The organism is Streptomyces tritici (genome assembly GCF_048500665.1).
Taxonomy (GTDB): Bacteria; Actinomycetota; Actinomycetes; order Streptomycetales; family Streptomycetaceae; genus Streptomyces; species Streptomyces tritici.
The window spans coordinates 2475059-2530573 of sequence record NZ_CP183183.1 but is presented as its reverse complement, the minus strand read 5'-3'; the positions used below and the strand labels follow the sequence as shown (position 1 = coordinate 2530573).

Sequence of the window (55515 nt, the reverse complement as noted above, 5' to 3'; positions counted from 1 at the left end):
GTGCGGTACGTCAACCGGGCGGGCACGGGGACGCTGCGCTCGGGCGACAGCACCAGACGAAGCTCCAGCTCGCGCTCCACGACGGTGTTCTCGGTGTTCTGCATGGCCTGCTCCCTGGTCTCGTGCGGGCCCCTCGTGGGCCTGCACCAGCTGAGAGCGCGCTGGTGAGCAGCCATTACGCGACTTCGGAGAAATTTCTCGGGAATTTTTTCCGGAGCGCCAGGCTCCGCCGTCCCGGGGCCCCAGCCCCCGGAGACCGTGGGCCCGGGCCGCACGCTCGGTGACGGGAACCGGGACCTTGTCGCTCGAAGGCGGGCTTTATGGCCGCCTCCTTCTTCCCCCGGCGGGGTTCTTCGTTACTGTCCTCCTTGGCAGCAGCGGTGGGTGACGGAACGGAGTCGGGGCAGTGGCTACTCCTCCAGGCAGCGGCGGAGAGGTACCTCAGGCCGGGTACTACCCGGACCCGTCCATTCCCGGATACGTCCGGTACTGGAACGGCGCCGCCTGGGTGCCCGGGACGAGTCGGCCCGCCCCCAAGGAGGGCGAGGCCATGCCGGCGCCGCCCGCCTCGGCGATGCCGCCGGCGCCCTCCCTCGCCTCCCCGGCCCCCGCGCCCCGGCCGGTGCCCTCCGTGGAGGAGACCGGGCCGGTGTTCCTGGACGAGGAGCCCGTCGAGGAGAGTCGGCCCGAGCCGGCCTCCGCGTGGCAGGCCGACGCCTCGCGCCAGTCCGGTTTCGGCGGCGAGCGCGACCAGAAGGTGTCCTGGGGCTCCTCGGAGACCGCCGACCCCCGGGCCGCGCGACCGGACCCGCGCACCCCGTCCGACCGGGTCCCCGACGGCCGGACCCCGGACGAGCGCACCCCCGACGGCCGGGCCCCGGAGGGCGAGCCGTCCGCCGCCCCCGCGCGCCGGATCGCCGGCACCGTGCCCGGCAGCGGCGTGGTGCCCGCCGACCCGACGGGCGGCGCGCTGCCCGGCGTACGGCAGACCCAGCCCGGCCCGGACGCGCCCGAGGGCACCGTCGCCATCCGGCGGCGGCCCGCGGGCGGCGACAGCGGCACCATGACGATCCGCGCCCTCGGCGGCCCGGCCGCCGCCCAGGCCCCGCAGCCGCAGGCCGGCACCCCGCAGGCCGCCGCGCCGCAGGCCCCGGCCGCCGCGCAGCCCGCGGCGCACGCCCCGCACACCGCCGCCCCGCAGGTCCCGGCCCAGGCCCAGCCGCCGGCCGCCCAGGCCCCCGCCGCCACGCCCGTCACCACGGGCCCCGGCGGCGGCGCGAGTTCGTGGGCGCAGCAGGTCGCGCGGCTCTCCCAGCCGGAGCCCGCCGCCCCGCCGCAGCCCCTCCCGCAGCAGGCGCCGCAACAGCAGCAACAGCCCGTCGTGCCGTGGAAGCCGCCGGTCGAGGACCCGTTCCTGAAGGCGGCTCAGGCGCAGGCGTCCGCCCGCCCGGGCGCCCTCGGCAAGCGGTTCGCCGCCCGGCTGATCGACTCGGTGCTGCTCGGCGCGCTGGCCGGCGCCGCCGCGTCCCCGTTCGTGCTCCAGGCGCTCGACCACATCGCCGGCAAGATCGAGGCGGCCAAGCAGTCCGGCACCACCGTCCAGGTGTGGCTGGTGGACGGCACCACGTCCGTGCAGTTCGGCATCGCCCTCGGCATCTTCCTGGTCCTCGGCGTGCTGTACGAGGTGCTGCCGACCGTCAAGTGGGGCCGGACGCTGGGCAAGAAGCTCTGCGGCCTGCAGGTCCGTGACATCGAGGCGCACGAACCGCCCGGCTTCGGGGCGGCGCTGCGGCGCTGGCTGGTCTACGGCGTCCTCGGGCTGCTGGTCGTCGGCGTGGTCAACGTCATGTGGTGCCTGTTCGACCGCCCGTGGCGACAGTGCTGGCACGACAAGGCGGCACGCACCTTCGTCGCGGCCGTCTGAGGCGGTCCGCGGCCGGTCCCCCGAACGGGGGGCGACGCGTTGCGGGGCCGGTGCGGCCGGGATGCACTGCCCCCATGAGCAACGACCAGCCGCCGCCCGGCCCGCCGCCCGACGACGACCCGTTCCGCAAGAAGCCGCCCGAGGGCCCGCCCCCGGGTGAAGGCCCGCCCCCCGGCGGCGGTCCGCCCCCGCCGGCCGGACCACCGCCCGGTTCCCCGTACGGCGGCAGCTCCCCGTACGACAACGCGCCGCCGCCGCCCCCGTACGGCTCCCCGTACGGAGGAGGCGGCGGTTACGGCGCTCCCGACCCGCTCGCGGGGATGCCCCCGCTCGCCGACTCGGGCCGGCGGATCCTCGCCCGGATCATCGACTGGCTGATCATCGCGGTGCCGCTGGCGCTCATCGGCATCCCGTTCAACGTGTACGAGCGGACCACCGACAGCGACGACTTCGGCGACGCCCTCAGCCAGACGAGTACGGGCAGCGGTCTCGTCTTCCAGCTCCTCACCATCGTGGCGTACGTCGCCTACGACACGGTGATGACCGCCAAGGCCGGGCAGACCGTCGGCAAGAAGCTGATGAAGATGCGGGTGGCGATGCTCAACGACGGCTCGACGCCGCCGATGAACGCCTCGCTGATCCGCGCGATCGTGCTCTGGCTGCCGACGCTGATCTGCTGCGCCTGTCTGTGGCCGCTGCTCCTGCTGATCCTGATCCTGGTGGACAAGCCCTACAAGCAGGGTCTGCACGACAAGGCGGCCAAGACGGTGGTGGTCACCACGCCCCAGTAGCCGTACGGCAGTCCGCGGCAGGCGGACGGAGGCGTCGCACCGGTCCGGGTGCCGGCCGCCGCGCTCACGGGCGCGCGGCCGGCACCCGGATCTCCTCGTTCCGGCCGGTGGCCGGGGCCTGCGCCCGGTGGGCCCGCGCCCGGCGGCGCGCCCCGAGCGGCAGGGTGAGCACCACGAGCAGCCCGAGCAGCAGCGAGGCCACGCCGATGAGGGCGATCCCCGGCCCGGTGGTGGCGTCGGACAGAAGCAGCAGGGCGACGGTCGCGAAGACGACGGTCGCCGCACCATAAGCGAGCTGTGCGGCATTGGGACGCGGCATGACGGGTCCAGTCCTCGAAGCAAGGTGCATCGGTCGGGTGACGCGCACGGGGTCGCACTCTCCGGCGACTCTACGACGGGGGATGCCCGGACGAAACCGTCGGTAAGCGTGACCTAACCCACGGTTCCGGTGCACAGGGGGGCGCACCGAGTCACTGCCACCGTCAATTGCCCGGCCGGGTGCGCCCGTCGAGGGAGGGGCGAGACGTGGCGAGCGCGCCGAGGGCGTGCGGGGATACAGGGGAGATACGGGGATATCCCTTGCCTTCGCCCGGCGTTCACGTCCGGATACCGGAAATCCGCTCCTGCATAGTGAGTTGGCCGACTCAAGTCAAGACCTGTCTTTTCTGGGTTCACTCCGGTCGAATGTCGTCACTTGTGACGTGCGACCCGCCGACGGACACCCCACCTCCGGTCCAGCGGTCCGCGGTCGCCGGGGAGGACACATTCAATTGAGCAGCAAGCGACGGACGCTGAGAGCGTCCGCGATCGTCGTGACCCTGGCCGCCACCGCGGCGACCGTCACGACCCTGACCGCGGCCCAGGCCGACACGCAGACGGGCGTGTCGCCGGCCGGCATCGAGCGGAACGACCCGGCTCCGGGCGCCGCCGAGGACAAGACCAAGGTCGACCACGACCTCGAGGGTCCGTACAGCAAGCAGCAGGAGCAGCAGCGCAAGGCGGCCCTGGAGCAGGTGCTCTCGGGTGAGGCCAAGGTCGAGCGCCGCGGGGGCTCCCAGGTCGTCAAGCTCGACAGCAAGAAGTACGTCGAGCTCGGCCGGGAGAAGACCGACAAGATCTTCACCATCCTCGTCGAGTTCGGCGACAAGGTCGACGACACGACCCTGGTCGACCGCGAGGACGACGAGACGGACGAGCTGAAGCCGAAGTTCGGCGGCACGCCCGGCCCGCTGCACAACCGGATCGAGCAGCCGGACCGTACGAAGGACAACTCGACGGCCTGGCAGGCGGACTACAGCCGCAAGCACTTCGAGGACCTGTACTTCGGCACCGGCAAGGACGCCAAGGGCCAGCCGAAGCAGTCCCTGAAGACCTACTACGAGAAGACCTCCTCCGGCCGTTACTCGGTCGAGGGCGGCGTCTCGGACTGGGTCAAGGTCCCGTACAACGAGGCCCGTTACGGCTCGAACTACTGCGGCGACAGCAACTGCGACAACGTCTGGGACGTGGTCCGCGACGGCGTCAACGCCTTCGTCGCCGACCAGAAGGCCAAGGGCCGCACCGACGCCCAGATCAAGGCCGACATGGCCGCGTACGACCAGTGGGACCGGTACGACTTCGACGCCGACGGCAACTTCAACGAGCCCGACGGCTACATCGACCACTTCCAGATCGTCCACGCGGGCGAGGACGAGTCGGCCGGCGGCGGCGTCCAGGGCGGCGACGCCCTGTGGGCCCACCGCTGGTACGCCTACGGCACCAACGCGGGCAAGACCGGTCCGGAGCACAACAAGTCCGGCGGCACCCAGATCGGCGACACCGGCATCTGGGTCGGCGACTACACGATGCAGCCGGAGAACGGCGGCCTCGGCGTCTTCGCCCACGAGTACGGCCACGACCTCGGTCTGCCGGACCTGTACGACACCGCGGGCGGCGAGAACTCGACCGGCTACTGGTCCCTGATGTCCTCCGGCTCGTGGCTCGGCCGCGGCAAGGACTCCATCGGCGACCTGCCCGGCGACATGACCGCCTGGGACAAGCTGCAGCTCGGCTGGCTGAACTACACCAAGGTCCACGACTGGCAGCGCGCCACCAAGACCACCCACAAGCTGGGCGTCGCGGCGTACAACACCAAGAACCCGCAGGCGCTGATCGTCGAGCTGCCCAAGAAGGCCGTCACCACCGAGATCACGGCGCCCGCCGAGGGCACCATGCAGTGGTGGAGCGACATGGGCGACGACCTCAAGAACACGCTCACCCGTTCCGTCGACCTGACCGGCAAGTCGAAGGCCACCCTGGAGCTCCAGGGCTGGTACGACATCGAGAAGGGCTACGACTACCTCTACACCGAGGTGTCGACCGACGGCGGCAAGAACTGGACGGCCCTCGACGGCACCGCCGACGGCAAGGCCCTCCCGCGCGACGCCAGCGGCGCCCCGGCGCTGACCGACGTCTCCGGCGCCTACAAGAAGCTCGTCTTCGGCCTGGACGCCTACGCGGGCAAGAAGTTCGACCTCCGCTTCCGCTACCAGACGGACGGCGGCGCGGGCGGCAAGGGCTTCGCGGCCGACGCGATCACCCTCTCCGCCGACGGCGCCCCGGTCTTCACCGACAACGCGGAGAACGGCGACAACGGCTGGACGCCCAAGGGCTTCTCGCGCATCGCCAAGTCCTTCACCCAGGACTACGAGCAGTACTACATCGCCGAGAACCGCCAGTACGTCTCGTACGACGCCACCCTCAAGGTCGGCCCGTACAACTTCGGCTGGACCGGTGACAAGGCGAGCTGGGTCGAGCACTACCCGTACCAGAACGGTCTGCTCATCTGGAAGTGGGACCTGTCCCAGAAGGACAACAACACCTCCAAGCACCCGGGCAAGGGTCTGATCCTCCCGATCGACGCCCACCCGAGCCCGATGAAGTGGGGCGACGGCACCCTGCTGCGCAACCGCATCCAGTCGTACGACGCCCCGTTCGGCACCTACCGCACGGACGGCTTCCAGCTGCACAAGGCGGGCGTCGGGACCTGGATCCCGTCGCAGGCCGGCAACCCGGTCTTCGACGACCGCAAGGGCACGTACTGGTACAAGGAGACCGAGCGTGCCGGTGTCCAGGTAACTGACACGAACACCCAGATTCGGGTCGTCAAGGAGCCGCGGAACGGCCAGACGATCACCGTCCAGGTTGGTCCGTCGACCAAGTAAGCGGTGAACCCGCAGGTCACACCATGATCGGCCGTCGCCCCCTAGCGGGCGGCGGCCGATCGTGTTTAGGTGCGTCTGACCGAGTTCTTATTGACAGCCGACTCACGGGGGAGTGGTTCCGCATGCCCGGCGGAGGGTTCAGCAAGTTGCCGAACGGCAGTGTGGTCGTCGCGATCGGGCTGCCGAGCCCGGCCGGGGACGGCCGCACCGTCCGCTTCCTGGTGCACGCCGGCAACCGGGCCCGCGCCCTGACCCGGCTGCGGAACCTGGGCCTGCGCGCGGTCTACCTGCGCGGCAACGCCGAGCCCCCGACCCCCGACGAGATCACGGCGGTCCTGCACCACCCGGACGGCCTCCTGTGGCGTGCCACCACCCAGGAGCTCTGGCACTCCATACGCTCCCTCCCGAAGGAACCGGCCCCCGAGACGCAGCGCGCGGCCTGAGCCCTCGACCCGGCCTGAGCCCCGCCCCGGCCCGCCGGAAGGCCCGCCCCGGCCCCCTGGAGGGGCGTGGCGGGCCTTCCGGCGGCCGGAGCACCGGCCCGGGCGGCCCCGGCGGTCACCGGTAGAGCGAGCGCCTCGTGACGAGCTGGGACGCCGCGGCGACGACCGCCGCGACCAGGGCGAGCAGCACGGTCAGCGCGAGGAGCTGGGAGACGCCCTGGCTGGGGGTCGGCACGAAGGAGCCCCGGAAGTCCAGGAAGTCGATCTTGGAGCGGAGTGTAGCCGCGGCGGCGCGGACGGTGGAGAGGCCCGGCTGGGCCCCGTCCTAGGCGGCGACCACCGGCTTGCCGGTGAGTTCGACGCCCGCCGCGCGGAGCTCCTCCAGGGCGCGGTCGGTGGTGCCCTTGGCCACGCCGGCCGTCAGGTCGAGCAGGACCGTGGTGCGGAAGCCCTCGCGCGCCGCGTCCAGCGCCGTCGCCCGGACGCAGTGGTCCGTCGCGATGCCGACCACGTCGACCTCGGTGACCTCCCGGTCCCGCAGCCACTGCGCCAGCGTCTCGCCGTTCTCGTCCCGGCCCTCGAAGCCGCTGTACGCGGCCTCGTACGCGCCCTTGTCGAAGACGGCGTCGATCGCGCCGGAGGCGACCGCCGGGGCGAAGTTCGGGTGGAAGCCCACGCCCTCCGTGCCGGCCACGCAGTGCGCCGGCCAGGAGTGGACGTAGTCGGGGTCGGCGGCGAAGTGCCCGCCCGGGTCGATGTGGTGGTCCCGCGTCGCCACGACGTGCCGGTACACGGCCCCCGCCGCATCGGCGACCAGGTCGGTGACCGCGGCGGCGACGTCGGCGCCCCCCGTCACCGCGAGGCTGCCGCCCTCGCAGAAGTCGTTCTGAACGTCGACGACGATCAATGCGCGGTGCATGGCGGTAGTCCTTCGGAGGGGAGGAGGGGCGGGTGTCGGTGCGGGTCCGGGCGGTCGGTCCGGGGTCCGTGCGGTGCGGTGCGGTGAGTGGCGGTGAGGTGCGTCGCGGTCGGAGGTGCTGTCGGGGTGCTGTCGAGCCTAGAGACTTCGCCCGCCCGGCGGGAGGGGGCATGCCGGGGCGCCCCGAGCGCCCCGGCCGCCCCGCGCGCGGCGCGCGGCTCAGACGTACTGCGTGGGGATGACCGGCTCCCCGCGGGAGAGCTGGATCGCGGACATCGGCAGGCCCGCGCGGGCCCGGATGTGCCGGTCGCGGACCGCGTCCAGCGGCTCGCGGGCCACCACCTCGCCGCCGCGCACCAGCTCCACCAGGAGCTGCCGGTCCGCGAGGCCGGCCGGCACGGCCCCGGTGCCGACGACCTCCGCCTCGGCGACGCCCTCGGCGTCCAGCCGGCGGGCCGCCCACTTGCGGCCGCCGACGGACTGCTTGCCGCCCAGCGACTTCTTGGCGACCGGGACCAGCGGGGCCTTCGGGTCGTCGGAGCCGGCCCGGGCGACCAGCTTGTAGACCATGGAGCAGGTCGGGTGCCCGCTGCCGGTGACCAGCTGGGTGCCGACCCCGTACGCGTCGACCGGCGCCGCCGCCAGCGAGGCGATGGCGTACTCGTCGAGGTCCGAGGTGACCACGATCTTCGTCTCGGTGGCGCCCAGCTCGTCGAGCTGCTGGCGCACCCGGTGCGCGACCAGGAGCAGGTCGCCGGAGTCGATCCGGACGGCGCCGAGGTCGGTGCCGGCCAGCTCGACGGCGGTGCGGACGGCCTCGGCGACGTCGTAGGTGTCGACGAGCAGGGTGGTGCCCTTGCCGAGCGAGTCGATCTGGGCCCGGAAGGCGTCCCGCTCGCTGTCGTGCAGCAGGGTGAAGGCGTGCGCGGAGGTGCCGACGGTCGGGATGCCGTAGCGGAAGCCCGCGGCGAGGTCGGAGGTGGAGTCGAAGCCGCCCACGTACGCGGCGCGGGACGAGGCCACCGCGGCCAGCTCGTGGGTGCGCCGGGCGCCCATCTCGATCAGCCGCCGGCCGCCGGCCGCGGCGGACATCCGGGAGGCCGCGGCGGCGATGGCCGAGTCGTGGTTGAGGATCGACAGGATCACGGTCTCCAGGAGCACGCACTCGGCGAAGGAGCCCTCGACCCGCAGGATCGGCGAGCCGGGGAAGTACACCTCGCCCTCGGGGTAGCCCCAGATGTCGCCCGAGAAGCGGTAGCCGGCGAGCCATTCGAGGGTCGGCTCGTCGACGATGCCCCGCTCGCGCAGGAAGCCGAGGACGCCCGCGTCGAAGCGGAAGTTCTCCACGGCGTCCAGGACGCGGCCGGTGCCGGCGACGACGCCGTACCGGCGTCCCTCCGGCAGTCGTCGGGTGAAGACCTCGAAGACGGACCGCCGGTCGGCGGTGCCCGCGCGCAGGGCGGCCTGCAACATGGTCAGCTCGTACTGGTCGGTGAAGAGCGCCGTCGAAGGTACATCCACCGGCAGCCCAAGGTCCGCAGCGTTCATGTCAGTGATGCTACACGAGAAATCGTCAGTCTGACGATTTCTCTGGCGCGAGGAGTGACGCGAGGAGTGACCCGTTTGTGCGACGGGCCCCCCGGAGTGGCAGCATGGGTTCGGTGAGCGTCGCGCCAATCGAGATCGAACGCACGAAACCGGCCGAAGAGGCCGCCGAGGCCGTGGAACCGGACGTGCCGTGGGTGACCATCGTCCACAACGACCCGGTCAATCTGATGAGCTATGTGACCTACGTCTTCCAGGCGTACTTCGGTTACTCCAAGGACAAGGCGCACAAGCTGATGCTCGACGTGCACCACAAGGGCCGCGCGGTGGTCTCCAGCGGCACCCGCGAGGAGATGGAACGCGACGTGCAGGCCATGCACGGCTACGGCCTGTGGGCGACGCTCTCCCAGGACCGCATGTGATGGCCGGACAGTTCGAGGCGCTGCCCGGCGGCGGCGCGGCCGTCGCGCTCGACGAGGTCGAGATCTCCATCCTGCGCTCCCTCGCCGTCCAGCTCCTGGAGCTGATCGGCCCCGGCGACGAGCCCGTCGCGGGCGAGGACCCGCTGGCCGCGCTCTTCGCCGAGGGCCCGAGCGAGCCGCCCTCCGACCCCGCGCTGCGCCGGCTCTTCCCCGACGCGTACGCGGACGACGACGAGGAGCTGCGCCAGGCGGCGGCGGACTTCCGCCGCTACACCGAGAACGACCTGCGCGCCCGCAAGCGCGACGACGCGCTCACGGTGGTCCGCACCCTCGACGCGCTCTCCGCCTCCGGCGAGGGCGGCGCCGTCCTCAAGCTCACCCCCGACGAGTCCCGCGCCTGGCTGGGTGCGCTCAACGACCTCCGGCTGACCATCGGCACCCGCCTGGACGTCAAGGACGAGGGCGAGGGCGAGGACCTGTACCGGCTCCCGGACGACGATCCGCGCAAGCCGATGGTGATGGCGTACCTCTGGCTCGGCGCGCTCCAGGAGACGCTTGTCGAGACCCTGATGCCCTGAGTGTTCGCTCAGCGGACGCTCAAATCCGGATAACGAATACGTCACCGAAGGTCGCACCTTTGCCGTTCGGCATGCCCTTTATCCGGTTCTTCCCGTGATCTGCGCCACAATGCCGTCCGTCGATCACCCGTCAAGGCGTGATAAATCTTCACGACCACTCGGGGACGCCACCCATGTTCCCGAGGGCGCTTCGACCGGCTGACCGCCGGCGGCACTCCATCGGTATCCGGGGGGATCAGGACCTGATCCGCGGCAGGCGCACCCGCGCTCGCGGATCGGCATGGAGAAAGGCGCACCACCATGACCTCACTGCAGGTCGACCAGCAGCACGACGGCAATGAGGCCGCGGACTCCGCGGGCGAGGGCTATCACCGGGCACTCGGAGCCCGCCAGATCCAGATGATCGCGATCGGCGGCGCCATCGGCACCGGCCTCTTCCTCGGCGCGGGCAAGGGCATCTCCATCGCGGGACCCAGTCTGATCCTCGCCTACGCCGTGGCGGGCCTGGTCATCTTCTTCATCATGCGGGCGCTCGGCGAGCTCCTCATGTACCGCCCCGTGTCGGGCTCCTTCTCGGAGTACGCGCGCGAGTTCATCGGCCCCTTCGCGGGCTTCGTGACCGGCTGGACGTACTGGCTCTTCTGGGTCGTCACCGGCATCACCGAGGTCACCGCGGCCGCCACCTACATGACGTACTGGTGGGACATCCCGCAGTGGCTGTCCGCCCTGGTCTTCACCGTGATCCTCTACGGCGCCAACCTGATCTCCGTGAAGCTCTTCGGTGAGCTGGAGTTCTGGTTCTCCATGGTCAAGGTCACCGCGATCATCGGCATGATCCTGATCTGCGCCGGCATCCTCACCCTCGGCTTCTCCGACGCCGGCGACACCGCCTCCGTCACCCACCTGTGGGACCTCGGCGGCTTCTTCGGCGGCGAGGACGGCATCTACTCGACCCTGATGACCCTCCAGATGGTCATGTTCGCCTTCCTCGCGGTCGAGCTGGTCGGCGTGACGGCGGGCGAGTCGAAGGACCCGAAGACGGTCCTGCCGAAGGCGATCAACACCGTGCCGTGGCGCATCGCCGTCTTCTACGTCGGCGCGCTGATCATGATCCTGTCGGTCGTCCCGTGGACCGAGTTCAAGCCGGGCGTCAGCCCGTTCGTCGCCGCCTTCGAGCGGATGGGCCTCGGCGTCGGCGCCGCGATCGTCAACTTCGTCGTCCTGACGGCGGCCCTGTCCTCCTGCAACTCGGGCATGTACTCCACCGGCCGCATGCTGCGCGACCTCGCGCTCAACGGCCAGGGCCCGAAGTTCTTCACCCGGCTGACGAAGAACGGCACCCCGCTGGTCGGCACCACGTTCTCCGCCGCGCTGATGATGGTCGGCGTCTGGATCAACTACCAGTGGCCCGGCGAGGCGTTCAACTACGTCGTCTCCTTCGCCACCATCTCCGGCATGTGGGCCTGGATCGTCATCCTGATCTGCCAGATCCGCTACCGGATCAAGGCCGACCGGGGCGAGCTGCCGCAGTCCTCGTTCAAGGCGCCGGGCGGCATCTGGTTCAGCGTCTTCTCGCTCGCCTTCATCACCATGGTCGTCGTGACCATGGCCATGGATGCGGGCAACCGGGTCGCGCTGTACGGCGCGCCGGTGTGGGGCCTGATCCTCGCCGTCTCGTACCTGGTCCTCAAGGCCCGCAACCCCGAGGGCGCGGCCTTCGCCAAGCGCTCCTGACCTGCGACGTCTCGGCATCCGGGCCGTTCCGTACCAACCTTCGGTACGGGACGGCCCTTCTGCTTATCCTGTCGGACATGCTGACCCTCACCCGTGACCTCTACGACAAGATCGTCGCGCACGCCCGCGCGGACCACCCCGACGAGGCCTGCGGCGTCGTCGCCGGTCCGGTCGGCAGCGGCCGTCCCGAGCGCTTCATCCCGATGCTCAACGCCGCCCGCTCGCCCACGTTCTACGAGTTCGACTCCGCGGACCTGCTCAAGCTGTACCGCGAGATGGACGACCGGGACGAGGAGCCGGTGATCGTCTACCACTCGCACACCGCCACCGAGGCGTACCCGTCCCGCACCGACATCAGCTACGCGAACGAGCCCGGCGCCCACTACGTCCTGGTCTCCACCGCGGACGCCGACGGCGCCGGCGAGTTCCAGTTCCGCTCGTTCCGCATCGTCGAGGGCCAGGTCACGGAGGAGCCCGTGCAGGTCGTCGAGGCGTACGCGGACGCCGACGCGCCCGCCCCGGCCACGGACCCGTCCACGAGCTCGTCCACGAACTGAGCGCGGATCGTCCAGTATCCGAGATCACATTCCGGAACCCGGACCGGGAATCGATACGATGAGCCCATGGTTCTCCACGACGTGAGCGAAGTGACGACGCCGGGCAGCGTGCTGCTCACGGCGCGGCTGCACGTCGACCTGTGCCGTCTCGCCAGCGCGATGTGAGCGGGAGCGCACGAGCGCTCAGCAGCACCACCCCGCGCGGGGGCCACACAGCCGCGCGCCTTTCACGCCACCTCCCGACAGGAGCCCATAGCCATGGCCATCGAGGTCCGCATCCCGACCATCCTCCGCACCTACACCGACGGCGCCAAGGCCGTCGAGGGCAACGGAGCGACCCTCGCCGAGCTCTTCGCCGACCTGGAGTCCCGGCACGCCGGGATCGAGGCCCGCATCGTGGACGAGGGCAAGCTGCGCCGCTTCGTCAACGTGTACCTGAACGACGAGGACGTCCGCTTCCTGGACGGCATCGAGACCAAGCTGTCCGACGGCGACAACGTGACGATCCTGCCGGCGGTCGCCGGCGGCATGGTCTGACCGATGCGCTACGACTCCCCGCTCGCGGCGGTCGGCAACACGCCGCTGGTGCGGCTCCCGAGGCTCTCCCCGTCGGACGACGTCCGCATCTGGGCCAAGCTGGAGGACCGCAACCCGACCGGCTCCGTCAAGGACCGCCCGGCCCTGCACATGATCGAGCAGGCGGAGAAGGCCGGCCGGCTCACCCCCGGCTGCACCATCCTCGAACCCACCTCGGGCAACACGGGGATCTCGCTGGCGATGGCGGCCCGGCTCAAGGGCTACCGCATCGTCTGCGTCATGCCGGAGAACACCAGCGAGGAGCGGCGCCAGCTGCTGGCGATGTGGGGGGCGGAGATCATCTCCTCCCCGGCCGCCGGCGGTTCCAACACCGCGGTCCGGGTCGCCAAGGAACTGGCCGAGCAGCACCCGGACTGGGTGATGCTCTACCAGTACGGCAACCCCGACAACGCGGGCGCGCACTACGCGACGACCGGTCCGGAGATCCTCGCGGACCTGCCGTCGATCACCCACTTCGTCGCGGGCCTCGGCACCACCGGCACCCTCATGGGCGTCGGCCGGTACCTGCGGGAGCACAAGCCGGACGTGAAGATCGTCGCCGCCGAGCCCCGGTACGACGACCTCGTGTACGGCCTGCGGAACCTCGACGAGGGCTTCGTGCCCGAGCTGTACGACGCCTCCGTGCTGACCACCCGGTTCTCGGTCGGCTCGGCGGACGCGGTCACCCGCACCCGTGAACTCCTCCAGCAGGAGGGCATCTTCGCGGGCGTGTCGACCGGCGCGGCGCTGCACGCCGCGATCGGCGTCGGCAAGAAGGCCGTGAAGGCCGGCGAGAGCGCGGACATCGTGTTCGTCGTCGCCGACGGCGGCTGGAAGTACCTGTCCACGGGCGTCTACACGGCGAAGACGACCGAGGAAGCGATCGAGACGCTGCAGGGCCAGCTCTGGGCGTAGCCGCGGGCCGGCGCCCCGGCGCCCCTCACGGCCTCAGGCCAGATGGCGGACCTGGTCCCACACGACCGGGTCCGCCGTTCCCACTCTGCGGCGGAACTCTCCCACCGCCACCTCCCGGAGCTCGTCCGTCTCCAGGAAGCTCGGCCGGCCCTGCGCGTCGCCCACCGACCCCGGCGGCAGCGCGATCACGCCGGGCCGCTCGTCGTGGTACTTGCTGGTGATCTTCGCGACCAGCACGCAGTCCCCGCGCAGCGACAGCACCAGGCACGGCCGGTCCTTCGAGCCCGGCCCGTCCTCGTACGGCACCTCCGCCCACCAGATCTCGCCCGGCCGCGGCACCCGCCCGGGCGCCCGCCCCCGCGGCCGGGCCGGCGCGCGGCCCGCGGGACGCGTACGGCCCGGCGGACGCGTACGCCCCGCCGGACGCGACCGGCCCGGCGGACGGCGGCGCGACCGGCCCCATCCGTCGGCGAGCGCGACGACCAGCGCGAGCACCACCACCGCCACCAGCGCGGGCCACCACGACGTGTCCATACCTCAAGAAGGTACCGGCGCCCGGCCGCCCGCGCCGGGCCGCCCCGCCGTCCATCCGAACCGGTGACAGAGCCCGTGAGTTGCCCCACAACGGGGCTCTGCGGAGGAGCGACGGACGCCCCCGCGCCGTACGCTCGACAGACCGCACGACCTCCCCCTCAGCGACATTCACCGCACCCGTCCCCGGACGCCCGTCCACGGAGGTTTCCGCTCCATGAAGCTCACCGTCGTCGGTTGCTCAGGGTCGTTCCCGTCCGCGGAATCGGCCTGCTCGAGCTACCTCGTCGAGGCCGACGGCTTCCGGCTGCTCCTCGACATGGGCAACGGCGCCCTCGGCGAGCTGCAGCGCCACATCGGTCTGTACGACCTCGACGCGATCTTCCTCAGCCATCTGCACGCGGATCACTGCATCGACATGTGCGTGTACTTCGTCGCCCGCTACTACCGCCACGAGGGCGGCCGCTGCGAGGCGATCCCGGTGTACGCCCCCGAAGGCGCGGAGCAGCGGCTGACCACGGCGTACGCCGACATCCCCACGCCCGGCGCGATGGGCGAGGTCTTCGACTTCCGCACGCTCAAGCCGGCCTCCTTCGACATCGGCCCGTTCCAGGTGCGCACCGAGCGCGTCTCCCATCCGGTGGAGGCGTACGGCATCCGGGTGGAGCACGGCGGGAAGACGCTCACGTACTCGGGCGACTCCGGCGCCTGCGGCCCGCTCGACGAGCTGGCGTCGGGGGCGGACCTCTACCTGTGCGAGGCGTCGTTCACGGCCGGCAAGGAGGACATCCCGGACCTCCACCTCAACGGCCGCGAGGCGGGCGTCTCCGCGGCCCGCGCGGGGGTGGGGCGGATGGTGCTCACCCACATCCCGCCGTGGACGGACGGCGAGCGGAACCTGGCGGACGCGCGCGCGGTCTACGACGGCCCGGTGGAACTGGCCCGGGCGGGCGCGGTCTACGAGATCTGAGCACGGGAAAGGCCCCGGAACCTTCGGTTCCGGGGCCTTTCCCGTGCGTGCGTCGGGGAGGGGGCTCACGCCTTGGTGAGGTCCTCGATCTCCTCCTCGGGCTCGCGGCCCGGGGTGGGGAGGTCGAACTTGGTGATCGCGAAGCGGAAGAGGACGTAGTAGACCGCGGCGAAGACCAGACCGATGGGGATGATCATCCAGGGCTTGGTGGCGAGGTTCCAGTTCAGGGCGTAGTCGATCAGACCGGCCGAGAAGGTGAAGCCCGCGTGGACGCCCAGGGCCCAGGTCACGGCCATCGAGACCGCGGTGAGCACCGCGTGGATCGCGTAGAGCACCGGCGCGATGAACATGAACGAGAACTCGATCGGCTCGGTCACGCCCGTGACGAAGGAGGTCAGCGCGAGCGAGATCATCATGCCCGTCACGGCCTTGCGGCGCTCCGGGCGGGCGGAGTGCGCGATGGCGAGGGCGGCGGCCGGGAGGCCGAACATCATGATCGGGAAGAAGCCCGACATGAAGAGACCGGCGCTCGGGTCACCGGCGAAGAAGCGGTTCAGGTCGCCGTGCACGACCTCGCCGGCGGCGTTGGTGAAGTCGCCGATCTGGAACCAGGAGACGGTGTTCACGAACTGGTGCATGCCGACCGGGATCAGCGCGCGGTTGATCAGACCGAACAGGCCCGCGCCGGCGGCGCCCAGGCCGGTCATCCACTCGCCGAAGCTGGAGATGCCCTCGCCGATCGGCTCCCAGACCAGGCCGAAGAAGACACCGACGGCGGTGCCGACGAAGGCCATGATGATCGGGACGAGCCGGCGGCCGTTGAAGAAGCCAAGCCAGTCGACCAGCTTGGTGCGGTGGAACTTCTGCCACAGCACCGCGGAGATCAGACCCATCACGATGCCGCCGAGCACGCCGGGGTTGTTGTACGTGGCGGCGACGTCCACGCCCTTGTTGGCGGTGGTGTTGACGACGGCCTCGGTGACCGGGAAGGCCTTCAGCACGTTGCTGTAGACCAGGAAGCCCACCAGGGCGGCGAGCGCCGTGGAGCCGTCCGCCTTCTTGGCGAAGCCGATGGCCACGCCGATGCAGAACAGCAGGGGCAGGTTGTCGAAGACAGCGCCGCCGGCCGTGGCGAACACGGAGGCGACCTTGTCCCATCCCAGGCCGTCCTTGCCGAACACGTCGGGCTGGCCGAGGCGGAGCAGAATACCCGCGGCCGGCAGCACGGCGATCGGCAGCTGCAGGCTGCGACCGACCTTCTGCAGGCCCTGGAACAGACCGGAGCCCCGCTTCTTCGCGGGAGCGGCGGCCTGGGCGGTAGCCGTACTCATCAACTTCCTCCAGTAGGCAAGGCGCCGCCAGAGGACAGGGGAAAAGGGGGTGACGGCGGCGTCTCGGGAACGCGGTGGTCTGGACCGCGTGGTCTACACCATTGAGAGGTGTAGACCAGTTGTAGCACGTGAGACATAGATAAGGAACCTGCGAATTCTGCGTGCCCGCGCGGTGACGGACCGGTACCGCGCGGGCACGGCGCAGGGCCCCCGGACGGGAGGTCCGGGGGCCCTGCGCGGTGATGAAGGAAGGCTGCGAAAAGGAGGGGAGAAGGTGGCTTCGGCGGACTACGCCTTCGTCGTGTCCCGGTCCATCTCCTCCTCCACCTCCTCCGGCTCACGGCCCGGTGTGGGGAGGTCGAACTTGGTGATCGCGATCCGGAAGATCAGGTAGTACAGGACGGCGAAGCCCAGGCCGATCGGGATGATCAGCCATGGTTTGGTCGCGAGGTTCCAGTTGATGACGTAGTCGATCAGACCGGCCGAGAAGCTGAAGCCGTCCTTGACGCCCAGCGCCCAGGTCACCGCCATCGAGACGCCCGTCAGCACGGCGTGGATCGCGTACAGCACCGGGGCGATGAAGAGGAACGAGTACTCGATCGGCTCGGTGATGCCCGTGACGAACGAGGTCAGCGCCACCGACAGCATCATGCCGCCGACCTCCTTGCGGCGGCGCGGCCGCGCGCAGTGGGTGATGGCGAGCGCCGCGGCCGGCAGCGCGAACATCATGATCGGGAAGAAGCCGGTGGTGAACTGGCCCGCGTCCGGGTCGCCCGCCAGGAACATGCTGATGTCGCCGTGCACCACCGTGCCGTCCGGCTTCGTGTAGCTGCCGAACTGGAACCAGATGGGCACGTTCAGGAACTGGTGCAGGCCGATCACGAGCAGCGCGCGGTTCGCGACGCCGAAGATGCCCGAACCCCAGGCGCCCAGCCCCACCAGCCAGTCGCTGAAGCTCTCCAGCGCGTCGCCGATCGGCGGCCAGATCCACAGGCAGAGCGCCGCGAAGGCGATCGCCACGAACGCCATGATGATCGGGACGAGCCTGCGGCCGTTGAAGAAGCCGAGCCAGTCGACCAGCTTCACCCGGTGGTACCGCTGCCAGAACCAGGCCGCGAGCAGGCCCATGACGATGCCGCCGAAGACACCCGGGTTCTGGTACGTGTACCCGGCGAACGCGTCGTCCGCGCCGAGACAGCCGCCGCCCACGTCCTTCGTGCCGGTCGGGCAGTCCTTCGGGAACTGGCGCAGCACCGTGTAGTAGACGAGGAAGCCGACCACCGCCGCCAGCGCCGTCGAGCCGTCCGACTTCTTCGCCATGCCGATCGCGACGCCGACGCAGAAGAGGAGCGGCAGGCCCAGGCTGCCGTCGAGCAGCGCGCCGCCCGCGCCCGCCATCACCTTCGCGACGTCCGTCCACCCCAGCCCGTCGTCGCCGAAGACGTCCGGCTGGCCGAGCCGGTTGATGATGCCGGCGGCGGGCAGCACGGCGATGGGCAGCTGGAGGCTGCGGCCCATCTTCTGCAGGCCCTGGAAGAGTCCGCTGCGCCAGGACTTCTTCGGCTGCGTCGGCGGTGCGGCGGCGCTGTCGCTGCTCATCGGCGTCCCTCCTGGCTCATGGGCGTCCTCCCTGTAAAACTGGTGTAGACCAGTTGCGGTAGGCTCCCGGAGCCCGCCGGGACAGGCTGCCGGTGATCGTCATCATTCGGCAGAACGGCGGCACACGCCCGCACAGTTGGGCCAACCGTGGGTTACCGTGACAAAGCGGACCATCGGTACGCGGAACGACAGGGAGAGACACATGGCCAGCAAGGCTGAGAAGATCGTCGCCGGCCTCGGCGGCATCGACAACATCGAAGAGGTCGAAGGCTGCATCACCCGACTGCGTACCGAAGTCGTCAACCCCGAACTGGTCGACGAAGCCGCCCTGAAGGCCGCCGGCGCCCACGGCGTCGTCAAGATGGGCACCGCCATCCAGGTCGTCATCGGCACCGACGCCGACCCGATCGCCGCCGACATCGAAGACATGATGTGACCCGCTGAGAACAGCGGCAGGAGGGCCCGTTCCGGCAGGGGAACGGGCCCTCCCGTCGTACGGCTACGCTCGTGGCATGTCTCGAATCGACGGCCGCACGCCCGAACAGCTCCGCCCGGTCACCCTCGAACGCGGCTGGAGCAAGCACGCCGAGGGCTCCGTCCTCGTCTCCTTCGGCGACACCAAGGTCTTCTGCACCGCCTCCGTCACCGAAGGCGTCCCCCGCTGGCGCAAGGGCAGCGGCGAAGGCTGGGTCACCGCCGAGTACTCCATGCTCCCGCGCTCCACCAACACCCGCGGCGACCGCGAGTCCGTCCGCGGCAAGATCGGCGGCCGCACCCACGAGATCTCCCGGCTCATCGGCCGCTCCCTGCGCGCCGTCATCGACTACAAGGCCCTCGGCGAGAACACCATCGTCCTCGACTGCGACGTCCTCCAGGCCGACGGCGGCACCCGCACCGCCGCCATCACCGGCGCCTACGTCGCCCTCGCCGACGCCGTCGCCTGGGCCCAGGGCAAGAAGATCATCAAGGCCGGCCGCAAGCCGCTCACCGGCACCGTGGCCGCCGTCTCCGTCGGCATCGTCGGCGGAACGCCCCTCCTCGACCTCTGCTACGAGGAGGACGTGAAGGCGGAGACCGACATGAACGTCGTCTGCACCGGCGACGGCCGCTTCGTCGAGGTCCAGGGCACCGCCGAGGCCGAGCCCTTCGACCGCAAGGAGCTCAACGCCCTCCTCGACCTGGCCTCCGGCGGCTGCGCCGAGCTCGCCGAGATCCAGCGCAAGGCGCTCGAAGGAACTCTCTAGGACCCCGAGGCGTCTGAATCAGTACGGGCGCACGGGTCGAACCGTGCGCCCCGTCCACACGTACGCCGACAGGGGGGACCCTCTACCGTGATGCGCCGCCGCTCCCTTGCCCTCGCCGTCACCACGGCCGCCGCACTGACGACCGCCCTGACCGGCTGCGGCGCCCTCGACACGGCGATGGACTGCGTCAAGACCGCCGACGCCATAGCCACCTCCGTCAGCAACCTCCAACAGGCCGTCAGCAACGCCTCCAGCGACGTGACCCAGATCGAGGAGTCGCTGAACGCCATCGACACCGAACTGGGCAACCTGGAGAAGACCACGGGCAACGCGGACCTCTCCAAGGCCATCGACGACCTGGGCAAGGGCGTCGACTCCGTCCGCACGGCGGTCAAGAACGGCGACACCACCCCCGACATCAAGCCCGTCACCGACGCGGCCGGCGAGATCACCAAGGTCTGCACGCCCGGATAATCGAGGCATGACCCGACGACTCATCCTCGCCACCCGCAACGAAGGCAAGATCAAGGAACTCCACGCGATCCTCGCCGACGCAGGACTCGACCTCGAACTCGTCGGCGCGGACGCCTACCCCGACATCCCCGACGTCAGGGAAACCGGCGTCACCTTCGCCGAGAACGCCCTGCTCAAGGCCCACGCCCTCGCCCAGGCCACCGGCCTGCCCGCCGTCGCCGACGACTCCGGCCTCTGCGTCGACGTCCTGAACGGCGCGCCCGGCATCTTCTCGGCCCGCTGGGCGGGCAGGCACGGCGACGACAAGGCCAACCTGGACCTCCTCCTGGCCCAGCTCGCCGACATCTCCGACCCCCACCGCGGCGCCCACTTCGCCTGCGCGGCGGCCCTGGCCCTGCCCGACGGCACGGAACGTGTGGTCGAAGGCCGCCTCACGGGCACCCTCCGCCACGAGCCCGTCGGCACGAACGGCTTCGGCTACGACCCGATCCTCCAGCCGGAGGGCCACGCCGTGACCTGCGCGGAGCTGACTCCCGCGGAGAAGAACGCCATCAGCCACCGCGGCAAGGCGTTCCGCGCGCTGGTGCCGGTGGTACGGGAGCTGGTCTCGTAAGTGCGGCCGGGGGGACTCGAACCCCCACGGGTTTTACCCCACTGGGACCTAAACCCAGCGTGACTGCCAATTCCACCACGGCCGCTCACTGCCCGGTCATGCTACTGGCCGGGCAGCCCGGTCAGATGCCCAGATCGCGGATGATCTTCGCCACGTGGCCGGTCGCCTTGACGTTGTAGAGGGCGCGTTCGACCTTGCCCTCCTCGTCGACGACGACCGTGGAGCGGATGACGCCCGTGACGACCTTGCCGTACAGCTTCTTCTCGCCGAAGGCGCCGTACGCCTCCAGGACCTTCTTGTCCGGGTCGCCGACCAGGGTGACCTTCAGGTTCTCCTTGTCGCGGAACTTGGCCAGCTTCTCCGGCTTGTCCGGCGACACGCCGATCACGTCGTAGCCCGCCTGGGCCAGCACGTCGAGGTTGTCGGTGAAGTCGCACGCCTGCTTGGTGCAACCCGGGGTGAGCGCCGCCGGGTAGAAGTAGACGATGACCTTGCGGCCCTTGTGGTCCGCGAGCGAGACCTCGTTGCCGTCCGCGTCGGGCAGGGTGAAGGCGGGGGCGGTGTCGCCGGGCTGCAGTCGCTCGCTCATGGCTCTCCTCGAAGGGGGTACGCGTACGCCACACGAGCCTAATGGGGGACTGGCACGACCTTCGGGCCGTGAAGCTGAGAGACTGTCCGTCAACGACCGATTACGACCACGGAGGCAGCGCGGTGTCGGAGGCCAGGACCCCTGCGCAGATCGAGGCGGACATCGTCCGCCGGCGCGAGCAGCTCGCCGTCACTCTCGACGAGATCGGCATTCGGATGCACCCGAAGACGATCATCGGGGACGCCAAGGCGAAGGTCGCCTCCTCGGTCGACCAGACCGCGGGCCGCGCCTACGCGGCGGTGCAGCGGTGCGTCGATGACGTGAAGGTCCGGTTCACCCACGCGGACGGCAGCCCCCGCCTGGAGCGGGTCGTCCCGGTGGCGCTGGCCGTGGTCGGCGTCGTCGGGCTGCTGGCGTTCTCCGGGCGCAAGCGCAAGGGCTGACCGGAGCATGACCCGACGGGCGTGTAGGTTCGAGGCGTGAGCGAGAACACCCACGACAAGCTGCCCATCCGGATGCTGCACGACCGGGTGCTGGTCCGGACCGACACCCAGGAGGGCGAGCGGCGCTCGGGCGGCGGCATCCTGATTCCGGCGACCGCCGCCGTCGGCCGCCGGCTGGCCTGGGCCGAGGTCGTCGCGGTCGGTCAGAACGTGCGGACCGTGGAGACCGGTGACCGGGTGCTGTACGACCCCGAGGACCGCGCCGAGGTGGAGGTGCGCGGCATCGCGTACGTCCTGATGCGCGAGCGCGACCTGCACGCCGTCGCCGCGGACCGGTTCGAGGGCACGAAGGACTCGACGGGCCTGTATCTGTAGCCCGCGGCCGCCCTACCCGTCTCAGGGCCTGGTGACCATGGTCACCAGGCCCTTTCGCCTTCCTTTGCTACCGTGGAGGACACCCGACGAGACGCGCCGTACCGGGTCCCACGCAAAGACGACGCACCGGTCCGAACCGTTGATCCGTCTCGCGGAAGGTGCGTCGTCATGGCCTGGGTTCTTCTCGTCCTCGCCGGTCTCCTGGAGGTCGGCTGGTCCGTCGGCATGAAGTACACCGACGGCTTCACGCGTCTGTGGCCGAGCGTGTTCACCGCCGTCGGCATCGTCGCCTCCATGCTGCTGCTCGCGCAGGCGGCCAAGTCCCTGCCCATCGGCACCGCCTACGGCGTGTGGGTCGGCATCGGCGCGGCCGGGGCGGCGGTGCTCGGCATGGTCGTGCTCGGCGAACCGGCGACCGCCGCCCGGATCTTCTTCGTCTGTCTGCTGCTCGTGGCGGTGGTCGGCCTCAAGGCGACGTCGGGCCACTGAAGCCCGGCCGGTCCGCCCGGTCCGCCCGGTCCGACCCGTCCGGCGGGGCGGGCGGGGCCGGCGGGACGGCGTTCTGCCGGAACGCCCCCGGGCCCTCGGCCGCCGGCCCGTCCGCGCCGGACCCGCCGGGCGGCGGCGGGGTCCGCGGCACGGGCCCGTCGGCCGCGCCCGGCGGCCGGACGCCCGGCGCCGGGTTCTGCCGCGGCGCGGCGGGCTGCCGGTCGCGTCCCGCCGGTCCCGGCCGCCGCTGCGGCCCGAGCAGCTCGCGCTCGTCCGGCCGGCCCGGCACCGTCACCCCGTCGCCCGTGCCGAACGGGTCCTGCGGGCCCTCCAGGACCGGCCCCAGGTCCTCCGTCCCCGGGGCGGGCCGCAGCTCGAAGTCCCGTACTTGCGTGCCCTCCAGGGCGTCGCGGGTGAACTGCGCCCAGATCTCGGCGGGCGGGCCGCCCCCGAAGATCCGCTGCTGCCCCAGCGCCCCGTACAGGCTCTTCTGCGCGCCGGTGTCCGGGTCCTGACCCATCATCGCCACCACCGTGACGAGGTCCGGGGTGTAGCCGGCGAACCAGGCCGCCCGGTCCTCCTCCGCCGTCCCCGTCTTGCCCGCCGCGGGCCGTCCGGCGGCCAGCGCCGCCGTGCCCGTACCGCCCTCGACGACCCCGCGCAGCACCGCCGTCGTCGTGTCGGCGGCCTCGCGGGTGATCGCGCGGCGGCGCGGGGAGGAGGGCAGGTCGAGGTCCCGGCCGTCCTTGCTGATCGCGGCGACCAGCGTGTACGCGCCGTGCTCCCCGTGGTTGGCGAGGGTCGTGTACGCCTGCGCCATGTCGAGGACGCTGGCGGTGGCCGGGCCGAGCGCGATGGACGGGGAGGCGGTGAGGTCGGGGGTGTTCGCCGGCAGCCCGAGCGCGACGGCGGTCCTGCGCACCTTCGCCGGGCCGACGTCCACGGCCATCTGCGCGTACACCGAGTTCACCGACTTGTCGGTGGCCTCCCGGACGCTGATCTGCCCGTACGACCCGCCGCCCTCGTTCTCCGGGGCGTACGGGGCGCCGGTCCAGCCCTGCACGGGGCGGCGGTCGGCGCCGTCGTAGTACGCGTGCGGGGTGATCGGCCGGCCGTCCTGGGTCCGCGCGCCGTGCTCGACGGCCGCCGCGAGGACGATCGGCTTGAACGTCGAGCCGACCTGGTAGTCGCGGCGGGTGGCGTTGTTGACGTACTGCTTGGTGTAGTCGATGCCGCCGTACATCGCGACGACCCGGCCCGTGCCGGGGACGATCGCGACGCCGCCGACGCGGACGTTGCGGTCGACGGGGTTCCCGGCCCGGTCGAGGCGGGAGTTGACCTGCGCGTCGACCGCGCGGACCAGGGCCTCCTGCTTGTCGCGTTCCAGGGTGGTGGTGATCCGGTGGCCGCCGACGGCGAGGGCGTCCTCGTCGAGGATGCCGCGGCTCGTCAGGTGGTCCTCGACGGCCCGGACGAGGTAGCCGCGCTGTCCGGACAGCCCGGTCGAGGGCCGCGCGGGGTGGGGGGCGGGGAAGCGCATGGCGGCCCGTTCGGCGCGGGTCAGCCACCGTTCGCCGACCATGCCGTCGAGGACGTAGTGCCAGCGGGCGACGGCCTTGGCCCGGTTCCGGGGGTGGGCGGCGACGTCGTACGCGCTGGGGGCGTTGAGCAGCGCGGCGAGGTACGCGCTCTGCGCGGTGTCGAGGGTCTCGACGTCCTGGCCGTAGTAGGCGCGGGCGGCGGCCTGGACGCCGTACGCGTTGCGGCCGAAGTAGCTGGTGTTCAGGTATCCCTCGAGGATCTCGTCCTTGGTCTTCTCGCGGTCGAGCTTGATCGCGATGAAGAACTCCTTCACCTTGCGGGTGATCGTCCGTTCCTGGCCCAGGTAGTAGTTCTTGACGTACTGCTGGGTGATCGTGGAGCCCGACTGGGCGCCCTTGCCGGTGAGGGTGTTCCAGGCGGCGCGGACCATGGCCTGCGGGTCGACGGCGCGTTCGGAGTGGAAGTCGCGGTCCTCGGCGGCGAGCACGGCGTGCCGCAGGGCGGCCGGGATCCGGTCGAGGCGGACGTTCTCCCGGTCGACCGCGCCGTCCCGGGCGAGCTGGGTGCCGTCGGCGTACAGGTACACGTTGGACTGCGCGGTGGCGGTGGCGTTGGCGGCCGGGATGTCGACGAGCAGATAGCCGGCGGCGAAGCCGCCGAGCAGCAGCAGCGTGGTGAACAGGAGGACGTGGAAGAGCCGGCGGAGGCGTCGCCGCCGCGGCTTCGGGGGAGGGATGGGGGGAGCGTGCACCGTCCGGTCCCGTGGCTCCCAGCCGGGCTGCTGTGACTCGTCGCGCATGGGCACATACTGCACGGGAACCGGACAGAAGCCGCTTATCCGGCTCGAAAAGCCCTCGCGGTGCCACCCCGAGGCAGCTAAGGTCGTGCGCTTCGGTGCCGGGACGGAGCGGAACGGTACGGAACGGGACGGGGCGGGACGGAGGGGGCCGAGGCGGTGCTGCGGTTGTACGGACGGGTGGCCGCAGGCGGGTTCCGACGCCATGCCACGTACCGGATGGCCACGTGCGCGGGACTGTTCACCAACACGGTCTTCGGCTTCATCCTGGCGTACACCTATATGGCCCTGTGGCACGAGCGCCCACACCTCGGCGGCTACGAGCTCGCCGACGCGCTCGCCTATGTGTGGATCGGCCAGGCGCTGATCACCGTCTGCGGGCTGATGGGCGGCGGCTTCGAGGACGAGCTGATCGAACGGATCAGGACCGGCGACATCGCCGTCGACCTGTACCGCCCCGCCGACCTCCAGGCCTGGTGGTTCGCTGCCAACCTGGGGCGGGCCGCCTACCAGTTGCTGGCCCGCGGGGTGGTCCCGATGGCGGTCGGCGCGCTGGCCTTCGACTACGCCCTGCCCGAACGGGCGCTGACCTGGCCGGCGTTCCTGGTGTCCGTGGCGCTCGGCGCGAGCGTGAGCTTCGCGCTGTGGTACCTGGTGGCGCTGAGCGCGTTCTGGCTGATGGACGGCACGGGAGTGGCCCAGGTGGCCTGGCTGTCGGGCCTGTTCTTCTCCGGGATGCTGCTGCCGCTGACGGTGTTCCCCGGGGCGCTGGGGGAGGTGGCGCAGGTGCTGCCGTGGGCCTCGCTCCTCCAGGTCCCGGCGGACGTGTACCTGGAGAAGTACCGCGGCTGGGAGCTGCTGGGGGCGTACGGCTTCCAGGCCGGCTGGGCGGCGGTGCTCCTCGCGGCGGGCCGGCTGGTGCAGGCGGCGGCGACGCGGAAGGTGGTGGTGCAGGGTGGATGACCCCTGGCCGGGCGCGGGGCGGGCGTGCGAGCGGTTCGTGGGGGCCGGGGGCGCGCTCCGGCGGGCGTACGAGAGGTTCGTGGCGGCCGGGCGTGCGTCCTCGCGGGCGTACGGGAGGTTCGTGGGCGCCGGGCGGGCGTCCTGGCGGACGTACCGGCTGATCGCCGGCATGTGGATCCGCTCCACGATGACGTACCGCTCCTCCTTCGCGATGACCCTGGCCGCGTCCTTCGCCGTCACGTTCTTCGACTTCGTCGTGATCCTGCTGATGTTCGGCCATGTGGACGGCCTCGGCGGCTACGCGTTCGGCGAGGTGGCGTTCCTGTACGGGACGGCCGGCACCTCCTTCGGCCTCGCGGACCTGGCGCTGGGCTCGCTGCAGCGGATGGGCGGGCGGGTGCGGGACGGCACGCTCGACACGCTGCTGGTGCGCCCCGCGCCGGTGCTGGCCCAGGTCGCCGGGGACCGGTTCGCGCTGCGCCGGCTGGGGCGGGTGCTGCAGGGGCTGTTCGTGCTGGTCTGGGGCCTGGCGCTGGTGGACGTGGAGTGGACGGTGGTGAAGGTGCTGCTGGTGCCCGTGATGGTGGTGTCGGGCGCGGTGATCTTCGGCGCGGTCATGGTGCTGGGCGCGGCGCTGCAGTTCTGGGCGCAGGACGCCTCGCAGGCGACGAACGCGTTCACGTACGGCGGCAACACGCTGCTCGGCTACCCGCCGACGATCTTCGCGCAGGAGCTGGTGCGGGGCGTGGTGTACGTGGTCCCGCTGGCGTTCGTGAACTGGCTGCCGGCGCTGTACGTGCTGGACCGCGAGCCGCCGGCGGGCGCCCCGGCCTGGGCGGGACTGCTGTCGCCGCTGGTCGCGGCGGCGTGCTGCGTGGTGGCGGGGGCGGTGTGGCGCAGGGGCCTGCGGGCGTACCGGAGCACGGGGAGCTGAGTGAGGCGAAATGACGACGACGCACGACGACGCGGGCCTGATCCAACTGGAGGACGTGGAGAAGGTCTTCGAGGTGAGGCGGCGCGGCAAGAGCCGGTGGAAGCGGGAGAAGCGCCAGGTCAGAGCGGTGGACGGGATCACCTTCAGCGTCGCGCGGGGCGAGGTGGTGGGCTACATCGGCCCGAACGGCGCGGGGAAGTCCACCACGATCAAGATGCTGACCGGCATCCTCACCCCCAGCGGCGGCCGGCTCCGCGTGGCAGGCATCGACCCGGCTCGGGAGCGGACGAGGCTGGCGCGGCGGATCGGAGTGGTCTTCGGGCAGCGGACGACGCTGTGGTGGGACCTGCCGCTGATCGACTCGTACCGGTTGGTGCACCGGATGTACCGGATCCCGGACGCCAGGTACCGGGAGAACCTGGAGCGCTGCGTCGACCTGCTGGAGCTGGGCGCGCTGCTCGACGTACCCGTGCGGCAGCTGTCACTCGGACAGCGGATGCGCGGCGACATCGCCGCGGCGCTGCTGCACGACCCGGAGGTGCTGTACCTGGACGAGCCGACGATCGGCCTCGACGTCGTGTCGAAGACGCGCGTCCGGGCGTTCCTGCGGGAGCTGAACGCGGAGCGCGGCACGACGGTGCTGCTGACCACCCACGACCTGACGGACATCGAGCAGTTGTGCGGCCGGGTGATGGTCATCGACCACGGTCGGCTGGTGTACGACGGCGGGCTCGCCGGCCTGCACGAGGCGGGCGGCAGCGAACGGCAGCTGGTGGTCGACCTGGAGCGGGAGCTGCCGCCGATCGAGGTCCCGGGAGCCCGGTTCGTACGGGCGGAGGGCCCGCGGCAGTGGCTGGCGTTCCCGGCCTCGGCATCGGCGGCGCCGGTGGTCGCGGCGGTGGCGGAGAGGTACCCGTTGCTGGACCTGTCGGTGCGGGAACCGGATATCGAGACGGTGATCGCGAAGATGTACGGATCGAGTCCCGGGGTTGGCGGCCCGGGAACTCGGGAGGCGGGCGAGAAGTCCTTGAGGTAGGGACATTCGTACGGAACGGCCACGGGAACGGGTGAATGGGATGAACGTCAAGGAGGCGACGGAGCCGGCTCCCGCGGCGCGGCGCCCGCTGGCGGCCTTCTCGTACACGGCGGCGGACGAGGAGAAGAGCCGCGGGGTGCGCCGTATGAAGGCGACGGCGACGGGCCTGCTGCTGTTCGTGGCCGTGGTGTACGCGCTGGCGACGTGGGCGCGCAACGAGGGCTGGGGAGCGTGGACGGGCTACGTCGCGGCGGCGGCGGAGGCCGGGATGGTGGGCGCGCTGGCGGACTGGTTCGCGGTGACGGCGCTGTTCCGGCGGCCGCTGGGGCTGCCCATCCCGCACACGGCGATCATCCCCACGAAGAAGGACCAGCTGGGCGAGACCCTGGGCGCGTTCGTGGGCGAGAACTTCCTGTCGGCGGCGGTGGTACGCGACCGTCTCCGTGCGCTGGGCATCTCCGGCCGCCTGGGCGCGTGGCTGGCGGACCCGGCGCACGCGGACCGGGTGACGGCGGAGCTGGCGACGGCGCTGCGCGGCGCGCTGACGGTGCTGCGGGACGCGGACGTGCAGGCGGTGGTGGGGGAGGCGATCACCCGGCGGGCGGAGGCGGCGGAGATCGCCCCGGGGATCGGCAAGACGCTGGAGAAGGTCGTCGCGGACGGGGCGCACCACCGGGCGGTCGACCTGATCTGCACCCGGGCGCACGACTGGCTCGTCTACCACGCGGACTCGGTGATGGACGCGGTGCAGGGCGGGGCGCCGGGCTGGACGCCGAGATTCGTCGACCGGAAGGTCGGCGAGCGGGTCTACCGGGAACTGCTGCGCTTCGTCACGGAGATGCGCGACATGCCCGGGCACCCGGCGCGCGGCGCGATCGACCGCTTCCTCACGGATTTCGCGGCGGACCTGCAGGCCGACACGGACACGCGGGCGCGGGTGGAGCGCCTGAAGTCGGACCTGCTGGCCCGGCCGGAGATCCAGGACGTGATCGCCTCGGCCTGGTCGGCGGTGCGCACGATGATGCTGGCCGCCGCGGAGGACGACCGCAGCGAACTGCGCCTGCGGGCCCGCGCCTCGCTGATCTCCCTGGGCGGCCGGCTGGTGACGGACGGCAGGCTGCAGGCGAAGGTGGAGGGCTGGCTGGAGGACGCGGCGGCGTACGTGGTGACGACGTACCGCGGCGAGATCACGTCCCTGATCACGGACACGGTGGCGAGCTGGGACGCGACCCAGACGTCCCGCAAGATCGAGGCCAACATCGGCCGCGACCTCCAGTTCATCCGCATCAACGGCACAGTCGTCGGCGCCCTGGCCGGTCTCCTGATCCACACCGTGAGCCACGCACTGGGCGCCTGAACGCCCAGTGCGTGGGGGGAGGTGCTTGGTAGTACGAGCCGAACGGGGTTTGCGTTCAGCCGGGGGCGGGGTTCGGCCAGGGGGCGCGTTCAGCGGCGGGGCGTGGGTTCGGCCGCGGGCGCGGCCTTGGACGTGCGCCAGCCGGGCGCGCTCAGCCCGCCTTCCGCGTCACGACAGCGGACGCAACGGCCACGGCCCCGGCCAGCGACAGCACGGCCGGCCAGGCCCCGACCTTCTTGGCCAGCGGATGCGAGGCCCCGAAGGCTCCGAGGTAAGCGGCACTGAGCCCCACGGCAACCGGCCCCCCGCACTCCCGCTGCCACTCCCGCGCAGCGACGACCCCGGCACCCCCGAGCACAAGCCCTCCGAGGGGCCGCTTCTTGGTGTACCGCGCGACGGCATACCCCCCGACGAGCCCGACGACGGTCACCACAGGAGACACGTTCACACCCATACCCCTGACCCTAGCCCTCAGTCGAGCACGTGTCGGAAGAACCCGGTACGAGGCTCGTCCGGTGCGCCGATCAGCAACGCGCGATCGAGCAGGATGTTGTTGTACTCGCAGCTCGTCTCGGGCAGCATCACGCAGGCGTGACAGGCGGCCAGATTGGTTCCGCCCGAGGCCGACACCTCGCACTCGACGCAGAGCGGGTCGGAGGAACACCACTCGGCACGTCGCACGGCGGAACGGATCGTCCGGTCGAGGCTTTCCGGCTCGCCCTGTGCGACGAGTCCTCCGAGGCTGCCCGCCGAGTCGCTCGTCGCGGTGTAGACGAGCAGGCCCGCCATCTCGTCGTCGGCGTAAAGCCGCTCACGCAGGGCGGCGGCCGGATAGCCGGCCTCGAGGCTCCATTCGTTGATAAGAACGTGGGCGAGGGTGTGCAGCAGGACCAGACGAGGGGTCGCAGGGGACGGCACGGCCTTGCCGGGGTCGTCGGCCCGCTGATCGAGCACCCGCTGATGGGCGGCTCGCATGCGTTCGACCCGCTCCGTCACCGCACTCTCCTTCTCCCAGACCCCCAATCGGTCCTCGTCCAGCCGGAGGAAGACCCCCTCGCCGCGGACCTCCATGGCCGGCAGCCAGCGCAGGGGAGTCTCGGAGAGAGCCATCTCCTTCGCGTCGGTGGTCGACTCCGCGTCGACGAGCCGGGTGAACGCCTTCAGGGCGCGCACCTCGCGAAGCTTCTTGACCAGCATCGGTCCGGTGACCCCGAGGGGATCCAGGACGGTTCGGTCACCGAGCGGCGTCTCGCACACGAACTGCTCGTCACGCGAGCGCGCGCTGTCGTCGTTGCCCGAGCGCAGGCGTTCGTACTCCTTGTTGCGCAGGGCGCGGTAGCGGTGGTCGAAGGAAGGCGGCGCGTCACCGTCGGGGTCCTCCTCGCGTTCTGCGTCGAGCAGGGCCATCACCTCGTCGAGCGGCACCGGACATGCACCCTTGAACGCTCCCTTGAGGTAAATCTCGATGTGCGTGGGGTCGTCGAACTGGCGCAGTGCATCCCAGTGTTCGGCGAGCGGATCGGCACGGCCGTTGCTCCACGGCGGGATGGACAGCGCCGACTTCAGCACGGGCTGCCACACTGCCGAGGAACCACGCTGCAGCGTGCGCAGGGGGAGCCCGCAGCTGTCGGCCGGTGCGGAGGTCCCGAGCCACGGGCGGGTGCCTCGGCAGGTGAGTCCCAGGTCCTTCAGCGCGTTCCTGCGGAAGGAGCCCTCCATGGAGACCTCCGGTGCCCGACCGCAGGTGCAGGAGATGACGATCGAGCGGAGCGAGGACGTGCGCCCGGACGTGCGCATCCGGAGCCTTCCGCCGCATCTGACCGCGCCCGCGGGGCCCCGGTCGTGCGAGCGGTGCACCCACTGCCAGTAGGGGAACTCACCGAGGTGGCCGGCCTCGCAGGCGACGACGAAGCGGGAGGGGACGAGGTCCACCTCGCACGTGCCGCAGACGCTCCGGCCGGGCGGTGGGGAGAAGTCGCGATGGAGCTGGAGCTCGTTGCACTCGGGGCACGAGTGCATCAGGGGGAAGCGACGGACCCGGAGGCCGTCCTTGCTCGTGTCGTCGGACGCCGGGGGCAGCCGGAAATAGTCCACGCCGAGCAGCCGAGCCAGGCGTCGCTCGTGGATGCGCGGGGACTCGTCCTCGTTCCAGCTCCGGTCGGCGTCGTCCAGACCCGACACGATGAAGGACTCGTGGTCGACCGCGACGAGCGAGCCGACCCCGTACGTGGTGATCGCCTGGGCGCGGCGGACCGCACCGCGTCGCGGCAGGTTGTGGGCGGGCGTCGTGCCGTTCGCTCCGGTCCGGCGGCGGCGGGCGGGGGGCGGGGTCATCGGGTTCCCTCCATGAACAGGGCGGATTCGGCGTCGACGTCGCGCAGACTCCACAGCGTGGACCAGGCCTCGCCGTCCTCGGACTCGTCGTCGTACGCCTTCAGGAGCGAAGGGGTGCGGTTGCCGCGCTTCGGTTCGAAGAGCAGGCCGACGCCCTTGGCGGCCTCGTCGCACCACCACTCGACGAACTCGTGGAAGTCCACGTCCACGGCGTCGACGTCCTCCGGAGCGATCGCGCGGACACGATCGAGCAGCAGCGACCTGAGGGGACCCCGGAGGACGTCCTCGTAGGACTCGACCCTGCCGGCGCCCTCGTTGGGGCGGGCGGCCGGGATCAGGATGCGGGCGAGAGCGACGATCACGGCGTGCAGCCCCCGTTCACGGGCACGCGCGGAGAACGGCGTCACGGAGGTGGACTCGACCTCGCGGTAGAGGGCCGAGTGGAAGTGCTGGAAGCTCTCGTAATGGGAACGGTCCCGGGCGCGCGCGGAGTTGAGCATGACCGCGACCAGGCCGGGGTGGGCGCGCCCGACCCGGCTCGTCGCCTGGATGTACTCGGCGGTCGTCTGCGGCTGGCCCATCACGGCCATCAGACCGAGTCGATCCACGTCCACACCCACCGCGATCATGTTCGTGGCGAGCAGCACGTCCACGGTGTCCTCGTCGGGCAGCCTCTTCTCGATGCCCTTGAGCCGCGTGGGGATCTCGCTGGCGTCGATCCGGCTCGTCAGCTCCGAGTAGTTGGCGACCGTGCGCACGTCCACGCCCTCTCGCTCGGCGAGCAGCTCCAGGTAGGCGACGACGTCGTCGTGGACCTGGAGCTCGGCCGCGGAGAGCAGTCGCAGACTGTTGAAGTAGCCGACGAGGCTCCAGTACGCGTCGCGCACCTCGTCCCGGGTGTCCGCGTGCATGGCCCGGTGCAGCAGGGTGGCGTACGTACGGATGAGCAGCGTCGACTGGCTGGTGCCGGGCGCCAGAAGGCCGACGTAGCGGCGGCTGGCCTTGTCCTCGCGCGGGGTCTCCACGGCGAACCACGAGTCGCGTGAGTCCAGGCCGGCGGGCGGGAACTGCCGCACCTCTCGGGCGAAGAGGCGGAGGCCCTGGGCCGCGGCTCGACGGATGGTCGCCGTCGAGGCGATCACCTTGGGTCGGTCGGCCAGCGCGTCCACGGCGGTTTCGTAGAGGCCGGTGAGCGTGCCCAAGGGGCCGGAGATCAGGTGGAGTTCGTCCTGGACGATGAGCTCCGGGGGAGGGGTGCCGTCGTTCGCGTCGTCGCGGTTGAAGAGTGCGGAGGTCGCCGGGCGCCACGGCATCGAGGCGAACTTGTCGACGGTGGCGATCACGAGCGTCGGGCGCGCGTCGTACACGGCCTCGTCGATCAGGTGGACGGGGAGACCGTCGGCGAAGTCGCAGTCCGTCCCGGGGCAGCGGACGTACATGCGCTTGGCATCTTCGTCGGCCTCGTAGTCCCGGGCGTCGAGGCGGGTCCCGCACCAAGGGCAGGCGTGCAGCTGGACGGGGTTCTCGGTGGCGAGCCGCTTGTCGAGGTTCGCGCGCAGTTCGTCGAGCTTGGCACCGGCTTCCGCCAGCGTGTTGGGAGTGGCCGAGCGTCCCACCCACATGCCGACGGAGAACTCTTCGCGGCCCAGCTCGGGCGTGCGGCGGCGCAGCTGCTCCATCGCACAGAGCAGGATCGCCGCGCGCTCGAACTGCTGCAGGGTGAGCAACCGGAGTGTGTAGCGCATGAGGACCGTGACGCCGCCGCCGTGCTCGCCCTTGCGGATGCGGCGCAGGAAGGACGTCAGCGCGATCAGGCCCAGGTACGCCTCCGTCTTCCCGCCGCCGGTGGGGAACCACAGGAGATCGGAGATTCTGCGGTCGTCGTGCTCGGGGTCGTCGATGCCGGCCATGCAGAGCAGCACGAAGGCGATCTGGAAGGGGCGCCAGCGGCCGACGGACGGGTCGGGGGTGCCGACACATCCGTTCTTCACCCAGGCGCTGCGGGCGCGCTGGTCGGCCATGGCCCGATTGGCGAGCCGGAACGCCCTCATCAGATCGGGCTTGGTCCGCAGCAGGTCGATGCCCTCGCGGATGCGGGCGAGCGCCTCTCGACAGGCCTCCACCTGTTCCCGTGCGGGCTTCTCGTGGGGGCCGCCCGCCAGGGCGTCCGCCTCGGCCGACTTCCTGACGATCCAGTCCTCGTAACCCGTGGCCAGCGTCTCCAGAGCCGCCAGGGTCTCGATGTCGGACCTCTCGGCCAGGCCCAGCATCGACAGGGACGAGCTGTCGATCTCCGGGTTGGAGTCGGTCAGCAGCACCTCCACGCTGGGGACGAACTCGCTGCGCACCTCGGGGACGGCGGCTCGGCGAGTGTCCGTCATGCCGATCGGAGGCGCGTTCCAGTCCCACGTGGCGGCGCAGCCGTGCCCGACGGCGAAGGTCGGGGCGTGGCGGTGCAGCATCCGGCTGGTGGCGATCTCCGGGTCGTGCGCCTCGTCCGGTGCCGGGCGCTCGACGAACGCGCTGGAGCCATCGGCGGCCCGCACCGTCAGACCGCACTGGAAGAGGGCGAAGGCGTCCTGGAGGTCACCTTCGCCGACCTTCTGGGTGTTGATCAGGGTGACCGTCACCGTGACCGTCCCGCTGCGCCGGTCGAAAGGACGGACGATGACGTGCAACGCGATCTTGCCCTCGACGAGTTCGATCGACCGGGGCGCTGCGGGAGCATTCACGACGACGGTCTGCTCGGCGAGCTGGAGCTCCCTGCGCCGCCACCGCTCCCGCTGTTCGGCGGTGGTACGTGCCTCGGCGCGGCGGGCCGGGATCGGACTGCCGTCGGCGTCGGTCGGCTCGTAGGTTGCTGCACTTGCCGAGACCACGATCGTGTCGCATATGGTCGGGTCGACCGCGAAGGTCAGCCCCATGGACGAGGGCCGCCTGTCCCCCGAGACTCCGACGTCCTGGGTGTTCCCGGACTCCTCGACGTCCCCACGGGCGGGCACGGGAGCAGTGTCCGGACCGTCCTGTTCGGCGGCGTTCTCGACCCTCCGCTCCTTCGAGGCGCGGGGGTACAGCACGCCGGTGAGATACCGGTCGATCGGTGCGTCCTGATCGAGGATCTCGGCCCGGTCCTGCGGCGCGGCGTCCTCGCCGGGACCGAGGAGTTCACGACGGAGGCCCGTGAGAAGTTCCTCGTCCCGCACCCGATAGTGCTCGGAGTGTCGCCCTGTTCCTTGCGTCATGCGCCCTGCTCCTCGTCGTTGTCAGCCCGCCGAAACATGCCGATCCCGGTGATCCGGGGCACGATCCACACCCCTCGGTCGCCCAGGCCGGCGTTGACACCGGCGGCGATGCTTCCCGTCACCGTCTCCAGGGTGTCGATCCGCATGCCGCGGATCTCGTCCGGCCACCACGGGTCCCACGCCCGATTCACCTTCTGCACCTGGAACAGCTCCCCGCGGAACCGCTCCGACGCCTCGCCGATCTCGCGCCCGTCGTGCAGCAGGGCGTACGGCGGACTCTGCGCCTCACCCGTCGGCAGATCGTGGCGCCTGCGCAGTACCACTTCGTGGCCGGGGGCCACCTGCTCCAGGAGGTAGGCCTGGATCGTCACGGCGTCGGACTCGTGGCCGGGTGGATTGTCCCGGCAGACGTCGGTCGCCTCGGCGACGACTCCGTACCTGTCGTACGACCGCCAACCACCGATGTAGCGACGCCCGTTCCTCCCGCCGGCCGTCCTGCGGAACATCGGAAGCGCGGGAGGGTCCAGGTGGTAGAGCTCATGCCGGGCGCGCGTCATGGCCACGTACAGCGCCCGCGCCTCGGCAGGAAGGTCCAGTTCGTCCTTGTGCAGTTTGTGCAGCTCCGCGAGGGTCGGAGGGGCCGGTAGGATCACCCGGTCGAACTCCAGCCCCTTGGCTCGATGAACCGTGGAGACGACGATCCGAGCGGTCTCGGGGTCGGCCGCCTCGTCGGGGAACCTGCCGTCGGCGACGAGGCGTCGCAGCCGTTCCAGATCGAGGACGCCACGCGCGGCCGAGCGGCTGGCCCGACGCAGCACCTGCCACAGAGCTGTGGCGTTCGGCTCGTAGGGGAGGGGAACGTCCGACAGCAGCGAACGGAAGCGGTCCTCGGTCAAGCCGGTCGCCTCCGTGCGACGCAGCAACTCCGCCACCCAGTACGGTACGGGGCGCTCCTCGAGGGGGCGGCGCAGCCGGTGCATGATGCCGTGCTGGTGGAGCAACGCCGAGATCACCAAGGCCTGTCGGTTGTCACGCGTGAGGATCGCGCAGGTGTCGTCGATGTTCTGCAGGCCCTCGACGGCGTAACCCGTAGTGAGTTCGCCCAGGGAGTTCGCCGGGTCGAGCAGCAGGTCGCGCAGCTCCTCGTAGAGCGTGGCCGCTTCGTCCGCGTCCGCGACGGCCTGCAGACGAGGACCGTACGGCAGCGCTATCCGCGCCTCCGCGGTGACGGCCCGGAAGTTCTCCGTGAGACGCAGCTCGACCAGGTCGTCGGGGTACGAGCAACGCAGCCACTCGAAGAACCGGCCCGTCTCGTCGTTCCGCTCGGCCACGTCCTTCACCTGGAAGCCGTAGACGGACTGAGCGGCGTCACCGACCACGGTGAAGCCGCAGCTGTCCTGGTACCGGTCGAGCAGGGCCTCCACCAGTTCCCGCCGGTCGCCCAACAGGTCCTGCACCTCGTCGATCACCACGTGGGAGGGCGGGACCGAGTCGCCGGTCTCCAACGCGCCCTTCTCGATGGCCCCGACGGCGGCGCGGATCCGGTCGTCGAAGGAGGCCCCGGCCCACTCCCGATCCGGGTATGCCTGGAGAAGCACCCCGTACGCCCAGGAGTCGAAGGTCTGGGCGCGTACCCGGCGGGCACGGTCACCGTGTCGGGCGATGCGTTCACGCAACTCCCTGGCAGCGGCTCGCGAGAAGGTGAGCACCAGGATCTCGGCGGCCTCCAGGGCCTCGTCCGGGTCCTCGTGACCGCAGAGCGCGTCGAGCCGACGTACCAAGGTGTGCGTCTTGCCGGCTCCGGCGCCGGCGGTGACCAGGACACGCGCGTCCCAGGGTTGCTCGACGACCGCCCGCTGCTCCGCCGTCAGCGGAGGGCTGTCGAGGTAGACGTCGGTCACTTGCGGCTCCAGAGGTGCTCGAACTGGGTGAAGGCGAGCTGGGTGTCGAAGTTGGCGATGTTGTCGCTCACGTTCAGGATCAGGCAGGTGTCCTTGCCACCGTTCCTCGGACCACGCAGGCCGCGCCCGATCATCTGCTGGTAGACGTTCGTGCTGTAGACCGGCCGCGCCACGACCACGACGCGGGTCGCGGGCGCGTCGAACCCCTGAGTCAGCACACCGTAGTTGGTGAGAACTCGGATGCGTCCGCTCCGGAATCCTTCGATCCGCGAGCGACGGTCCTGCGTGCTCGTCGTGGAGTCCACGGCCGCGGACGGGACGCCCCGGTCGTTGAGCATGGCCGCCAGATACTTGGCATGGTCGACCGAGGTGGCGAAGAGCAGTGTCGGCCAGTCGTCCGGCAGCTCGGCCACGGAGCTCACGATGCGCAGGCTGCGCGCGTGGTCGTCGGCGAGGCGCTGTTCGGCGGCACGGGACAGCATCGCCATGCGCTCGGCATGGGTCCTTTCGTCCTGGCTGAGCTCGATCCGACCTCCCTCGAGGGTACGGTGCTCGACCTGGGCGAGCATGCCCCAGTCCTGGAGGTCGCGGTACGGGTCGCCCGAGGGGAAGACCCCCTCGTCGAGGCGCCTGTTGCCGAAGCGGTTGATCAGGCGACGGGTCTCGTCCTCGTTGGTGTTGCGGAACGGGGTGGCGGTCAGGCCGAGCAGATGCCGTCGGGTCTCGTACTGGGTGAGCCCCAGCCCGCCGAGGATCTCGGTGTACCGCTTGGAGATGGCGGTGTGCGCCTCGTCCACGATCACCAACGCGGCCTCCCGCAGCCAGGTGTACTGCTCGGTGCCCAGGCACCGCTCCAGCTTGGCGTCGGTGGCGACCACAAGGTGAGGGTGGTCGACGACGTTCCCCACCTCGTTGCTGCTCCACAGTCGGCTGATGGTCAGCGGGCGCTCGGCACCGACCTTGCTCCAGACGAACTTCCAGCTCTGAACGGTCTGTTCGCACAGCTCCTCCGTCTGCGCGATCCAGAGCAGCGGCCCCTTGAGGTCGCCGACCCGTTTGACCCAGCGGATCACGGCCTCGGCGGTGACCCGTGTCTTGCCGGCACCGGTGGGCAGGGACAGCATGCCGCGCTGCGGGGCCAGCCGGTCGAGCATCGTGGAGATGTTCCGGACAAGGTCCTCCTGGTAGTCGTGGAGGCTCGGGAAGTCGCGCGGGCCTTCGACCGTCTCGAAGGGAGGCGGCGACGGAGTCCGTGAGCCGGCGAAGGCGACGGGCAGCTTCAGGTCGGAGACGAACGCGATGGCGGCCGACGAGCCCCCGTACGCGACCGGAGCATGCGGGAAGCGCCCCTGGATGTCCCGGGCGTGCTGCTGGAGCACGCCGTCGCCGTGCGCGTTGAACGCCATCTGCGCGATACGGCGTCCGGACGGCTCCACGCCGTCGGTCGCCTGCAGCTCGGCCTCCATCAGGCCCTCGGGGAGACCGGCTCGGAGCGCGTCCGCTCCCACGAGCAGCTCGATCTTGGCCACGACGTCCTCGGCCTCGCGCACCGCCTTCTGCGCGGCCCTCAACTCGTTGTCCCGGGCCATCCGGTCCTGGTGCTCCAGCACGGCTCGGCAGCCGGCCGCACCGAGTCCGAGTCCGAGTTCGCGGTCGATCAGACGCAGCATCTGCTCGGGCTCCAAGGGCACACGGATCTTGACGGTGCCGTCCTGCCGCACGGCGTCCAGAGGAGAGGCGTGCGTGCCGTTGGGAGTGCGGGTGACCTCCTCGAGCTCGGTGCACCGCTGCACCATGCTGTTCCGGTTCGCGCTGTTCAGACGCTGACGCAGGGCGGGGAACAACTCGACCAGGGGCACCGGATCCCCCTCCGGCACCTCGCGGGTCTCTCCGCTGATCACGTCGGAGTAGCGGAGCATGCCCCACTTCTCGACCATCAGCTCGGCGTCCGCGGGGGTCGGCACGAGCAGCGCCGGGAGCTGCTCGGCGCGGAGGGCCCGGTACTCGGCGGTGCCGACGGCGAGCGTGATATCGCCGTCGGGGCGGGCACCCCATGTGTCGCCTATCCGGCAACGGGTCAGCGAGTCCTCGGGGAAGTCGGCCCCGAACCGGGTCAGCATCACATAGGTGGCGCCGACGAACGCGTCGTCCTCGCTGCGGGAGACCTCCTCGAGGAGTGCCTCCCAGCGGTCGGCGGGAACCTCCTCGACGGTGCTCGGGAGCCGGAGCTTGCGCGCCTTGTCGGCGGAGATGTCGGCGACGGGCAGGACGTCACGGTAGGCCGCGAGTTGGGGGCCGACAGCCTCAGTCAGCGGCTTGAGCCCCTGAGAGGTGGCGACCGTGCCGTACTTCCTCAGCATCCATCGGATCGGCGACGCCACCGCCTGCCGCGTGCCGGTCTGTGCGCCGAACTGGCGGGTCCAGTTGTCCACCACGGCCTCGTCCGGCAGTGCCTTGAGGAAAGCGGCGCGGGACTCCTCCGACAGGGCACGGAAGAGGTGGAGCGGGCCACCGATCGCGGCCCCCTCGACCTTCATGCGCCCCAGCGAAGGGCGGGGGGCGCGGCTGTCCAGGGTGCGGAGATGGGCGGCGTGCACGGCTGCGCGGTACTCCTCGAACCACGCCTCCTCCGCCTGGGGCTGCACTCCGCCGGTCGGCCGCTCCCGCAGACCGATCTGCGAGAGGAAGGGCAGCTCGTCCGAGTGGAAGTTCATGTCGACGGCGATGCCCGGGTCGCGCTCGGCGTTCACCACGGGCCCGGGCAGCATGCAGTCCTCGACCGGTCGGAACCTCTTGTCGGCGGTCCGCACACGGAGTGTCGCGCGCGGCGCGGGCACCCGCTCCAGGACCTTGTGGGCCAGTCGACGGACCCCGGCCTGACGGAACAGCTCCCAGAACCGCTCCCAGTCCGACTCCCGGTAGTGGTCGAAACCCTGGTCGAGGACACTGATGAACCGGCCCTCGACATCGGCCTCCCTGATGCCCAGGACGTTGAGCGCGTGCGCCAGAGACGGGTCCTGGGCCAGCTCGTCGACGACGTACACCGTCGATTCACGCAGCCCGTCCTGGGTGCTGCGGCGGAAGACTCTGCCGTGCTGGGGAGCGACGAGGCCGTGTTCCTCGGTCAGCACGATGCGCGCCTGGCGGGCGTCCCCGGCGTACGGCGACCCGTGCTCGATCATGTCCGCGAGAATGCGGACTGCCACGGCCGAAGCCTGCGGGGTCTCGTTCGCGACCAGTGCCTCCAGCCACTCGCGGACCTCGTTGCGTCCATGCCGGGCGGCGGTGAGGATGTGCTCCACCTTGCCGGAGCGGAGGGGGTCCGCCTCGACGCTCGGGTGCAGCCAGTCGGAGGGGCGCCCCGGGCACTCGTGCCACATCCGCAGCCAGGCGGAGAGTTTCTTCGGATCCTTGTCCAGCCGCGGGTGGATGCGCAGTTCCGTCGGGATGCGCAGGACCCCGTCCTGGTCGGGCAGCGACGGGCGGTCCGCCGTGCGGGCCCAGATCTCGCGGGTGAGGAACTCGTCGGCCCAGCTGATCGATTCCTTCACGCGGCCGGGCAGCAGCGGAAGGTAGGCGGCAGGGTCCTCGGCGGGCGCGAGGGCCGGGAGGGAGTCGACGACGAGCTGTGCCGACACCTTGATCATCTCTTGGTTGAACGGCGAGGAGTCCAGCAGGTTCTGACGATCCTCATTGGTCTTCCAGGCGCCGTTGAGGACGCCGCTCAGCGACATCTCGTACTTGGTCGGGAAGAAGGACCAGAACCTGCCGCGACCACGCGCGCGCGGACTGATGTGAAGGCCGCTCTCCGGATCCCTCTCCAGGACGGGCACGCCCCAGGAGAGGTCGATCGACAGCCGGTCGTGCAGTTCTCCGGCGTCCGCCCGGGCCGCCGCACACGGCTCGTGCCTGACGGTGAACACGCGCCACCGCTCGGTGAAGACGGCCTTGCCGGTGCGCTCCTCGACGACGGTCCGCACGTCGCCGGACCGATGGGCGGTCAGCGTCCGACGTGCCATGGGCCGAGGGCGACGGTCCTCCAGCACGACCTTGGCGACATGCGGCGAGAAGAGCTGGAAGCCGGCCGGGAATTCCTCGCGGGGCTCGCCGTGGTCCTTGCCGCGTCCGCCGTGCATGTCCCGGCCCAGCCGGTCGTCGGCCTTCGGGAGGAGGGGCAGGCGGACGACAGTGGTCGCCCAGGACAGAAGTTCGTGCAGCACGGGATCGGCGGCGCGTTCGGCGTCCATGTCGAGCGGCCGCGCCATGCGGAGGACGGGGGCGTCGAACTCCTGGCCGTAGCGTGCCGTCACACCGGGCACGGCCTTGATCTGCTCGTAGGACCAGGCGCGGTTAAAGCCGAAGCTTCCGCTTCTGCTGAAGAACTCCGGGGTGTCGGTCACCACGAGGACCGACTTCACCCCGACTCCGAATCGCCCGATCTGGCCTCCGCGCTTCTTCGACATGCTCATGCGAAGAATTGTCTCCGCACCTTCGGGGGTCACCGGGTTTCCCTCGTTGGCGCAGTACAGATGAGTTTCGGTGAGGACGACATGGACGCGACCACCGGGCTCGCCGGCGATTTCGTCCGCCGCGTTCTGTACCAGCTCGAAAAGCTGGCGGTCGCCGTATCCGCCCTGGGTGATGCGGCGCTCGCCGTTGGCGTGCTCGGCCACGAGGCCGGGATCCACGGAATAGGTCTGCAGGACACGGGCGGACTGCTCGAGTACGGTCTCGACGACCGTTGAGGACGAGGACGGCACTGCTTCTGCACTCCTGGGATGTCAAGGTGCGGGCGAAAGTGTGAGCGGCGGGCCGGCGTCGACCGTGCGAAGCCGGCTCGCGTCGAAGCGCCCCCGAAAGAGGTTCGGAAGGCGCGGCGTCCAAGGTTGTGCTCCGAGGAAGCACCCAAGGAGCGCGACGTGCGGTTCCGACTCAGGGTGCGGGGAAGGTGTCGTCGGGAAGTTCCTGAACCGTCTTCGCCAGGTCCGGGAACGTGTCGGCGAACTCGTCCGTGGTCAGTTCGTGGCCGTCGAGAATTCTCGACACCTCGGCCCTGCTCTTTGCCGAGCGAATGCTCGCCTCGACGGAGCCTAACTCCCGAAGCGAGAGCAAGGAGGCGCAGAAGTCGTTGTCGCCCATGGAGAGGCTCACCCCTGTTGCGTCGTGTCGTGGTGGTCGCAGAGGGGTGTATGAACGGGCCCACGCCCCCCGTGGAAAGGAAATGTCGTCCTGCTGAACAATTTCCCGCCGATCACGCTAGCGGGCGTCGATGTCGGGCCGCCAGTGCTTTCGGAGAAACTGTTCACCGGTCTTTGTCGGGCTGAATTCGGGCACACTTGTCCCCCGGTCGCCCGACTCCCGGTAATCGGGTTTCTCGAGCGAGACGGAATTTCCGTCGTCGCCGAAGGTAGCGGTGTTCAGGAGGGCGTGCAACCCGAACTCCCGTTCCCAGTGCAGGAGTTGAGCGTTCGGTGCGCAGGACGGCTGGAGAATCGGGATGAAGTTGGGCTATTCGGGCAAGTCAGACAGTTGCGTTCGAGGGAGGGTCGGTGTCGCCCCGTTAACTTTTGGTTGACGAGCCGACAGGCGTCAAATTAGCCTCGTTCCACGACCCGAGGGAAGAGCAGGTGGCGCGTGGAGACAGGTGAGGAGTTCGGGCCGTGGTTGGCCCGTCAGCTCAAGCTCGCAGGGAAGACGCAGGCCGAACTGGCCGAGGAGTTGGGGTTGACCCGGGCCGCCGTCTCCGCGTGGATCACCGGAAGGTCCACTCCCCGCCCGACCGTCATGGCGGACATCGCCGCGTCCCTCGGCACGGATCTCGGCACGGTGCACACCCGAACCACCGACACCCAGGCCGGCCTCCCGGTCACCTGGTACCACCGCCCCGGCTACCGGGACGGTGGACGTGACCTGGGCAATGCCGCGGCCTTCGCATTCGACGCCGACGTGCAGGTTCTTGCCCGCGAGACGTGCCAGAACAGCCTCGACGAGCGGCTGACGGAGAACGGCCGACCGGTCCGTGTCCGTTACACCCTGCACGAACTCACCGGTGAGGCGTTGGACGCCTTCCGTGAGGCGATCCTCTGGAACGAACTCTTCCCGCACTACTCCGCCGTCTCGGAGCTGGCCGGCACCCAGAAGGTCGGACGGGTCGTGGACGCCGGTGTGCGCGACATGTACGAGTCGGGCCGCCTGGTCCTGCTGCGGGTCGACGACTACAACGCCTCCGGCCTCACCGGCGACGACTACGGGGACGGCAAGTTCGCCGCCGTGGTCAGACGTCAACTGGAGAGCCTCAAGTCGGGGCACGCGGCGGGCGGTTCGTACGGCCTGGGCAAGGCGACGCTGTGGGCGACCAGTGCGCTCGGGCTCGTGCTCATCAACTCCACCCTGTCCGTGCCCCATGAAGGGCGTACGGAGCGGCGGGTGATCGGCCGCCTGGAACTGCCATGGCGTGAGGTCGACGGCCAACCGTACGCAGGCCCCGCCTGGTTCGGACGGCCCGATCCGGATTCGCCGGGGGCCGAGGTCGCCCGTTCCTGGTGGGCGGACGAGGAGACCGTGGCGCGTCTGCACCTGACCCGTGAGAGCGACGAACCCGGTACGTCCTTCCTCATCGTCGGTGCGCACGATGTGGCCAGCCTCGAGGAGACCGCATCGGAGACCGACGACGAGGCGGCGGACGAGGAGGGAGAGCAGGACACGCGGGACATCCGCAGGATGCACGGTCGTCTCGTCGAGGCTCTGGGGCGTGACTTCTGGGCCGCCATGACCGGCGGCGGTGGCAGGTTGCCACTCCTGGAGGTCTCCGTCCGTGCCCTGCGCAACCACGGAGAAGTGGTCGTGCCGGAGACGCAGGTGGACCCGTCGGTCCAGCAGCCTTCGCGGACCCGAGCCCTGCGGGCCCACTTCGAGGGAACCACGGTGGATCGACTGACCGAAGCGGGCCAAGTGGCGGCACGGAGCATTCCCTTGAAGCTGCCCCTGTCCGGAGGTGCTCCCGGGACGCTTGGTACGCACCAGGCGGTGCTCCTGGTCACCGAGGCCTCCGGCGACTCGGACACCCCGAAGAACCAGGTGCATTCCCTGCGCGGCAACCGCATGACCGTCAAGAGGACGGGAGTCCCGAAGCTGCCGGTGGGGACCAATCCGTTCCAGGCGGTTCTCCTGGCGGGCGAGGCCGCCGGCACCTCGGCGCCCTTCGCCCAGGAGGCCGAGGAGTTCCTTCGCGCTGCGGAGCCCCCCGAGCACGACCGCTGGGGCCAGACGGAGGAGTTGACCCTCCGCTGGTCGCCCTCCGCGTATCGGCGGATCAACAAGCTGACCACCGAGGTCAACAACGCGGTCAGGGAGCTCGTCGCACGCCCGAGGCGCAGCGGAGGCGAAGGCGGCGAGGTGCTGCGCAAGGCGTTGACCGTCAAGACCCGCCCCAAGGCAAAGGCGCCCTCCGGGCCCGTGGTCCCGACGCTGGACGGGCTCGAGGCGACCATCGGCGACCAGGGAGAGTGGTTGATCGCCGCGGACGTGAGCATTCCGCGCGGCGACGAGATCGTCCCGATGGTCCCTGTCGCCCAGTTGGACGTTCGTTCCGGAGGCCGACCGAGACTGGAGTGGGCGGAGCTCGAGGCCGTCGAGGGCTGCGAGGTGGAGGACGGGACTCTGCGCTTCGCACCCGGCGCGCGTCGCGCGAGATTCCGAGGAGCCACCGACGTCACCAGTCACCCTGTGAGGACCGCGCTCAGCCGCCTCGTCCTCGAACTCCGCGCCGGCAAGGGGGAGTGACAAGGTGAAGATCTACCCCTACAAGCGGCTCAACCGTCCGATCGCGCTCAGGGTGACGTCGGTCGTGCTCAGGCTCCCCGACGGCACCCGCGACCAGCTGGAGACCAGCGCGTACTCGACGCAGCAGCAGGCCGTCGCGCTCGGCATCGCCGGCCACGACGACTGGGTGAGTGCCACCCTCGGCCTCTCCGCGACCCTGCCCCCCGGGGCCGACGGCCCTGATGCGGCCTGGTCCGACCTGCGGGTCCTCGCCGTGCTGACGGACGGCGAGACCAACGTCCGCACGTCGACGGACCTCACGCGCGATGCAGAGGGCGGTCGCGACTGGTCGGGCTCCCTCGAGGTGCTCCGCGACGACCACCTGGGGCGGGCCACCCTCGCCGCGTACGCCGTGGGGACGGTGGACGGGGTGCAAGGACGCTCGATCGCCGAGACCGATCGCAGCTGGGTCGTCGACATCGTCTCCGACGAACCGGTCGGCGGACTTCGACTGGAGGTCCAGAAAGCCTCGTTCGGCAAGAGCGCGAGGGAGTGGCTGAGGGCCTACGCCGACGCCCCTTGGATCGTGGACACCTCCGCCCGAGTCCCCACCGTGTTCGTGAACACGGACGTCGAGGGGATCGTCGGGCTGCTGGACAGCACTGGCTCCGGAGTGGACAGCAAGGTGCGCGACCTCCTCGTCGCCCAGATGGCCACGGACGTCTGGACCGCGGTGTTCCACGGCGCCATCGGCGATCTCGAGGTGGAGCCGGGCGGAGGGCCCGTGTTTCCGACCGACTGGCAGGGCGAGGTACTTCGCGAGATGCTCCCGGACGTCGTGCCGGGCGTGCATGTCGAAGAGGCGCTGCGCCAGGTCCACCGCCGGCGCACCGGCGACTCGGGCTGGGTGGAACTCCAGACCCGCATCCACTACGCAGCGGTCCGACGTGCCGATGCCGCCAAGGCCCTGGCCTACGCCATCCGCAGTCTGGAACGGACGAACCGGGAGAGCGAGACGTGATCACCCAGCCCAACCACGTGCCGGAGCGGCTGGGGCTGCTTCCCGCCTCCGCCGTCGATCCTTTCCTGACCGAGGACTTGCTGAAGGGGGAACAGGTCCACGGCGGCATCGACCTCGCCAAGGTCGTCGAGCCGCTTCCCGAGGACGACGCCAGATGGTCCGTCGAGCCGATCCGGAGCTTGGTGGAGGACGCCATGTTCGAGTTCGGCGACGACCGGACCCGGGCCGACGGCTGGCTCGCACCGCGACTCCATGCCACGCTGCGCCTGACGCGGCGCGAGGCGGCGGACAAGCGCCTGTGGAACCACCTCGCCCTTGCGGTGGCCCCTGACTATGTGGCCTGGCGCCACCTGTCGGAGCCGACGGCGAAGAAGCCGGAGAGGCGCATTGCGGCGGAGCGCTTCCGCGGTCCCGCGGACCGCCAGTGCTTCTCCCGTCTGTGGTGGGCGGCCGAGCTCTTTCGCAACGGACCGGACTACGAGCCGGTCGAACTCGCGTGCGGCAACCAGGACCTCATCCACACCGTCCTCCGGCTGGAACTGATCGACCACCGCCCCACCGCCCAGGCCCTCGTCCGCCTCCTGGAACGCGGACAGGTCACCACCGGGCGGGAGGTCAACGGCCTCAGCACGGCGATCAACGCGGCAGGAGCGACCCTGGTCTACGACGTCCTCGCGCCGGACGAGCCCCGAGACCCGACGCGTCTGCGGGACTGGATCGCGGAGGCGGGTTCGGCGTTGCCGGTCGGGCGGCACGAACTCCCGACGGGACCCGACGAGGAGCCGGCCCCGGAGAGGTCCATCGACGCGCTCACCAACTACTTCGCAGAACTGTTCGAGACGGCTCCGGTCAGGGACAGGAAGAGCGCCGACTGATCGTGGCCCCTGACCTACCGCGCCGGTGATTACTCGCCCTGCGCGGGGGACACGGCCGGGCTGGGCGGCGTCTGCTGCTCCGGGCAGGGGCAGCGGGCGGTGCAGTCGTCCGCAGCCCCGCACCCGTGGCTCCGCAGCTTGGCCCGCACCTCCTCCGTGGCGGGCGTCCACGGTTTCCTCAGCGCTTCCGGGGCCGGAACGGGAAGACCGAGCGCGGCGCTCAGGAGATGCGCGCCGAAGAGGGGCGGCACGGCATTGCCCACTTGCTGGGCCTGTGCCGTACCCGACCACGGATAGTCCGGCGGAAAGGTCTGCAGCATCCCCGCCTCGTTCATGCTGAAGCGCGGGCCCTCGCGGACGATGTCCTCGATCTCCCCGACCTGCTCGAAGACGACGAAGCGGGAGATGCGGCCGGTGACGGTGGCGGCGGGCTGCCGGTCGGTCCGTACCCCGCGGCGCCCCGGATTTCCGGAGCTGCCGTAGTTCGAGCGGACGAGGAACGGGGTCCTGCGCCCGAGGTGCGTGCCCACGGGCTTGCCGAGGGCCTCGCCCATGGACGTCCAGTCCTTCAGCGGGCCGCCGTTCCCCTCGCCCTCCTCGGGCGTCGGGGTGCTCTCGTCGTAGAGAGTCGGCTGATGGGTGTCGGACGAGGCCCGCTCGTTCCTGCGGTTCCAGTCCTTCGCCTCGTAGGCGCGGTGCGTCGCCGCGGGCAGCGACGGTTCACCCAGTCCCTCGCGACGGGCGATCAGCACGGCTCGGGACCGCGTCTGCGGCACTCCATAAGTCTCGGTGTCGAGGACGTCGACGACGACCTTGTACTTGGTGCCGTCGGGGAGCCCGGTCGTCTCGAGGACCCGGGCGTAGTGGTGCCAGAGGGCCTCCACCGCGGGGACCTGCTCCAGCACGATGACGTCGTACGGGCGGTAGTCCCGGCTCGGGCTCCTGGTAGCCCGGATGGCGTACCGAAGAGGCTCGAGGACCAGCGCGGTGCGGGGGTCGCTGAGGTTCTTCAGATCGGTGTCGATCTCGTCGTCGGAGTCGCCCGCCATCAGTCGTTCGATGTACTTCTTGACCTCTTCCAGGGCCTTGCGCCCGGCGCCCTTGCCGGCCACGGAGTAGGTCTGGCACGGGGGGCCGCCCGCGAGCACGTTGATCTCGGGCGGCAACGATTCGAAGGACTCCCTGCGCACCGCGCTCACATCGGCGTGGAGCGTGTCCAGTCCGGCCGCGTAGCGCGTCAGACAGGCGCTCTTGTCCCACTCGATGCCGAGACTGGGCACGCCGAGTGCGTGTCCGGCGACATCCAGGCCCCCGGGCCCTGCGAAGAGATCCAGGACAAAGGGATTGTCGAGGATGGACTGGTGTGGCGCCGCGCTGGTCATGTGGCGGAATTCTAGCCGGCGGCGGGAACCGCCGGGTCCCCGTCCAGCGCTTCGGCGATCGCTCGCCCCAGTGCCTCCCCGACGGGCGGCGGTGTCGCATGCCCGATCTGGCGGTACCGAGCGGTCTTGCGACCGGCGACCTCCCATGTTGCGGGGAAGCCCTGCAACAGCGCCGCCTGGGCGGCCGTGATTTTCACCATGTTGTCCCGACCGAGCTCGGGATCCCATATGAAGTCCGGTCCGGGAACCTCGTCGCCCACCGTGTGGGCGTTGACGCCCATGGTCGCCCACGTGCGCTTCGCCCCCGTCGGCCCGAGGTCCGGTCCGCCTCGGTTCTTCGAGCCCCCGACCAAGGTGGGGGCCGGTCGATCGGCCTGGGCGGCCCAGCGTGCGGCGTCCTGCCACCCGCGCGATGCCATGGACGGCCCCAGAGCGGCGCCCACCGTCGTCGGAACCTGCACCGTGGCAGCCGGCGGCCGGAACTCCTTGGCCCGATGCCGCTCGACAGCCACCAGGACGCCCTGCTTCCGGTTCTGCGGTACGCCGAAGTCCACCGCGTTCAGGACGAACCAGCTGAACTCGTAGCCCAGATGCGCCAGTTCTGCGCGAGCGAAGTCCCTGAAGCGCTGGTACGCGTCGGCGCGGGCGAGATCGGGAACGTTCTCGATGAGTACCGCCCGAGGTCTGATCGCGTGGACCAGGTAGACGGTGGCCTCCAACAACCGCTCCTCCACACGCGAATCGGGCCGTGCCACGGTTGCGTTCGACTTCACCCTTGGCAAGCCCGCCGCGAGGAGATCCACGTCGTGGCTCACGGGGTGCTCGGCCGGGTCGAAGTCCAGCAGGTCCGTGTGCAGCACGTTCCAGTGCGGTCGATTGGTTCGCAGAGTCGTGACGGCGAGCTCGTCGTCGTCCAGCAGCAGTCTAGGCTCGAAGCCGGCCCGTTCCAGCCCCAGGGCGAGACCACCCGCCCCGGAGCAGACGTCGACAAAGGTCAGCCCGCTCAACGACTCCTCCCCCGCCCCTGCTCCGCCTTACGTCGCTCCACCGCCGTCGCGACGCGCAGCGCCACGTCGCCTGGCGCCTCGTGCTCCCAGAAGCGCAGCACTTCCCATCCCGCCGCCGAGAGGTGTTCAGTCGTCTCGATGTCGCGCGCCATGTTGCGGTCCAGCTTCTGGCGCCACCACTCCGCGTTCGACTTCGGTTGCGTGGCGTGTTCGGGGCAACCGTGCCAGAAGCAGCCGTCGATCAGAACGGCCAGTTTGACCCCGGTGAAGGCGATGTCGATGCGGCGTCGTGCCATCCCTGGCACCGGGTACTCGACGCGGTAACGCAGTCCGGCGGCGTGGAGCAGTCGGCGAACGGCGAGCTCGGCCGCAGTGTCCTTGCTGGCCTGCCTGCTCATGCGTGCCGAGACGGCCGGCGACAACGGCTTCATGGTGCTCAAGGGCGACTGTGCCTCACGATCGTGGCTCGGTCGTCACGAGCCCGTCTGCGCGAGCGGGTCGTGATGCTGCGACTGCTGGGCCCATTCCACCACGGGCCTGAGCCCGGCAGCCATGCCGTCTCGGCGGCCTCAGCTCTCGTCAGCGCCGTGGCACTCGCCGTAGGTGTGGGGTGAGCCGCACCAGCACGGGGCGGTGCGGGAGGGGGGCCAGGGGGTGGCTCGGCCTCTTGCGGCGAGGGTGGTGGCGTATTGGGGGAGGAGGGAGGGGTTGGCGGGGGTGGAGGACTCCGAGGCGGCGAAGGCTTCGTAGGAGGGGACCGTGGCCGGGACGATGCCCAGGTTCGGGGTGCCGGCGGCGGACAGTTCGCGCAGGGACGCCTCGATGTCCGTGAGGTGGGCCTGGTACGTGGGGTACTCCGACTCCAGCTCCGGGTACGACGCGACCAGTTCGTCCAGTTCCTCCTCCGGCCAGTGCAGGACCGCCACCGGGAAGGGGCGGGAGAGTGCCGTGCGGTACGAGCCCAGCTCGCTGCGGAGCCTCGTGATCTCCGCCTGGAGTTCCGCCGGGTCGTCCGAGCCCAGGGACCACAGGCGCTTCGGGTCGTGCAGCTCGTCCAGCGGGACGTCCGCCGTGTGCAGGGCGTCCGCGCGGCGGTCGTACGCGTCGTGGGGGAGTGCCAGCATCCTCCGCACCCTGTGGCGGGAGATCAGGAGCGACTGCGTGGGGTAGGGGAGGTCGTCCCCCTGCTCCGCCGCCAGCAGCTCCGCCGCTGCCGTGAACGTCGACTCCGACGCCTCCAGCTCGTCGTGGGCCTCCAGCGTCTCCGCGATGATCTCCCAGGCGGCCGCGTCCTGCGGGGACGACGCCCGAACCCCCTCGATGATCGCCCTGGCCTCCGCCTCGTGGCCGTACTCCCACAGGTTCGCGGCCTTCATGGCTCTGATCAGCGAAGGGTTCTCCGGGTCGCCTCCCAGCAGGGTGTCGTACAGGTCCGTCGCGCGGGCACGGTCGCCCGCCAGCTCCAGATGGGCCGCTGCCCTCAGCAGCAGCGGCTCGCGGTCCTCGGGGTACGTCGCCGCGGTCCGCAGCAGACGCTCGGCTTCGGTCGTGTGCTCGGCAGGCGTGTCGGGGCGCATGGTGAACACCGTACTGCTGTGCGCCAGTCGAGGCGGGGCGCGTGCGCTCTGGTGCCTTCACGGGGCGGCCCCTATCGTGCGCCCGTGCAGCCGCATCGGAAACGGGTACGGGTCGTCGTGCAGCGCGCACCGCGCACGCGGGCCGCCCACGTCCTGTGGGTCGCCGCCGAGCTCACGGTCACCCTCGGGCTCGTCGTCCTGCTCCTCGTGGTCCACCAGCTCTGGTGGACCAACCACCAGGCCCGCCTCGGCGCCGAGCGCCAGGTGCGGGTGCTCGAGGAGGAGTGGGGGCCGTCCGCGGGGGGTGGCGATGTGTCCTCCTCCCCAGGGAACGGGGCGGCCGAGGACGGTACCGGGGCCTCGGGGGGTGCTCTCGCCTCGCCTTCCGCTTCCGCGGCGCCGCGTGGCGTCCCGACTTCGCCTCCTCGGCTCTCCGCCGCCTACGCCGTGCTGCGCATCCCCGCCCTCTCCCTCTCCGTCCCCATCGCCCGTGGTGTCTCCAAGCGCGGGGTGCTCGACAAGGGGTACGTCGGGCACTACCCGCGCACCGGCCGGCCCGGCCGGACCGGGAACTTCGCGCTCGCCGGGCACCGCAACACCCACGGCGAGCCCTTCCGGTACATCAACCGGCTCCGCCGCGGCGACGAGATCGTCGTACGGACGCGGGAGCGCGCGTACGTGTACGTCGTCGACCGGACGCTCGCCCGCACCTCGCCCCGCGACACCGGCGTCATCGCGCCCGTCCCGCGCAGCCTCGTCCACCCCTCCGCCGGCTACGACCGGCCCGGCGCGTACCTCACCCTCACCACCTGCACACCCGAGTTCAGCTCCGCCCATCGGCTGATCGTGTGGGCTAAGCTCAAGTCCCGGAGTGGGTAAGGGGATTCGGGAGGGGGTGTGCTCGTGAGCGGTCTGTCGCCGCGGCCCGTCTTCCTGCTGCTCTTCGTGCTCGCCGTCGCTCAGGCCCTGCTCGTCGACGGCTCCGCGCTCTCCGCCGTGGCCGTCGTCGTCGCCGCCGCCGTGAGCGCCCTCGCCGCCGCCCGGCTCGCCCCGGCCGTGCCGCCCACACGGGTGCGCACCGCCCTCCGCGACCGTGAGCAACGCACCGCCTTCCTCCCCCAACGGGATCCCGACGCCTCCGGGCGCCGACGCCCCCGAGCGCCCGGCCGTCGTGTCACGACGACGGCCGCGGGGGCCCGACGCTCGTACTGAGCCCGTTCCGTGCGGGTTCGTCCGGGTCCTTCCGCCGTTCGTCGTCCGCCGCGTCTCCTCATCCCGGCACGACTCTCCGGAGGACTCCCATGTCCGTTTTCGCCTCGCTCGTCGAGCAGCTCGCCGAGCTGCTCCAGCCGCTGTTCGCCTCCTCCGCCACCGCCGCGGCCATCGTCCTGTTCACCGCCCTCGTACGGCTCGCCCTGCTGCCGCTGTCCCGGGCCGCCGCCCGCGGGCAGCGGGCGCGGGTGCGGCTCGCGCCCGAGCTGGCCGCGCTGCGGGAGAAGCACGGGAAGAACCCGGAGCGGCTGCAGAAGGAAGTGCTCGCGCTGCACTCCCGGGAGAAGGTCTCGCCGCTCGCCGGCTGTCTGCCCAGCCTGCTGCAGCTGCCCGCGTTCTTCCTGCTGTTCCAGCTCTTCTCCGGCGATCTGATGGACGGGCACAGTCTGCTCGCCGCGCCCCTCGGCGGCACGTGGGCCGGCGCCCTCGGCGACGGCGGGCCCTTCGGGGCGGCCGGGCTGGTGTACGCCGGACTGTTCGCGGTGGTCGCCGCCGTCGCCACGTACACGTACCTGCGCGGCCGGCGCGACAGCGTCGCCGCGCCCGGGCTGCCGCCGGCGCTCGCCGGCGCGCTGCCGCTGCTCTCGTACGGGACGCTGCTCACCGTCGCCGTCGTGCCTCTGGCGGCCGCGCTCTACGTCGTGACCAGCACGTTGTGGACGGCGGTCGAGCGGACGGTGCTGTACCCGAGCCCCGCAGCGGCTACCGCTCGGTAATGGTCCACGGTGTGAGCCGGGGCTTGCAGGGCCCCGGCAATTCTTGGAGGATCGGCCAATCCTCCGATGGCCGCACTCCATCGGCCGGGGCCCACCTCGACCACAGGGAGAAGACCATGAAGCTGCTGCGCGTCGGACCGGCGGGCGCCGAGAGGCCCGCGCTGCTCGACCAGGACGGGACGCTGAGGGACCTGTCCGCCCTGGTGAGCGACATCGACGGAGGGCTGCTCGCCGACGCGTCCGCGCTCGACCGCATCCGCGCCGCCGCCGGCGCGGGCGTCCTGCCCGCGCTCGACGCGACCGGGCTGCGCATCGGACCGCCGGTCGGCCGCATCGGCAAGGTCGTCTGCATCGGCCTGAACTACCACGACCACGCCGCCGAGACCGGCGCCGCGACCCCCGCCGAACCGGTCGTCTTCCTCAAAGCCCCGGACACCGTCGTCGGCCCCGACGACACCGTTCTCGTGCCGCGCGGCTCGGTGAAGACCGACTGGGAGGTCGAGCTCGCGGTCGTCATCGGCCGCACCGCGCGCTACCTGGAGACCGACGAGGAGGCGCTCGCGCACGTGGCCGGGTACGCCGTCGCGCACGACGTCTCCGAGCGCGAGTTCCAGATCGAGCGCGGCGGCACCTGGGACAAGGGCAAGAACTGCGAGACCTTCAACCCGCTCGGCCCCTGGCTCGTCACGGCCGACGAGGTGGCCGACCCGCAGGCCCTCTCCCTCAAACTGTGGGTCAACGGCGAGCTGCGGCAGAACGGCTCCACCGCGGACCAGATCTTCAAGGTCGCGGAGGTCGTGCGGTACCTCAGCCACTTCATGACCCTGTACCCCGGCGACGTCATCAACACCGGCACCCCGGCCGGCGTCGCCATGGGCCAGCCGGAGCCGAAGCCCTACCTGCGGCCCGGCGACGTCGTGGAGCTGGAGGTCGAGGGGCTCGGGCGGCAGCGGCAGGAGTTGAAGAGCGCGTAGGCCGGCCGTACGGGGTGCGGTACGGGGGCGGGGCGGGCCTTACGCCAGGTCCACCGTCACGCCCTCGCGGGCCGAGCGGCGGGCGGCCTCCAGGACGGCGAGGGCGGCCGCCGCCTCCGTCGCGGTGACCGGGTTGGGGCCCTCGCCGCGGAGGGCCGCCGCGATCGCCGCGTAGTATGCCGGGTAGTCGCCCGGCAGGGACTCCACCGGCTCGCCGCCGCCCGTCAGCGGGGACTCTCCCGCGCCCAGCCGGCCCCACAGCTCCGCCGGCTCGACGCCCCAGGCGCCGCCGCCCGGGCGCAGGCCCTCGCGGAGCGCGGTCTCCTGCGGGTCGAGGCCGTACTTCACGTACCCGGCGCGCTCGCCGAGCACCCGGAAGCGCGGGCCCAGCTGGGCGGTGGTGGCGCTCACGTACAGGTGCGAGCGGACGCCGTTCGCGTGCGTGACCGCGAGGAACGTGTCGTCGTCCGCCTCCGCGCCGGGGCGGCGGACATCCGACTCCGCGTACACCCGGACCGCCGGGCCGAACAGGACCAGCGCCTGGTCCACGACGTGGCTGCCGAGGTCGTACAGCAGTCCGCCGATCTCCTCCGGCGCGCCCGACTCGCGCCAGCCGCCCTTCAGGCGCGGGCGCCAGCGCTCGAACCGGGACTCGAAGCGCTGGACGGTGCCGAGCGCGCCGTCCTCGACGAGCGCGCGCAGGGTGAGGAAGTCGTTGTCCCAGCGGCGGTTCTGGAAGACCGAGAGCAGCAGGCCCCGCTCCTCCGCGAGCGCGGCGAGTTCGAGCGCCTCGGCGGCGGTGCCGGCGACCGGCTTGTCGACGACGACGGGGAGCCCGGCCCGGAGGGCGGCGCGGGCGAGCGGGACGTGGGTCTTGTTGGGGGACGCGACGACGACCAGGTCGAGTTCGTCCGCCCGGTCCCACAGCTCGTCCGGCGAGGCGGCGACGCGGACGCCGGGGAACTCGGCGCGGGCCTGCGCCTGCCGTTCCGGGTTGCCGGTGGTGACGGTGTCGAGGGCGAGTCCGTCGGTGGCGGCGATCAGCGGGGCGTGGAAGACGGAGCCGGCGAGGCCGTAGCCGACGAGACCGACGCGGAGGGGGGAGCGCGGGTTTCGGGGGGCGCTGGGGGTGTGCGGGGCGGACGGAGGCGGGGCAGTCGTCATGGGCGTACTTAAGCAACGCTGTTGCCTAAGTGCAAGCGACGGGGACAATGGGCGGGTGAAGAGCACCCCCTCCGGCGTGAACCAGCCCGCCCTGCGCAGCCACAACGCGGCCCTCGTCCTCGATCTGCTGCGGACCGCCGGGACGGCCGGGCTGAGCCGGGCCGAGCTCGCGGAGCGCACCGGGCTCACTCCGCAGGCCGTCAGCAAGATCACGGCACGGCTCCGTACGGAGGGGCTGGCCGCGGACGCCGGGCGGCGCGCCTCGACGGGCGGCAAGCCGGCGACCGCGCTGCGGCTGGTGCCGGGGGCCGGTCACGCGGTCGGGGTCCACCTCGACCGCGACGAGCTGACCGCGGTGCGGGTCGACCTCGCGGGGACGGTGGTCGAGGCACGGCGGGCCGCGCTGGACCTGGGGGCGCCGGCGGAGGTCGTCCTGGGGGCGATCGAGGGGGCGGTGCCGGGGGTGGTGGGGGACTCGGATGTGGGGGGTGGTGGAGGTGCGGGGGTTGGCGGCGGTGCCGGGGCTGGTGGCGGTCGCGAAGTTCGTGGCGGTGCCGGGGTTCTCGGTGTCGGGGTCGCCATGCCCGGGCCGCTCGACCATGCGGCCGGGGTGCCGCACCGGGTGACCGGGCATCCGCAGTGGGACGGTTTCCCCTTGCGGGACGAGCTGGCGCGGCGGCTCGGCGGGGCCGTCGTCCTCGACAAGGACACCAACGCCGCCGCGCTGGGCCTCGCGGTCCGGTCCGGGGCGCCCGAGTCGTTCGCGTACCTGCACCTCGGTACGGGGCTGGGTGCCGCCCTCGTCCTCGGCGGCGCGCTGTACCGGGGGGCGCGGACCGGGGCGGGGGAGTTCGGGCACCAGACCGTCCAGCTCGACGGGCCGCCCTGCGGGTGCGGCGGGCGCGGCTGCCTGGAGGCGCTGTGCCTCGGCGCGGTCGCGCGCGGGGACGTGGCGGAGGCGGCGCGGGTGCTCGGCGTGGGGGCGGCGAACCTCGTCGCGCTGCTGGACGTCGACCGGGTGGTGCTCGGCGGCCGGGTGGTGGAGGGGGAGCCGGAGGCGTTCGTACGGGGTGTGGGCGAGGTGCTGGGGGCGCTGGCGCGGCGTCAGGGGGTGGGCGCGCCGGGGTCGGCGCCCGTCTCCGTCGGGGTGGCCGGGGGCGCGTACGCGGTGGCGGAGGGGGCGGCGCAGTTGGTGCTGGCGCCGGTGTTCGGGAAGGGCGGAGGCGGGAGCCCGTTGAGCGCGAGCTGATGATCGGCTGATGCTCTCGTGTGGTGGTGGGCTGGTGTGGTCGTGGGCTGATCGGGCGGATTCGGCGGTGCGTACGGGGGGCGGGGCCGCGTCGCGTCCCGGGCGGGTGGGGTCGCGGGTGGCAGCGTGGCGGGCGACCCGTACCCC

At 71.2% G+C, this 55515-nt stretch carries 51 protein-coding genes, 1 tRNA gene and 1 riboswitch (1 of these 53 running past the window's edge); of the genes, 31 read left to right on the top strand and 21 right to left on the bottom strand.

The genetic code is table 11. From position 1 onward, the window contains the following. On the bottom strand, positions 1-104 hold the beginning of the coding sequence (locus tag ACNJ93_RS11670) for an SsgA family sporulation/cell division regulator (RefSeq protein ID WP_418957319.1). The gene continues 385 nt to the left of window position 1, outside the view; 104 of the gene's 489 nt are visible here — the first part of the coding sequence; its start codon is at positions 102-104; the stop codon falls past the left edge of the window. Positions 105-406: 302 nt separating this feature from the next. Here ACNJ93_RS11670 and ACNJ93_RS11665 point away from each other — a divergent pair, with 302 nt between their 5' ends. Both ACNJ93_RS11665 and ACNJ93_RS11660 read left to right on the top strand, forming a co-directional pair. Next, positions 407-1924 (top strand): RDD family protein, encoded by a 1518-nt coding sequence (locus ACNJ93_RS11665; RefSeq protein WP_418957318.1) that lies wholly within the window; start codon positions 407-409, stop codon positions 1922-1924. Between the two features lie 74 nt (positions 1925-1998). Continuing rightward, positions 1999-2715, top strand: coding sequence for an RDD family protein (locus ACNJ93_RS11660; protein ID WP_418957317.1), 717 nt, complete (start codon positions 1999-2001; stop codon positions 2713-2715). Between the two features lie 64 nt (positions 2716-2779). On the opposite strand, the gene ACNJ93_RS11655 is transcribed toward ACNJ93_RS11660, so the two are convergent. Next, on the bottom strand, positions 2780-3034 hold the full coding sequence (locus ACNJ93_RS11655; protein ID WP_418957316.1) for a hypothetical protein: 255 nt from the start codon (positions 3032-3034) through the stop codon (positions 2780-2782). 451 nt (positions 3035-3485) lie between these two features. Between ACNJ93_RS11655 and ACNJ93_RS11650 the strand changes: the two genes are divergently transcribed. Both ACNJ93_RS11650 and ACNJ93_RS11645 read left to right on the top strand, forming a co-directional pair. Further along, a complete protein-coding gene (locus ACNJ93_RS11650) occupies positions 3486-5918 on the top strand; it encodes an immune inhibitor A domain-containing protein (protein WP_418957315.1) in 2433 nt (810 codons plus the stop codon). A gap of 122 nt (positions 5919-6040) precedes the next feature. After that, complete coding sequence (locus ACNJ93_RS11645) at positions 6041-6361, top strand: hypothetical protein (protein ID WP_418957314.1); 321 nt, start codon at positions 6041-6043, stop codon at positions 6359-6361. Positions 6362-6686: 325 nt separating this feature from the next. Here ACNJ93_RS11645 and ACNJ93_RS11640 read toward each other — a convergent pair whose 3' ends face one another. Further along, entirely contained in the window at positions 6687-7280 is a 594-nt protein-coding gene (locus tag ACNJ93_RS11640) for an isochorismatase family protein (RefSeq protein ID WP_418957313.1), read from the bottom strand. 219 nt (positions 7281-7499) lie between these two features. Beyond that, positions 7500-8828 carry a nicotinate phosphoribosyltransferase gene (locus ACNJ93_RS11635; RefSeq protein ID WP_418957312.1) on the bottom strand — a complete coding sequence of 443 codons (1329 nt, stop codon included), beginning with the start codon at positions 8826-8828 and terminating at the stop codon, positions 7500-7502. 104 nt (positions 8829-8932) lie between these two features. On the opposite strand from ACNJ93_RS11635, the gene clpS reads away from it, so the two are divergent. The 7 genes from clpS (at position 8933) to ACNJ93_RS11600 (ending at position 13607) form a co-directional block, all read left to right on the top strand. Next, entirely contained in the window at positions 8933-9247 is a 315-nt protein-coding gene (clpS, locus tag ACNJ93_RS11630; protein WP_418957311.1) for an ATP-dependent Clp protease adapter ClpS, read from the top strand. Continuing rightward, positions 9247-9825 carry a DUF2017 domain-containing protein gene (locus ACNJ93_RS11625; RefSeq protein WP_418957310.1) on the top strand — a complete coding sequence of 193 codons (579 nt, stop codon included), beginning with the start codon at positions 9247-9249 and terminating at the stop codon, positions 9823-9825. Before clpS ends, ACNJ93_RS11625 begins: the two co-directional genes overlap by 1 nt. A gap of 300 nt (positions 9826-10125) precedes the next feature. Next, entirely contained in the window at positions 10126-11559 is a 1434-nt protein-coding gene (locus ACNJ93_RS11620) for an amino acid permease (RefSeq protein ID WP_418957309.1), read from the top strand. Positions 11560-11636: 77 nt separating this feature from the next. Continuing rightward, the gene (locus tag ACNJ93_RS11615) at positions 11637-12116 is read left to right on the top strand and encodes a Mov34/MPN/PAD-1 family protein (RefSeq protein WP_418957308.1); all 480 of its coding nucleotides are present in this window, start codon (positions 11637-11639) and stop codon (positions 12114-12116) included. A gap of 66 nt (positions 12117-12182) precedes the next feature. Beyond that, the gene (locus ACNJ93_RS11610) at positions 12183-12281 is read left to right on the top strand and encodes a putative leader peptide (RefSeq protein ID WP_331915868.1); all 99 of its coding nucleotides are present in this window, start codon (positions 12183-12185) and stop codon (positions 12279-12281) included. A 93-nt stretch (positions 12282-12374) separates the two neighbouring features. Continuing rightward, on the top strand, positions 12375-12653 hold the full coding sequence (locus ACNJ93_RS11605) for a MoaD/ThiS family protein (RefSeq protein WP_418957307.1): 279 nt from the start codon (positions 12375-12377) through the stop codon (positions 12651-12653). 3 nt (positions 12654-12656) lie between these two features. Then, positions 12657-13607 carry a PLP-dependent cysteine synthase family protein gene (locus ACNJ93_RS11600; RefSeq protein WP_418957306.1) on the top strand — a complete coding sequence of 317 codons (951 nt, stop codon included), beginning with the start codon at positions 12657-12659 and terminating at the stop codon, positions 13605-13607. Between the two features lie 33 nt (positions 13608-13640). Here the strand turns inward: ACNJ93_RS11600 and ACNJ93_RS11595 are convergent, their stop codons facing one another. Further along, complete coding sequence (locus ACNJ93_RS11595; RefSeq protein ID WP_418957305.1) at positions 13641-14141, bottom strand: type II toxin-antitoxin system PemK/MazF family toxin; 501 nt, start codon at positions 14139-14141, stop codon at positions 13641-13643. A gap of 214 nt (positions 14142-14355) precedes the next feature. Between ACNJ93_RS11595 and ACNJ93_RS11590 the strand changes: the two genes are divergently transcribed. Continuing rightward, the gene (locus ACNJ93_RS11590; RefSeq protein ID WP_418957304.1) at positions 14356-15108 is read left to right on the top strand and encodes an MBL fold metallo-hydrolase; all 753 of its coding nucleotides are present in this window, start codon (positions 14356-14358) and stop codon (positions 15106-15108) included. Positions 15109-15173: 65 nt separating this feature from the next. On the opposite strand, the gene ACNJ93_RS11585 is transcribed toward ACNJ93_RS11590, so the two are convergent. Next, the gene (locus ACNJ93_RS11585; RefSeq protein ID WP_418957303.1) at positions 15174-16439 is read right to left on the bottom strand and encodes a PTS transporter subunit EIIC; all 1266 of its coding nucleotides are present in this window, start codon (positions 16437-16439) and stop codon (positions 15174-15176) included. Between the two features lie 288 nt (positions 16440-16727). Continuing rightward, positions 16728-18038, bottom strand: coding sequence for a PTS transporter subunit EIIC (locus ACNJ93_RS11580; RefSeq protein ID WP_418957302.1), 1311 nt, complete (start codon positions 18036-18038; stop codon positions 16728-16730). A gap of 202 nt (positions 18039-18240) precedes the next feature. Here ACNJ93_RS11580 and ACNJ93_RS11575 point away from each other — a divergent pair, with 202 nt between their 5' ends. The 4 genes from ACNJ93_RS11575 to rdgB all read left to right on the top strand — a co-directional run bounded on the left by ACNJ93_RS11575 (position 18241) and on the right by rdgB (position 20369). Beyond that, positions 18241-18474, top strand: coding sequence for a PTS glucose/sucrose transporter subunit IIB (locus tag ACNJ93_RS11575; protein WP_258785164.1), 234 nt, complete (start codon positions 18241-18243; stop codon positions 18472-18474). 76 nt (positions 18475-18550) lie between these two features. Further along, on the top strand, positions 18551-19282 hold the full coding sequence (gene rph, locus ACNJ93_RS11570) for a ribonuclease PH (protein WP_418957301.1): 732 nt from the start codon (positions 18551-18553) through the stop codon (positions 19280-19282). Positions 19283-19372: 90 nt separating this feature from the next. Beyond that, entirely contained in the window at positions 19373-19756 is a 384-nt protein-coding gene (locus ACNJ93_RS11565; protein WP_418957300.1) for a hypothetical protein, read from the top strand. Positions 19757-19763: 7 nt separating this feature from the next. Further along, the gene (gene rdgB, locus ACNJ93_RS11560) at positions 19764-20369 is read left to right on the top strand and encodes an RdgB/HAM1 family non-canonical purine NTP pyrophosphatase (protein ID WP_418957299.1); all 606 of its coding nucleotides are present in this window, start codon (positions 19764-19766) and stop codon (positions 20367-20369) included. Between the two features lies 1 nt (position 20370). Here the strand turns inward: rdgB and ACNJ93_RS11555 are convergent. Both ACNJ93_RS11555 and bcp read right to left on the bottom strand, forming a co-directional pair. Then, positions 20371-20454: transfer RNA gene (locus tag ACNJ93_RS11555), tRNA-Leu, on the bottom strand. Positions 20455-20490: 36 nt separating this feature from the next. Next, entirely contained in the window at positions 20491-20958 is a 468-nt protein-coding gene (gene bcp / locus ACNJ93_RS11550) for a thioredoxin-dependent thiol peroxidase (protein ID WP_418957298.1), read from the bottom strand. 122 nt (positions 20959-21080) lie between these two features. On the opposite strand from bcp, the gene ACNJ93_RS11545 reads away from it, so the two are divergent. The 3 genes from ACNJ93_RS11545 (at position 21081) to sugE (ending at position 22265) form a co-directional block, all read left to right on the top strand. After that, the gene (locus ACNJ93_RS11545) at positions 21081-21401 is read left to right on the top strand and encodes a DUF3618 domain-containing protein (RefSeq protein WP_418957297.1); all 321 of its coding nucleotides are present in this window, start codon (positions 21081-21083) and stop codon (positions 21399-21401) included. A 36-nt stretch (positions 21402-21437) separates the two neighbouring features. Beyond that, on the top strand, positions 21438-21776 hold the full coding sequence (locus ACNJ93_RS11540) for a GroES family chaperonin (protein WP_418957296.1): 339 nt from the start codon (positions 21438-21440) through the stop codon (positions 21774-21776). A gap of 56 nt (positions 21777-21832) precedes the next feature. Beyond that, positions 21833-21904: riboswitch (guanidine-III (ykkC-III) riboswitch) on the top strand. A 40-nt stretch (positions 21905-21944) separates the two neighbouring features. Then, positions 21945-22265 (top strand): quaternary ammonium compound efflux SMR transporter SugE, encoded by a 321-nt coding sequence (gene sugE, locus ACNJ93_RS11535; RefSeq protein WP_418957295.1) that lies wholly within the window; start codon positions 21945-21947, stop codon positions 22263-22265. Here sugE and ACNJ93_RS11530 read toward each other — a convergent pair. Beyond that, positions 22243-24606 (bottom strand): transglycosylase domain-containing protein, encoded by a 2364-nt coding sequence (locus ACNJ93_RS11530; protein WP_418957294.1) that lies wholly within the window; start codon positions 24604-24606, stop codon positions 22243-22245. The genes sugE and ACNJ93_RS11530 overlap by 23 nt on opposite strands. Before the next feature lie 159 nt (positions 24607-24765). On the opposite strand from ACNJ93_RS11530, the gene ACNJ93_RS11525 reads away from it, so the two are divergent. The 4 genes from ACNJ93_RS11525 (at position 24766) to ACNJ93_RS11510 (ending at position 28893) form a co-directional block, all read left to right on the top strand. Further along, positions 24766-25566 carry an ABC transporter permease gene (locus ACNJ93_RS11525; protein WP_418961375.1) on the top strand — a complete coding sequence of 267 codons (801 nt, stop codon included), beginning with the start codon at positions 24766-24768 and terminating at the stop codon, positions 25564-25566. 121 nt (positions 25567-25687) lie between these two features. Then, complete coding sequence (locus ACNJ93_RS11520; RefSeq protein ID WP_418961374.1) at positions 25688-26500, top strand: ABC transporter permease; 813 nt, start codon at positions 25688-25690, stop codon at positions 26498-26500. Positions 26501-26510: 10 nt separating this feature from the next. Beyond that, positions 26511-27536: an ABC transporter ATP-binding protein gene (locus tag ACNJ93_RS11515; protein WP_418957293.1), complete on the top strand. Its 1026-nt coding sequence runs from the start codon at positions 26511-26513 to the stop codon at positions 27534-27536. A 40-nt stretch (positions 27537-27576) separates the two neighbouring features. Beyond that, a complete protein-coding gene (locus ACNJ93_RS11510; protein ID WP_418957292.1) occupies positions 27577-28893 on the top strand; it encodes a DUF445 domain-containing protein in 1317 nt (438 codons plus the stop codon). Positions 28894-29044: 151 nt separating this feature from the next. Here ACNJ93_RS11510 and ACNJ93_RS11505 read toward each other — a convergent pair whose 3' ends face one another. From ACNJ93_RS11505 to ACNJ93_RS11480, 6 genes are all read right to left on the bottom strand, one after another. Further along, positions 29045-29347, bottom strand: a complete 303-nt coding sequence (locus tag ACNJ93_RS11505; RefSeq protein ID WP_418957291.1) for a hypothetical protein — start codon at positions 29345-29347, stop codon at positions 29045-29047. Between the two features lie 17 nt (positions 29348-29364). After that, positions 29365-31227, bottom strand: a complete 1863-nt coding sequence (drmB, locus tag ACNJ93_RS11500) for a DrmB family protein (RefSeq protein WP_418957290.1) — start codon at positions 31225-31227, stop codon at positions 29365-29367. After that, entirely contained in the window at positions 31224-34469 is a 3246-nt protein-coding gene (locus ACNJ93_RS11495; protein ID WP_418957289.1) for a helicase-related protein, read from the bottom strand. Before ACNJ93_RS11495 ends, drmB begins: the two co-directional genes overlap by 4 nt. Next, entirely contained in the window at positions 34466-36370 is a 1905-nt protein-coding gene (locus tag ACNJ93_RS11490) for a UvrD-helicase domain-containing protein (RefSeq protein ID WP_418957288.1), read from the bottom strand. Before ACNJ93_RS11490 ends, ACNJ93_RS11495 begins: the two co-directional genes overlap by 4 nt. Continuing rightward, positions 36367-41130: a sacsin N-terminal ATP-binding-like domain-containing protein gene (locus ACNJ93_RS11485; RefSeq protein WP_418957287.1), complete on the bottom strand. Its 4764-nt coding sequence runs from the start codon at positions 41128-41130 to the stop codon at positions 36367-36369. Before ACNJ93_RS11485 ends, ACNJ93_RS11490 begins: the two co-directional genes overlap by 4 nt. A 172-nt stretch (positions 41131-41302) precedes the next feature. Further along, the gene (locus tag ACNJ93_RS11480; RefSeq protein WP_418957286.1) at positions 41303-41509 is read right to left on the bottom strand and encodes a hypothetical protein; all 207 of its coding nucleotides are present in this window, start codon (positions 41507-41509) and stop codon (positions 41303-41305) included. Positions 41510-42004: 495 nt separating this feature from the next. On the opposite strand from ACNJ93_RS11480, the gene ACNJ93_RS11475 reads away from it, so the two are divergent. From ACNJ93_RS11475 to ACNJ93_RS11465, 3 genes are read left to right on the top strand one after another with little or no spacing between them, the layout of a single operon-like run. Further along, positions 42005-44152 carry a helix-turn-helix transcriptional regulator gene (locus ACNJ93_RS11475; protein ID WP_418957285.1) on the top strand — a complete coding sequence of 716 codons (2148 nt, stop codon included), beginning with the start codon at positions 42005-42007 and terminating at the stop codon, positions 44150-44152. Between the two features lie 4 nt (positions 44153-44156). Continuing rightward, entirely contained in the window at positions 44157-45152 is a 996-nt protein-coding gene (locus ACNJ93_RS11470; protein ID WP_418957284.1) for a hypothetical protein, read from the top strand. Then, on the top strand, positions 45149-46027 hold the full coding sequence (locus ACNJ93_RS11465) for a DUF6339 family protein (protein ID WP_418957283.1): 879 nt from the start codon (positions 45149-45151) through the stop codon (positions 46025-46027). The genes ACNJ93_RS11470 and ACNJ93_RS11465 overlap by 4 nt, the downstream gene beginning before the upstream one ends. A gap of 29 nt (positions 46028-46056) precedes the next feature. Here ACNJ93_RS11465 and ACNJ93_RS11460 read toward each other — a convergent pair whose 3' ends face one another. From ACNJ93_RS11460 to ACNJ93_RS11445, 4 genes are all read right to left on the bottom strand, one after another. Continuing rightward, entirely contained in the window at positions 46057-47409 is a 1353-nt protein-coding gene (locus tag ACNJ93_RS11460; protein WP_418957282.1) for a DNA cytosine methyltransferase, read from the bottom strand. Positions 47410-47420: 11 nt separating this feature from the next. After that, positions 47421-48416, bottom strand: a complete 996-nt coding sequence (locus ACNJ93_RS11455; protein ID WP_418957281.1) for a DNA cytosine methyltransferase — start codon at positions 48414-48416, stop codon at positions 47421-47423. Continuing rightward, positions 48413-48814 carry a very short patch repair endonuclease gene (locus ACNJ93_RS11450; protein WP_418961373.1) on the bottom strand — a complete coding sequence of 134 codons (402 nt, stop codon included), beginning with the start codon at positions 48812-48814 and terminating at the stop codon, positions 48413-48415. Before ACNJ93_RS11450 ends, ACNJ93_RS11455 begins: the two co-directional genes overlap by 4 nt. A 171-nt stretch (positions 48815-48985) precedes the next feature. Further along, positions 48986-49993: an SEC-C metal-binding domain-containing protein gene (locus ACNJ93_RS11445; protein WP_418957280.1), complete on the bottom strand. Its 1008-nt coding sequence runs from the start codon at positions 49991-49993 to the stop codon at positions 48986-48988. Between the two features lie 84 nt (positions 49994-50077). Here ACNJ93_RS11445 and ACNJ93_RS11440 point away from each other — a divergent pair, with 84 nt between their 5' ends. The 4 genes from ACNJ93_RS11440 to ACNJ93_RS11425 all read left to right on the top strand — a co-directional run bounded on the left by ACNJ93_RS11440 (position 50078) and on the right by ACNJ93_RS11425 (position 52955). Then, the gene (locus tag ACNJ93_RS11440; RefSeq protein ID WP_418957279.1) at positions 50078-50872 is read left to right on the top strand and encodes a class E sortase; all 795 of its coding nucleotides are present in this window, start codon (positions 50078-50080) and stop codon (positions 50870-50872) included. 18 nt (positions 50873-50890) lie between these two features. Beyond that, positions 50891-51205, top strand: coding sequence for a DUF6412 domain-containing protein (locus tag ACNJ93_RS11435; RefSeq protein ID WP_418957278.1), 315 nt, complete (start codon positions 50891-50893; stop codon positions 51203-51205). 89 nt (positions 51206-51294) lie between these two features. Then, positions 51295-51981 (top strand): YidC/Oxa1 family membrane protein insertase, encoded by a 687-nt coding sequence (locus ACNJ93_RS11430; RefSeq protein ID WP_418957277.1) that lies wholly within the window; start codon positions 51295-51297, stop codon positions 51979-51981. A 116-nt stretch (positions 51982-52097) separates the two neighbouring features. Then, positions 52098-52955, top strand: coding sequence for a fumarylacetoacetate hydrolase family protein (locus tag ACNJ93_RS11425; RefSeq protein WP_418957276.1), 858 nt, complete (start codon positions 52098-52100; stop codon positions 52953-52955). A 39-nt stretch (positions 52956-52994) separates the two neighbouring features. Here the strand turns inward: ACNJ93_RS11425 and ACNJ93_RS11420 are convergent, their stop codons facing one another. Next, entirely contained in the window at positions 52995-54119 is a 1125-nt protein-coding gene (locus tag ACNJ93_RS11420) for a Gfo/Idh/MocA family oxidoreductase (RefSeq protein WP_418957275.1), read from the bottom strand. Between ACNJ93_RS11420 and ACNJ93_RS11415 the strand changes: the two genes are divergently transcribed. Beyond that, the gene (locus ACNJ93_RS11415; protein WP_418957274.1) at positions 54118-55368 is read left to right on the top strand and encodes an ROK family transcriptional regulator; all 1251 of its coding nucleotides are present in this window, start codon (positions 54118-54120) and stop codon (positions 55366-55368) included. The two genes, ACNJ93_RS11420 and ACNJ93_RS11415, sit on opposite strands and share 2 nt — an antisense overlap. The last annotated feature ends 147 nt before the right edge of the window (positions 55369-55515 follow it).

Excerpts from the sequence above, each read along its gene's own strand:
- ACNJ93_RS11420 (WP_418957275.1), bottom strand. The coding sequence starts at position 54,119 with ATGACGACTGCCCCGCCTCCGTCCGCCCCGCACACCCCCAGCGCCCCC.
- ACNJ93_RS11505 (WP_418957291.1), bottom strand. The coding sequence starts at position 29,347 with ATGGGTGTGAACGTGTCTCCTGTGGTGACCGTCGTCGGGCTCGTCGGG.
- ACNJ93_RS11510 (WP_418957292.1), top strand. The coding sequence starts at position 27,577 with ATGAACGTCAAGGAGGCGACGGAGCCGGCTCCCGCGGCGCGGCGCCCG.
- ACNJ93_RS11445 (WP_418957280.1), bottom strand. The coding sequence starts at position 49,993 with ATGCGCCCCGACACGCCTGCCGAGCACACGACCGAAGCCGAGCGTCTG.
- ACNJ93_RS11480 (WP_418957286.1), bottom strand. The coding sequence starts at position 41,509 with ATGGGCGACAACGACTTCTGCGCCTCCTTGCTCTCGCTTCGGGAGTTA.
- ACNJ93_RS11415 (WP_418957274.1), top strand. The coding sequence starts at position 54,118 with ATGGGCGTACTTAAGCAACGCTGTTGCCTAAGTGCAAGCGACGGGGAC.
- sugE (WP_418957295.1), top strand. The coding sequence starts at position 21,945 with ATGGCCTGGGTTCTTCTCGTCCTCGCCGGTCTCCTGGAGGTCGGCTGG.
- clpS (WP_418957311.1), top strand. The coding sequence starts at position 8,933 with ATGGGTTCGGTGAGCGTCGCGCCAATCGAGATCGAACGCACGAAACCG.
- ACNJ93_RS11450 (WP_418961373.1), bottom strand. The coding sequence starts at position 48,814 with ATGAGCAGGCAGGCCAGCAAGGACACTGCGGCCGAGCTCGCCGTTCGC.
- ACNJ93_RS11565 (WP_418957300.1), top strand. The coding sequence starts at position 19,373 with ATGCGCCGCCGCTCCCTTGCCCTCGCCGTCACCACGGCCGCCGCACTG.
- ACNJ93_RS11590 (WP_418957304.1), top strand. The coding sequence starts at position 14,356 with ATGAAGCTCACCGTCGTCGGTTGCTCAGGGTCGTTCCCGTCCGCGGAA.
- ACNJ93_RS11610 (WP_331915868.1), top strand. The coding sequence starts at position 12,183 with ATGGTTCTCCACGACGTGAGCGAAGTGACGACGCCGGGCAGCGTGCTG.
- rph (WP_418957301.1), top strand. The coding sequence starts at position 18,551 with ATGTCTCGAATCGACGGCCGCACGCCCGAACAGCTCCGCCCGGTCACC.
- ACNJ93_RS11660 (WP_418957317.1), top strand. The coding sequence starts at position 1,999 with ATGAGCAACGACCAGCCGCCGCCCGGCCCGCCGCCCGACGACGACCCG.
- ACNJ93_RS11615 (WP_418957308.1), top strand. The coding sequence starts at position 11,637 with ATGCTGACCCTCACCCGTGACCTCTACGACAAGATCGTCGCGCACGCC.
- ACNJ93_RS11605 (WP_418957307.1), top strand. The coding sequence starts at position 12,375 with ATGGCCATCGAGGTCCGCATCCCGACCATCCTCCGCACCTACACCGAC.
- ACNJ93_RS11640 (WP_418957313.1), bottom strand. The coding sequence starts at position 7,280 with ATGCACCGCGCATTGATCGTCGTCGACGTTCAGAACGACTTCTGCGAG.
- bcp (WP_418957298.1), bottom strand. The coding sequence starts at position 20,958 with ATGAGCGAGCGACTGCAGCCCGGCGACACCGCCCCCGCCTTCACCCTG.
- ACNJ93_RS11600 (WP_418957306.1), top strand. The coding sequence starts at position 12,657 with ATGCGCTACGACTCCCCGCTCGCGGCGGTCGGCAACACGCCGCTGGTG.
- ACNJ93_RS11425 (WP_418957276.1), top strand. The coding sequence starts at position 52,098 with ATGAAGCTGCTGCGCGTCGGACCGGCGGGCGCCGAGAGGCCCGCGCTG.
- rdgB (WP_418957299.1), top strand. The coding sequence starts at position 19,764 with ATGACCCGACGACTCATCCTCGCCACCCGCAACGAAGGCAAGATCAAG.
- ACNJ93_RS11585 (WP_418957303.1), bottom strand. The coding sequence starts at position 16,439 with ATGAGTACGGCTACCGCCCAGGCCGCCGCTCCCGCGAAGAAGCGGGGC.
- ACNJ93_RS11655 (WP_418957316.1), bottom strand. The coding sequence starts at position 3,034 with ATGCCGCGTCCCAATGCCGCACAGCTCGCTTATGGTGCGGCGACCGTC.
- drmB (WP_418957290.1), bottom strand. The coding sequence starts at position 31,227 with ATGACCCCGCCCCCCGCCCGCCGCCGCCGGACCGGAGCGAACGGCACG.
- ACNJ93_RS11460 (WP_418957282.1), bottom strand. The coding sequence starts at position 47,409 with ATGACCAGCGCGGCGCCACACCAGTCCATCCTCGACAATCCCTTTGTC.
- ACNJ93_RS11645 (WP_418957314.1), top strand. The coding sequence starts at position 6,041 with ATGCCCGGCGGAGGGTTCAGCAAGTTGCCGAACGGCAGTGTGGTCGTC.
- ACNJ93_RS11625 (WP_418957310.1), top strand. The coding sequence starts at position 9,247 with ATGGCCGGACAGTTCGAGGCGCTGCCCGGCGGCGGCGCGGCCGTCGCG.
- ACNJ93_RS11430 (WP_418957277.1), top strand. The coding sequence starts at position 51,295 with ATGTCCGTTTTCGCCTCGCTCGTCGAGCAGCTCGCCGAGCTGCTCCAG.
- ACNJ93_RS11575 (WP_258785164.1), top strand. The coding sequence starts at position 18,241 with ATGGCCAGCAAGGCTGAGAAGATCGTCGCCGGCCTCGGCGGCATCGAC.
- ACNJ93_RS11515 (WP_418957293.1), top strand. The coding sequence starts at position 26,511 with ATGACGACGACGCACGACGACGCGGGCCTGATCCAACTGGAGGACGTG.
- ACNJ93_RS11580 (WP_418957302.1), bottom strand. The coding sequence starts at position 18,038 with ATGAGCAGCGACAGCGCCGCCGCACCGCCGACGCAGCCGAAGAAGTCC.
- ACNJ93_RS11635 (WP_418957312.1), bottom strand. The coding sequence starts at position 8,828 with ATGAACGCTGCGGACCTTGGGCTGCCGGTGGATGTACCTTCGACGGCG.
- ACNJ93_RS11595 (WP_418957305.1), bottom strand. The coding sequence starts at position 14,141 with ATGGACACGTCGTGGTGGCCCGCGCTGGTGGCGGTGGTGGTGCTCGCG.
- ACNJ93_RS11530 (WP_418957294.1), bottom strand. The coding sequence starts at position 24,606 with ATGCGCGACGAGTCACAGCAGCCCGGCTGGGAGCCACGGGACCGGACG.
- ACNJ93_RS11495 (WP_418957289.1), bottom strand. The coding sequence starts at position 34,469 with ATGACGCAAGGAACAGGGCGACACTCCGAGCACTATCGGGTGCGGGAC.
- ACNJ93_RS11620 (WP_418957309.1), top strand. The coding sequence starts at position 10,126 with ATGACCTCACTGCAGGTCGACCAGCAGCACGACGGCAATGAGGCCGCG.